Genomic DNA, 57,357 nt, shown 5'->3' with positions numbered 1-57,357 from the left:
ACCGGCGGGAGGGGATCCTGGACCGAGTCATCGACGCAATGAGCGGCACAGGCAAGTCCCTGCTGCTGAGGGCTATCGGCCGCACGGTCCAGCGCGACATCGAGGACCGCACCGGAGGCGAGCTGGGCGCGCACATCCCGGTCGTCCACATCCTCGCGCCGGCCGACACCGACAGCAAGGTCAACTGGGTGTGGGAGATCGCCTGCTTCCTCGGCCTCAACCCCGAGCCCCTCAACGAGAACGCCCTCCTGCGCTGGCGCAGCTATCCCGACCTGTCGGTGCCGGTCAACTACGTCCTGGAGAACGCTCTCACCCGGCTGCTGCTCGTCGACGACATCCAACGCGTCCAGCCCCACCAGCTCGCCCCGGTCCTGCACTACTTCGACTACCTGCGCAACCGGCTCGGTATCACCACCATCTTCTGCGGCACCGGCGCCAGCGACATCGTCCACGAAGCCCGCGCGATCGCCGACCGGCACGAAGTCGCCATACAGAGGCGCCTCACACTCCGTGCCACCCACAGCCCCGGCCAGCAAGACGCGCAGCAGAAGGACCAGGCACATTCTTTGCTGCCCATCACCTGGCTCGATCCGATCCCGTTCAACGCACAGGACAAAGAATCATGGCTGCAAGTCCTGGCCGGGTACGAGAAACACCTCAGCCTGCACAACCTGAACAAGCATGCCCTGACCGAGCACCACGAGTACCTCCACAACCGCACCGGCGGATACTTCCTCGCCCTGTCCCAACTGATCTGCCAAGCAGCCACCCTCGCCATCCTGACCGGCACCGAGAACATCACCCGCACCGAACTCGACGCCATCCACATCGGCCGCGGGCACTGAGGTGAGGTACAGCGCACTGTGAAGCTACCGGTTATGAAAGGAAGGTTGCGAGCAGGTCGTCACGGGATGAGAGGGGTCAGTTTCGGTGACGTCCCAAGACCTGTCAGGAGGCTGACCTTGGGCACGGGCTTGTCCGCCTCGCGGCGTCCTAGGGCCTGTCCGCAATGTCAGCTAGGGAGCCATAGTCGCAGGCAGGCGAGGGTGACCAGGGCTTTGTAGTGGCGGGCTCGTTTGTCGTAGCGGGTGGCGAGGGCCTTGTTCTGCTTGAGCCGGTTGAAACAGCGTTCGACGACGTTGCGGCGCCGGTAGACCTCGCGGTCGAGACGGCACAGGCTCTCGCCTCGCCGGAGGCATCCGTTGATCTGGTCGACGCGTTCGGGGATGGTGCAGGCGATACCGCGTCTGCGCAGGTAGGAGCGGATCTTGCGGGATGAGTAGCCCTTGTCGCCGACCACCCGTAGCGGTCGGGTGCGGGGCCGGCCGGGCCCGTATCGCTTGATGTGGATGCGGGCCATGACCGGTTCGAACTGCGTTCAGTCGTTGACGTTCCCGCCGGTGATCGTGAAGGCGAGCGGCCGGCCCTGTCCGTCGCAGGCAAGGTGGATCTTTGTGCTCAGTCCGCCGCGGGACCGGCCGAGTGCTTCGCCGGTCCAGGGCCCCCTTTTCGGGCCCCGGCGGCGTGCTGATGGGCCCGCACGATGGTCGAGTCGACGCAAACGATCGACCAGTCGACCTCGCCGATCGCGTCCGAGTGCTGCTGGACGTGGGCCAGGAGCCGGTCCCAGGTTCCGTCCGCTGACCAGCGGCGGAACCGTTCGTAGACGGTCTTCCACGGCCCGTACCGCTCGGGCAGGTCCCGCCAGGCCGCACCCGTGGACAGCTTCCACAGGATTCCGTTGAGGACCTGCCGCCGGTCCCGCACCGGACGACCCATCCGGGGCGGAGCCAGCAACGGCCCGATCACTTCCCAGGCCTGATCAGTCAGTTCATGACGTCGCACCACGAACGGAGTAACGACCGATCGACATTGCGGACACGCCCTAGAACCTCATCCCTTACAGCATCCACAGTCGTCTGCGCCCACTGCTCCTGCACCGTGGCCAGGACCAGGCCGGCCGCACCGGCCAGGGCACACCCCTGAAGAAGCTTGGCGGCCTCATCCTTCCTCTTTCTGTGGGTGTTTGCGAGCGAGTCGTTCTTCTTGGCCTCCCCCAGCCACAGTTCCTGGGCGGTGGCGAGCGCGAAGTCCATCTCGACACAAGGGTTGCCGTCCACAAGGAGCTCGAACTCCTCGCAGACCAGTGCCTGACGCGCCCAGTGCTCGCTGCGGAGGAACCGTGTGGCCAGAAGGGGGACGTCCCCGTCGTTCTCCACGAGTTCCAGGACTGCCGGATGCAGGTCGTAGAACCATTGAGGCTCTGGTGCCGCAGGTCTCCACCGGTCAGATGTCAGCTGGTTGGTCCCCCCGCAACGCCGGCACAGGTAGCTCTGGCTGATCTCCGACAGAGGATAGAACTCGAGGATCGGGCAGTGGCCGCAGCCCAGGATCAGCCCGCGGCGCAGTACGCCTTGGGACGTCCACTGATCCACCTGCTCTCGCCGCGCCGTCGGCTCCCATCCATGGTCATCGAGGCCGGCGATGGCCTCCCAGGACAGCACCGTTGCCGACTTGAGCTTCCACCAGCTGCCCACCGGGCAGCCCCCGGGGACGGCTGGAGACATGAACATGCGCAGCAGGGCCCACCCAGGGCTGGCGGCAAGTTCTTCCAGCGCTGTTCTGGAACCAAGGAGGCGTTCGGTGATGGCTGCCCGCTTCCCTGCTGGACTCGGGCGGACGTCTGCACCTTGGGCAGATGCGGTGACGTTCAGCGTGCTCTTGATACCTGGCCAAGCCAGCCGTGGGGAGGCGAGGGAACCTGCCAGGGAAGCCCCGCTGGGGACAAAGTCGAAACGGTGCGACCAGTAGGTGACTCCTCCGTCCGCGGCTCGAGCAAAGGTCTCCCACGGGTTCTGCCCTGTGGCAATCACGGCGTGCGAACCCAGTACAGGAAGCGGCGGCACGGGGTGGCTGGGGGCGGTAAGGGTGACCTGCCAGCGGTGCCTGTCGGGATCCAGACCGTTCGGGACTTCTGCGGCCAGCGAGAGAGAGGCCTGAAGGGTGCCATCAGGTTCCCTGGTGACGGGTAGTGAACGCGGTTGGTCCCAGCTGTCCTTCAGGACCACCATCAACGGGTGGTCGATGTCGATGGCGTCAGGGTGCACTGCTTTGAAGGGACGTTCTTCCTCCTCCGGTGGAATCGACCTGAAGGAGCGCTTGTGCCACCTCTCCTCGGTCTGCTGCCGAGTCTCCTCAACGGTCAGCGACGCACTCGTCACCAGCACGTGCTTACGCGGCGAGAACAACCACATGTCGTACAGGCCAGGCTCAGCCCACGGAATCCACGTCGCCACGCCACGGATCTGGCGCAGTACTTCAGCAAGGGCAAAGTCCTCCGGGCGGTCCCCCAGAACCACAACGGGCTCCCGTCGCTGGAACGCTCTTGAGACCGAGACGCACAGCGCCGCCTCATGCGAGCGGGCGGGGCAAGAATCCCCAAGTGCACCTGGATGCAGCTGCGAGAGCAGAGGCGACTCATTGCCGCGGGCGGCGACCTCCTGCCACTGGCCGGCCGTGATCTGGCCTTCCGCTTCGGATTCACCGATACCCACGTGCATCGCATAGGCGAGGGCTTCCACCGTGGTCACCAGACGCCGAGGGACACCGACGACCGTTGCCTTCGTGACCGCAGACAGTGGCGTGAGGTCGTGCACGTCGGCGTCGAACAGGTGGCTGCTCTGCACATGCTCGTCGCGCCTGTTCGTACCACACAGCTCACGCAGTTCGTCGGCTGCTGCCTCGGCCTCCTGAACGATGGGCGCGTTCCACGGTTCCTTACGCAGCATCTCCTCGAACTGCTCGCCAGCAGCCTCGGTTGCTCGACCAGCTATCAGCCCATTGATGGTGCCCGGCCGCACCCCGTCGGCCGTAGCCCACGACGGCACGTAGGCGAGCACGTGATCAGGATTGAAACGCGTCAAGCAACGCTCCACAGCCGGGTGCGTGACGGCGGCAGACGGGATGACCACGATGCCGCTGCACCCCCACACCCTGGACAGCCGTGCCAGACCCGCCGCGGCCCAAGCCGCCCAGTTGTCATCATCGTGCGGGGCCACCAGGACCACTCTGGGCGGCCTGGCCGCGTAGGACAGAGGCAGAAAGGCAAACGACTACTCAGACACCCACCCAGTGTCTCTCATCCAAGGTCTGCTACTGGTGCTTCCACGGTTCCCGCTCCCTCCCCCACCCCAAGCACACACAACCTGACCCAGAGCACGATCAAGCGGCTCCTCTTCGCAACCACGCACCCGCAACGCCTATTCTTGATCATCTATGAACGCTGTCCGGCCGCTGGTGAAGCAGAAAGGCAGGCGAGGAGTGCCAGCCGAGGATCCGGCAAAACGATCGATAGGCAGAACGTCATCAACACCGACCTACGCAAAGCTCTTGTCCGCGGACGTGAGGCCGTCGATGAGACCACCCGCTTCTGGCTCACCGTCAACGGGCGATGGGACGAGGAAGCCGCTACCGCTCGACTATGCGAGCAATCCGCGCCGTACCTCCAGCCCATCACCTTCAACAGGGCTCAGGAGGCTCGTATCGGTGCGGACTGGCTGTGGTGGTTCATCGACCGCGGGAGTGGGACTTGCTTCGGCATGCTGTGCCAGGCCAAGAACCTGAAGAAGGATGGCCCCCGCTGGAAGATAGGCTTTGACCAGACCAACAAGACCGGCGCCCAGATTAAACTGCTCGCGCGGGCCGCCGAGAGCCTTCAAGTTCCGGCCGCATACATCCTGTATTGCGGAGACGAGGAATACAGAGACGGGCTCGCGTGCCGCGCCCATTCAACGTTCGAATGTGCCACTTGTGCCCGCGCTGGCGTCTCTGTGCTCAGCGCGCTCGGCGCCCAGTACCTCTGCAACAGCTACTCAACCGACACCAACGCGTGTGCCATAGCAGCCTTCCAACGATCTCAACCCCTGGAAGATCTGGTTGCACCGGAGACACCCGACGGTGCCCTGTGGGACATGAACTTCCATGAGTGTGTCGGCACCCTGCAGGCGTTCCTCAGCGAGCCTCAGTACGGAGCAGCACGCGTTGCGAAACAACTCTTCGACCAGCTCTCATCCCTGCGCGGGACTCAGTTCGGCCGTGTACCCCCAAGGGTGGAGCTCTCCACACTCCCCCGGAACGATTGCGTCCACCCCCTCCTGCCGTCAGACCGAGGACACCTTCCTCGCCCCTACTTCCGAGACGTCCTTCAAGGGCTACGCAAAGCGGTACCCGCGTACGTACACGACGCAGAAGCTGGCCGCCTCGATCGCCTCCCTGCCAAGGTCACCAACACCGTCAGCAGCATCCTCGTCACCTACCTCTGATCACGCTAGCCACCCGGCCCACGACGCCCCCGACGGCCGCTACTTGTACCTCGCGTCGCAGCAAACCCGACATCGAGATGCGATCCCTTCGGAGTCTCGGGATGGATGCGCACTGCTCAGCAACTCACGGACCTCCAGGTCACAAGAATCGGGTCCAGAGTCAGTGAACGCACTCGACGGACATTGGACTGGCCACAAGCCTGCGCCTGCAGCGACCTCTTATCTCACTCAATCTACGAAACCACACCTCCGCAGCTTCAATGGCTGCCGCCAACAATCGAGAACCCAGAGCAGATGTTCGGGGTTCAGCTCAGGGAACACCAGGTCGACCAGAAGTCAGCGTTTCGTAAATGGGTGGGATTTCCTGCAAGATCACCTGTGCCTCCGGAAGGGGCGCGGGGCACAATCGTGTCCGCGACCGGATCCGGTAAGACCATCACCGCGGCGTCCTGTGCGCTTGAGTGTTTCCGGAACGGCCGGATCCTCGTGATGGTGCCGACCCTGGACCTGCTCGTGCAGACCGCCCAGGCATGGCGTCTGGTGGGTCACCGGGCCCCGATGGTCGCGGTGTGCTCGCTCGAGAACGACCCCGTGCTCAACCAGCTCGGGGTGCGCAGCACTACCAATCCCATCCAGCTCGCCCTGTGGGCCGGATCCGGCCCGGTGGTCGTGCTCGCCACGTACGCCTCTCTCGTGGACCGCGAGGACATCGACGCACCGGAGTGCGGGCCGCTGGAGGCCGCTCTGGCAGGCGGGGAGCGCCTGTACAGCCAGCGGATGGGCGGCTTTTCGCTCGCTATCGTGGACGAAGCCCACTCAACCGCAGGCGATCTAGGTCGGCCATGGGCGGCGATCCACGACAACCAGCGGATCCCCGCCGACTTCCGGCTCTACCTCACCGCGACCCCGCGCATCCTCGCCGCTCCCCGCCCGCAGAGGGGGACGGACGGCCGGGAAGCGGAGATTGCGACCATGGCCGACGACCCGAACGGGACCTACGGCGCGTGGATCGCGGAGCTCGGCCTGAGCGAGGCGATCGAACGGGAAACCCTCGCAGGCTTCGAGATCGACGTGCTGGAGATCCGCGACCCCTCCCCGTCCTCGGGGAGTCCGCAGAGGCGCAGCGGGGCCGGCGCCTGGCGCTCCTGCAGACCGCACTTTTGGAGCACGCCGCGGCGTACAACCTGCGTACGGTCATGACGTTCCACCAGAAGGTCGAGGAAGCCGCGGCGTTCGCGGAGAAGCTCCCGGAGACCGCTGCCGCGCTGTACGTCAACGACGCCTCGGACGAGGACCTGGCGAAGGCGGAGAAGCTGCCCGCGTCGTCGATCAACGCGGAATTCTACGAGCTGGAAGCCGGCCGCCACGTCCCGCCGGACCGCGTGTGGTCGGCATGGCTGTGCGGCGACCACCTCGTCACCGAGCGACGCGAGATCCTGCGCCAGTTCGCAAACGGCATCAACGCCGCCGGGCGGCGCGTGCACCGGGCGTTCCTCGCCAGCGTGCGCGTCCTCGGGGAGGGCGTCGACATCACCGGCGAGCGGGGTGTGGAGGCCGTGTGCTTCGCCGACACCCGCGGCTCCCAGGTCGAGATCGTGCAGAACATCGGCCGGGCGCTCCGCCTCAACCGCGACGGCAGCACGAAGGTGGCCAGGATCATCGTGCCGGTGTTCCTGGAGCCGGGCGAGGACCCCGAGGACATGGTCGCCTCCGCCAGCTTCAAGCCCCTCGTCGCCGTACTCCAGGGCCTGCGCTCGCATGACGAGCGCCTGGTCGAGCAGCTCGCCTCCCGCGCACTCACCCTCAGCTCGTGCGAGAAGAAGACGCACGTCCTGCGCGACGAGGACGGGCGGATCATCAGCGCCGGCGCGGGTGACGGCGAGGGGCAGGAGCACGACGAGGGCACCGACGCCACTGCCGAGTCGGCTCTGCTGCACTTCTCCTCTCCCCGGGACGCGGCGACCATCGCGGCGTTCCTGCGTACGCGGGTGTACCGGCCGGAATCGCTGGTGTGGCTGGAGGGCTACCAGGCCCTCATCCGCTGGCGGAAGGAGAACGAGATCACCGGCCTCCACGCCGTCCCCTACGACGTAGAGGTCCAGGTCGGAGCGACGAAGGCATTTCCGCTTGAGCGATGGGTGCATCAGCAGCGCAAGGCCCTGCGAGCCGGGGAGCTCGAGGACCGGCGCAAGACGCTCCTGGACGCGCCCGAGGCCGGCATGGTATGGGAGCCAGGTGAGGAGGCATGGGAGAACAAGCTCGCCGCGCTCCGGTCCTACCGGCAGGCCATGGGGCACCTCGCGCCGCGTCAGGACGCCCTGTGGGGCGAGGGCAAGGCGATGGTGCCCATCGGACAGCACATGGCCAACCTCCGCCGGAAGGGCGGCTTGGGCAAGGGCGCGGAGCGGGCCGCCGTACGCGCGCAGCAGATCGCCGAGATCGACCCCGACTGGAACTGCCCATGGCCGCTCGACTGGCAACGCCACTACCGCGTGCTCGCCGATCTAGTCGACGCCGACGGCGTCCTGCCCTACATCGCTCCGGGCGTCGTCTTCGACGGCGACGACGTCGGCAAGTGGCTCCAGCAGCAGAAGCAGCCTGCTACCTGGGCGCGGCTGTCGCCTGAGCAGCAGGAGCGGCTGACCGTGCTGGGCGTGCAGCCCAATCAGGCATCCTCAACCGCCCCTGTCTCCTCGACCAGTCGCGGGGCGAAGGGACCGAGCAAAGCGCAGCAGGCGTTCCACAGGGGTCTGGCAGCGCTTACGCAGTGGGTGGAGAGGGAGGGAACGGACCGGCCGGTGCCCCGCGTGCACGGCGAGGAGATCGCGGTCGACGGCGAGACTGAGCCGGTGACCGTGAAGCTCGGCGTATGGGTCTCCAACACCAAAACCCGACGCGACAAACTCACCGCCGATCAACTCACCGCACTCCGGGCACTCGGCATCGAATGGATCTGACTGTCATCGGCAAGGCCCCTCTCGCTTGGCAATGATTCGAGGCTCACGGGGGCGGAGAGGTGAGGTACGGGGCGAGCTGGGCTTCGAGGTCGGCGATGCGCTTGTCCATGAAGCGGTTGTTCTGGCGGGCGCTGGTCAGTCGTTCTTGAAGCTGATGGTTGTCCTGGGTGAGTTGGCGTACGTGCTGCTTCAGCGTGGTGTTCTCGGTGACGATGCGCTGAAGTGAGCCTCGGGGAGATCGTGTTCACTTGAACCTTGACCCCGCCCACGCTCTGGACCTCACCGCCCGGCTCGCCGCCGCTGCCGCTCTCCTCAGCAACTGCGAAGCGCTGGCGGCGTCCGGTCGGATGTTCGCGTACCCCGGCGTCTTCCACATCAGTGGGGTGCAGAGCATGCACTGGAGGCGCAGCCCGCTGCTGGCAGTTCTCGGCGGGCGGGAGACGCAGCTGCTCGTGCTCGGCCTGCTCGGCTCCCTCACCGGGGTGCTCCTCGGCCCCTGGAACCCGCTCGGCTACCTCGCACTCCTCACCGCGCTCGCCGTCAGGCTGGCCATGGGGCAGCGCAGGATTCTGGGCAGCGACGGCGCCGAGCAGCTGACCACGCTGGTGCTGCTGTCCGTGGCCCTCGCCGGGTTCCCACCCTTCTCAGCGGCACGGACGGCGCTGGCGGTCGGGTTCATCGCCGCACAGCTCGTGCTCTGCTACACGACCTCGGGTGTCTCCAAACTCGCCTCGCCCGTATGGCGGGGCGGCGCGGCGGTCGGGGACATCATCGGTACCCAGACGTACGGCCTGCACCTCGCCGCCCGCGCCCTCGGCCGGGTCCCGTTCGGGAGTCCCGGCCTGGGGTGGGCGGTGATGCTCTTCGAAGCGGCGTTCGCGGCCGCGCTCTTCGGACCGCCGTGGGTGGTCCTGTCAGCGCTCGGGGCCGCCCTGCTCTTCCACCTGGGCTGCGCGGTGGTGATGGGCCTCAATGACTTCCTGTGGGCATTCCCCGCCACGTATCCGTGCGTTCTGGTGTCGAGCCAGTGGCTCCGCTGAGGCGCTGACGGCTACAGGAGTTGCCCCTGTGAGGTGACCGTGAACGTGCAGCCTTGGACGGCGAGCCCAGACGTGTCGTCGGACGCGCCGCCCTGGCCGGCCCACGCCAGGAACGCCGTCTCGCCCTCGCCGCCGCCGAAGACAGCGCCGGCGCGGGTTCCGCCCCGAGCGTCCGGGCCCGGATCGTCGGGCAAGGCGGCCAGGGCGGGGTACGACGAGGTGACCCCGGGCGTGTCCGTCGCGGGCGTCGCGATGACCTGCTCGCTGCCATGGACTCCGTACACGCCGTACACCCTGCTCTGGCCGTTCGAGAGGGAACGGACGTGGGCGAGGGCGGGGTTGCTGCCGAGTACCAGCTGGCCGTTCTCGAGGAACGGCTGATGCAGGGCGGTGATGGCCTTCGGGCGGGCGAATCCGGAGAGGTTCGGCTTGACCTCGGCCGTCACCGCCGTGCGTCGGGCTCGAAGCTGCGGAAGGCGACGCGTGTGCCGCCCGATCCGTCGGGGCTGGTGCGCCAGGCGATCACGTAGTTGCCGCCGCCCAGCGTGGTGGCGACGGGGCTCTCGTGGAAGCCGTCGCTGGTGTTGATCTGGAACTCCGCCCCCTGCGGCGCTCCGTCCGGGCCGAAGCGCCGGGCTCGGATGCGCTGGTCGATACGCGAGTCGAGCCAGGCCACGACGAAACCGTCGCTCACACGGGTCACGGCGGGGTGGTACTCGGGGTCGACTCGCTGCTGCTGACCTTGATCTCGCGGCCGAACTTGTTCCGTGGTGGCTGTCCCGGGGCAGCCACCGCGGGCGGGTCAGTTGTTGGCCCGGGCCTCGATGCCGTCCAGGACGCGGTCGAGGCCCCACGTGTACTGCTCGTCGGAGACGAACTGCGCGATCGTGTCCGCCGCCTCGGCCGTGCGTGGGTAGTGGTCGGCGGGGACGGCGCGGAGGTTCTCGCGGCGGGTCGCGATCCGTTCGGTGATCGGCGGGGCCGGTTGGGGTGTGGGGAGTTCGGCAGCTTCCAGGGCGATCGCTCCGAGGACCTGGACGATCAGCAGGTACGAGGCGCGGGCCGCCTCGGTCGGGTCGAGGCCGGCGTCGGCGAGGACGGCGAGGAGTGCTTCGCCGAGTGCGAGGGCGTTCGGGCCGTCCATCGGACCGGACAGCAGCAGGTTGACCGCTCCGGGGTGGGCGAGCAGGCGCCCGCGCAGGTCGGTGGCGAGGGTGTGGATGCGGTCGCGCCAGGGGGTGTCGCGGCGGGTGAGGGCCGCGAGGTCGCTCTCGCCGAGCAGGTGCTCGACGACCGCGCCGACGACGGCGGCACGGTCCGGGAAGTAGGTGTAGACGGCGTTCGGGGCGAGTCCCAGTTCGGCGGCGATCCCCCGGATGCTCACCGCGTCGGCGCCGCGCGCGCCGAGTAGGCGGATGGCCGCCGCGACGACCTCGTCCTCGCCGACCGCGCGCTTGCGGCCCCGCTTCGCCGGTGGCGTGTGCTGTGCCATCCGTACGCCTCCTCGTTCATGTGGTGCGGCTGGGGGTCCTTGACGAATCATTTTTGCACGGCGTACATTATTTGCACAGCGTACAGAAATTGGAGGTGATCCCCATGCGCGTCCCCGTGCGCGTCCCCCTCCGCGGCCCTCGGAGCCCTGCCTGGCGTGCCTGGATCCGGTGGACGGCCGGATTCCTGGCGTTCCCCCTCGCCGGACTCGCCGGCCGCGCCGTGGCCGGTCCGGTCGACGACCCGACCAGCGCCCTGCTGGGCGGCGTGGTGACCGGGGCGGTGATCGGCGCCGGGCAGGCACTCGCCTCCTTCCGCCGACTCAGCCGGCCGCGGTGGGCCGCGGCCACCGCGGCCGGCAGCGGGCTCGGACTCCTGCTCGGCGCCGCCCTGTTCGGCTACCGCACCGACCTCGGCTCGCTCGCCCTCATGGGCGCCGCCGAGGGCGTCCTGCTCGGCGTGGCACAGGCCTGCGCCCTGCCGCACGCCGCCCGGCTACGGTGGCTCTGGGCGGCGGCGATGCCGGTGCTGTGGGCGGCGGGCTGGACGGTGACCACCCTCGCCGGAGTCGGGGTGGACGCGCGGTTCACCGTCTTCGGCGCCACCGGCGCCCTCACCTTCAGCGCCCTGTCCGGCGTCCTGCTCCACCGACTCCTTCCCGCCCCCGTTCCCGGCCGGAACACCGGCCCTCACTCCCTGCGCGAGGTCGCCGCATGAAGCACACCACCCCCCGCCACGTGATCTTCGGCTCCGGCGCCGTCGGCACCGCCGTCGCGGAGGCCCTGGTACGCCAGGGCGAGTCCGTCCGCATCGTCAACCGCTCCGGCCACGCCGACGTCCCCGACGGCGTCGAGGTCACCGCCGGCGACGCGGCCGACCCTGCGTTCACCACCGCCGTCGCGGCCGGCGCGGCCGTCGTCTACCAGGCACTCAACCCGCCCTACCACCGCTGGCAGCAGGAATTCCCCGCGCTCCAGGCCGGCGTCCTCGCCGCCGCCGAGGCAACCGGAGCCCGCATGGTCTCCATGGACAACGTCTACAGCTACGGACCGCCCGCGGGCCTGCCCTTCACCGAGGACACCCCCGACGCCGCGACCACCCGCAAGGGCAGGCTGCGCGGCCGCATGGCCCAGGACCTGCTCGCCGCGCACCGGGCCGGGCGCGTCGAGGTGGCGATCGGTCGCGCCTCCGACTACTTCGGACCCCGCGGCGGCGCCCAGTCCAACCTCGGCGACCTCGTCTTCCCCGCCCTCCTGGCGGGCCGTACCGCCACCGTCCTCGGCGACCCCGACCAGCCGCATACGTACACCTACATCCCCGACATCGGCGAAGGACTCGCCCTCCTTGGCACCCACCCCGAAGCCCCCGGCCGCATCTGGCACCTCCCCAACGACCCTGACACCCGCACCACCCGCGAACTCGTCCACCTCGCCCACGGCGCCACCGGCCGCCCGGGCACCCCCCGACTGCGGCGCATGCCGACGTTCGCGCTGTACGCGCTGGGCGCGGTGAACCGTACGGTCCGGGAACTCATCGAAATGCAGTACGAGTTCGCCGAACCGTTCGTCGTCGACTCCAGCCTCGTCCGAGACCGGCTCGGCGCCACCGCAACCCCGGTCGAAAAGGCACTGGAACAGACCGTGGCGGCCTACAGGACCGCCCGGAAATGAACCGCCCCTGCGTCTCGGGGTTGAAGTTGCCGTTGCGGCAGCTCCTACCGTCGTGACCAGGGCCGGAGACACCGGCCCGGCGACACACACGTGCAGGAGGCGTGATGGACTGGCCGATCGCGGAGGTGGCCCGGATGTCGGGCGTCACCGCCCGAACCCTGCGCCACTACGACGAGACCGGCCTACTGCCGCCGGCCCGGATCGGCGCCAACGGTCACCGCTACTACGAGGAGCGCCAGCTCCTGCGTCTGCAGCAGATCCTCGTGCTGCGGGCACTGGGCGTCGGGCTGCCGGAGATCGGCCGGATCCTGTCCGAACAGGTCGACGAGGTCGACGCCCTGCGCAGCCACCATCAGCGCCTCCTCGCGGAACGCGACCGGCTCGAAGCACTGGCCGGCACCGTCTCCCGCACGATCGCCGAACTGGAGCAGTCCAGGAAGGACGGCAAACCCGTGACCATCAACCGCCCGGAGAACCTCTTCGAAGGCGTGACACCCTCCCAGTACGAGGAGAACATGCGCGACTTCCCCGAGCTCGCCGAAGAGGTCGCACGACGCGCCGCCACGATGTCCCAGGCCGACGCCGACACCGCACACCGTCAGCGCACCGCGCAGATGATCCGGCTCGCCGAGCTCATGGCCGCGGGCCACCCGGCCGACGCCGCCCCGGTACAGGCCGAGATCGACGCCCAGTACCAGGCACTGACCGAACTGCGCGCCGTCACCGCCGAGGACTACCGGGCCATCGGACGCCACGTCGTCGACAACGAAACCTGGCGCGCCGCGTACGAGTCCATCGCACCCGGCCTGGCCGCCTACCAACGCGACGCCATCGAGGCCTACGCCACCACCCGGCTCAACTGACACACGGGCGCGACCGCCATCGGGGACAGACGCCGATGGCGGTCGCGCCACGTCAGGGCGAGCCTGCGCGTGCAGGAATCCACGGCCATGGGGAATGGGGAATTCGGCTGGAAGGGGGCCCGTGTTTGCATGAGCTTCGCCTGATTGCTCTCGGGATGCCCCCGGCTTCAGCCGGGGGAGGAACGAGTCTCCTGCGGAGCAGGGCATGGGGCAGGGATTGGCCATCAGGGCGGATCGCAGTGCACTGACCCGCGGGTTTGGTGTTCAGCTGGTGTCCCGCTAGTTTGTGAGCGTGACTACTGCGTGCGTGAAGCGGGCGTTCAAGTACCGCTTCTTTCCGACCGATGCGCAGGCGGCCGAGCTGTCGCGCACGTTCGGGTGTGTCCGCAAGGTCTACAACCTGGCTCTTGCCGCCCGTACCGAGGCGTGGGCCCGGCAGGAGCGGGTCAACTACAACCAGACGTCGGCGATGCTGACCGTGTGGAAGAAGACCGAGGAACTGGCTTACCTGGCAGAGGTGTCGTCGGTCCCGCTTCAGCAGTGTCTTCGGCACTTGCAGGCGGCGTTCACGAACTTCTTCGGCAAGCGGGCCAAGTACCCGCGGTTCAAGTCGAGGAAGAAGTCGCGGAAGTCGGCGGAGTACACCACCTCCGGTTTCCGCTTCCGCAAGGGTGAGCTGACTCTGGCGAAGATGAGCGAGCCGCTCGACATCGTGTGGTCGCGTCCACTCCCTGCCGGGGCGCAGCCGTCCACGGTGACCGTGTCGCAGGACAGTGCGGGCCGCTGGTTCGTCTCCCTGCTGTGCGACGACCCGTCCGTGAAGCCGCTCCCCGCCACCGACAAGGCGGTGGGGATCGACGTCGGCCTGAACCGCCTGCTGACTCTCTCGACCGGCGAGAAGATCGCCAACCCCCGGCACGAACGCCGCGACCGCGCACGGCTCGCCAAGGCCCAGCGGGCTCTGGCGAAGAAGGCCAAGGGCGACGGGGCCAACCGGGCCAAGGCCCGGCGGAAGGTCGCCAAGATCCACGCCCGTATCGCCGACCGCAGGCGGGACACCCTGCACAAGCTGACCACCCGACTCGTGCGTGAGAACCAAACGCTCGTGATCGAGGACCTGACCGTGCGGAACATGGTCAAGAACCACACACTCGCCCGAGCCATCTCGGACGCGAGCTGGAGAGAGTTCCGCTCCCTGCTGGAGTACAAAGCCGCCTGGTACGGGCGGGAAGTGATCGCGGTCGACCGTTTCTTCCCCTCCTCCAGGCTGTGCTCCCACTGCGGCGCACTGCGGGAGAGGATGCCGCTCAGCGTCCGTACCTGGACGTGTGACGGCTGCGGGACGGTCCACGACCGGGACGTGAACGCGGCGAAGAACCTTCTGGCGGCCGGGCTGGCCGTGACAGTCTGTGGAGCCGGTGTAAGACCTCAACGGAGAACTCCGGGCGGGCAGTCGGCGATGAAGCAGAAAACCCCACGGCGCGAGCCGTAGGAATCCCCCTCACTCATCAAGGGAGAGGAAGTCAAGGTGTCTACCGATCGTTTACTCGCCTTCGCGGCCATGTCGTTCCTGCTGATCGTGATTCCCGGTCCCAGCGTGCTCTTCGTGATCGGGCGGGCGCTGGCGCAGGGGCGCCGCGCCGCGCTGACCACGGTTGCGGGGAACACGCTCGGGGCCTACGTGCTGATCGTGGCCGTGGCCCTGGGGGTTGGGGCAGTCGTCGAGCGTTCCGTACTCGTCTTCACGGTGCTCAAGCTGGCCGGTGCCGCCCACTTGGTGTTCCTCGGCGTCAAGGCATGGCGTGAGCGTGGGTCGTTGCAGGCAGCGGTCTCCGGGGTGGAGGCCGCGCAGGGTGGGCTGCGGACGTTCTGGGAGGGGTTCGCGGTCGGCGTGACCAATCCCAAGACCATCGTGTTCTTCGCCGCCGTGCTGCCGCAGTTCGTCGATCGGGGTCAGGGAAGCGTCGCCGTGCAGATGCTGGTGTTGGGCCTGGTCTTCAACCTCATCGCCATCGCGTCCGACATGGTGTGGGGACTGGCCGCGGCCACGGCCCGGGACTGGTTCGCACGCTCACCGCAGCGGCTTTCCGTGGTCGGTGGGATCGGCGGGCTCACCATGATCGGGCTCGGCGTCACCATCGCCACCACAGGGCGCAAGGACTGAACACCGCCCGCCAGTACCCCTGACGGAGCCGCCACGAGCCGGCGCCCCGACCTCGGGGGCGGCGCTCCGCCGTGTCAGTCCCCGCCGCCGCCCCCGCCCGGCGCCGACCTCTCGTGGTGCACCATCGGCGCGATGATCAGCCACAGCCCGGCGAGGCCGGCCAAGAAGCCGGGCATCTGCTCGTTTCCGTCGGAGAAGGCGGCGGTCCACGGATGCCGGTCGCCGATCAGGAACGGCGCGGCGAGCAGCGCGGGCAGCGTGTACACCGTCACGCGCCAGAGCGCGCCCCACGGCGACCAGCACGCCACGTGGCTCTGCTCCCGACCCGTGACGCAGGCCCAGGCGACGATGCCGCCCACGCCGCCACCGAGCCCGAGCAGCGGGAGCGTGACCCACCACCGGAGCCGCTCCGCGGCCCCCGGATCGTCGACCGAGGCCAGGGCGAGCGCCAGTGCGGAAACGCCCAGGAAGGAGAAGAGCAACACCAGGACCGTGACCGCCGGCCACCAGTCCTCGCCGCCCGGCCAATGGGACGGGCTCGGTCCACGCGGCCTGGTACGCCGACGGCGCACGCTCCCCCACCTGCGGCTCCCCCACCCGCGGCGCTCCCGCCGGTCCATGACCGTGACCCGCAGCCACCACCGTGCCGCGAACAGGACCAGCACCCACACCACCGCGCACCCGAAGGCCACTTGGCCCAGCGCGATCACCACCGGGCTCGCCGGCGCCGACGGCCGCCACCAGGCGAGCGCCACGGCCGCCATGGCCGCGAGCATCGCCGCGCTCCCGAACCCGCGCGCCGTCCCGACGAACCCCAGGAAGACCCGCCGCTTCCGCCGCTCGCCCTCGAGCGGACCAGCCACCTCGTACAGGTTGACGAACATCAATCCCACCCCCGGCCGGATCCTAGAACGCCCCCACACCTTCGTCGCCGAAGAGTGCGCCGGCTCACTCGGGTTCAGGCGTCCTGTCGTACGGGTGCGGCGGACTGGGGCTCGACGGCAGCGGGTTCGGGCAGGGTGCGGAAGAGCAGCCAGCTCAGGGTGGGCATGGCGATCAGGGGGGCCAGGGCCGTCTGCAGGGAGGTGGAGTCGGCGAGGCGTCCCAGCAGGGGGCTGACGAGGCCGCCGATGCTGACGGCGAGGCCGAGGGTGACGCCGCTGGCGGTGCCGATGCGGGAGCGCAGGTAGTCCTGGCCGAGGGTGACCTGCAACGAGAACGGGACGTACAGGCCGGCGGACGTGAGCGCCACGAACAGGAACATGGCCGGTCCTGGCACGAAGACCACCCCCGCGACGGCGACGATCGAGATCAGGTACGACCAGCCCGAGACGCGGACGCGGTCGTAGCGGTCGGCCAGGGATCCGCCGAGGACCGAGCCGACGGCGCCGCCCAGGAAGAGCAGGAACAGGGCGACGCTTCCCGCGGTGGTGCTGCCCTGCATGCGCTGCTGGGCGTACAGGGAGATGAAGGTGCTCAGGCCGGTGAAGACGATCGAGCGGAATACCACCGCCAGGGACAGCTTCACGAACGAAGCGACGTCGTCGGCGCCCTCGACCGGCGACGTCTTGGAGGTGCCGGCCCGCTGCCCGTCGAGCATCCGGAGCACCGGCACGCACAGGGCGGCACCGACCAGGGCGGGCAGGACGAGTACCGGTGTCCAGTGCAGCGAGCCGTGTCCGACCGCGATCGACACCATGATCGGGGCGAGCGCGAAGCCGATGTTGCCGCCGAGGGAGAACCAGCTCATCGCACTGTGGCTGCCCCGGCTCGCCAGCCGGGCCACACGGGCGGACTCGGGGTGGTACGCGGCGACACCGATCCCGGAGATCGCGACGAAGACCAGGGTGAGCCCGTACGAGCCGCTCAGGCCGCTCAGCGCGATGCCCACGCCGCCCAGCAGGGTGCTGACCGGCAACAGCCACGGCATCGCCCGCCGGTCCGTGAGCGCGCCGAACAGCGGCTGGGCCACGGACGACAGCAGGGACGCGGCCAGCACGATGCCGGAGGCGACGGCGTAGCCGTAGTCACGCTCGGCCACGAAGAACGGGATCAGCGCCGCGACGGCGCCCTGGTAGATGTCGACGCAGGCGTGGCCCACGGCCAGCAGAGTGATCGGTGTGTTCCTTCGCATCCGCCCATGCTGGAAGACACAGCCGGTGTCCCGCTTTCGATAGATTGCCAACTAATGCAGAAAATCCGCCACACCCCCGTCGCACCGACCCGGACCCAACGTCTCGCGTCCGGCAGCGAGATCGACGCCCACCGGCACGACGACCACCAGATCGCCTACGCCAGCCAGGGCACCATCGCCGTCACCACCGACGCCGGCTCCTGGGTCGCCCCCGCCACCCGCGCGATCTGGATCCCGGCGGGCACCGTGCACCACCACCAGGCCCACGGCGAACTCGACCTGCATCTCGTCGGCCTGCCCGCCACGGAGAACCCCCTGGGCCTCGACAAACCGGCCGTCCTCGCGGTGAGCCCCCTCCTGCGCGAACTCATCGTCGCCTACACGCGTACGCCGGAGGACGACAGCCCGCCCCGCCGGCGCCTGCGGGCCGTCATGCTCGACCAGCTCAGCATCTCCCCCGAGCAGCCACTGCACCTGCCGACACCCACCAGCCCCCTGCTCCGCGAACTGCGCGACATCCTCGTCGCCGACCCGGCGGACAACCGCTCCCTCGACGAACTCGGCCGTCAGATCGGCGCCAGCGCCCGCACGCTCTCCCGCCGCCTGCGCGACGACCTCGGCCTGACGTACCGCCAATGGCGCACCCAGATCAGGCTCCACCACGCGCTGATCCTCCTGGCCGACCACACCCCCGTCACCACGGTCGCCCACCGATGCGGCTGGTCATCCGCCAGCACCTTCATCGACGTCTACCGCCGCACCTTCGGCCACACCCCCGGCTCCTGCCCCACCGCCTGACGCGTGACCAAGGCCCGCGCTGGGATTGGGGAATTGGACGGCGTGTGGCGGCCGGATGAGTACCTTGCCGCGGATCCGGCCGGCCTGGCCGAGGCGGTGGACGTCGGCGATCGACACGATCCGCCCGCCCCGCCGTACCAACGGCACCAGAGCTGCGGCGTCCTGCGGGCTCAACGGGACCAGGTTGAACAGGATGTCGACCTGGCGGCCGTCGAGGGCGGCAGTCACCGGTCGGGCGGTGTAGTCGATGACGTGATCCGCCTCCTGCCGCAGGACCGCTGCGGTACTCCAGGGACCGGCCGTGGCGATCACCTCGGCCCCCGCGTACTTGGCAAGTTGCGTGACGAAGCCGCCGGCACCGCCGCGCGCACCGTTGACCAGCACCCGCAGGCCCGTCTCCACCTTGCCGTGTTCGAGCGCTGAACCGGAGCGGCCACATGTCGGCTCTGGACGGGCCTGCTCGAAATCCGTTCGCGGGGCGGATTCTCGGCCACGTACGGTCTGCTCATGATCAGGACCACGCCGGCCAGACCGGTCTCCGTGGAAGCCGTCTTTCCGGACCTGGCCGCCTATCGGAGCCGGACGACCCGGCTGCACCCGCGGCCTGGGCGGCCCGGCATGCGCGACAGTCACGTCGGTGGGCCGATGCTGTGGCCGGACGGTGAACCCTGGCCGGTCTGCCGCGAGCGCCACAACCCCGAGACCGAGGGGTATCTGCCGGACGAGTTCCGCCGCGCCCGGGCCGCGGACGAGTGGCCGCGGAGCCAGGCGTGGCCCGGCGGCGCCGGGACGCCCGGGGAGGACGGGCCCGTGCCGTTCATGGGGCTCGCTCAGATCTTCCGCCGGGACGTCCCGGGCCTGGCCGCCGGGCCCGACGGTGCGGACCTGGTGCAGCTCTTCCGCTGCCCGTTCGCCCACAGCCCGTACCTGGACCGTCGCTACCACTTGCGGTGGCGCCACGCGGCAAAGACCGAGCACGCTGATCGCTTCCTCGCCGCCACGCCCGAAGTGCCGCTGCTGCGCTGGGAGCACGAACTGCCCGAGCCGTGCGTCCTGCATCCCGAAGAGGTGGACACCTACCCGTGGGCCGAGGACGACACGCTGCCCGCCCCGCTCATCGCTCTCATCGACTCCTGGGACGACGCACAGGCAGCGGAGCACGGCCCCGACGCCCCCAACTACCAGTCCGACCTCTCGATCCCGCCCGGGTGGCGGGTCGGCGGCTATCCCAGCTGGGCGTCGACGGGCCCGATGTCCATCGACTGCGCGTCTTGCGCCACCCCCATGCGACTGCTGCTGACGGCCGGCGGCGAGGAGATGGACGCCGGCTCGCACAGTTGGATGCCGCTGGAGGACCGGGACCCGTCCCTGCGGGGGCTGGCATCGGTCAAGGGCGGCTGGTCCGTTGCCCAGCCCACTCGGCTCCGCTTCGGCCGGGACCGTGACCTGCACGTCTTCACCTGCCCGGCCAACCCGGGGCACCCGCCCCAATGGGTGCTCTCCTAGGGACGGTTCGGGGGTGCCGTCGCGGCACCGGTCAGGCCCTGCGACGGCGGCGGGCCAGTCCGGAGGAGTGAGCGAGCCCGGGCGCGACCTGCCCGGCCCGCAGCGGCCCGCCCCGCCCCGCGAGACATCGTGTCCCCGAAAAGGAGTACGTCGGCACAGGACACTGTCTCTACCCTGGCTCGCAGCGGGAAGGCGCGTATTCCCGTAGGTTGCGGTGCCGTGGCAGAGCGGCCCATTGCGATCGTCGTGGGCGAGGTTCCGCTCACGGCGACAGACAGGGACGGGGCGGGCCTGCCCCTGACTGTCCGCGGGTTCGAATCCCGTCGGCACCGCAGCCGGCCCGGACTCGTCCCCGTCCCACCGAAGTCGACTCGTCAGGCCGGAAATCCGGAATCACGAAAGGTCATCGGCTGCTCCCCCCGTCCCGTGCCGCGAGACGGTGAATCGGGGGCCTCGGTGCTTGGGCAGTCTGTAGCGGCGGGGTGAGCGGATGGGCAGTCCTCGCGCGGTGTAGCCCTTGGGGGGATTGGGGCGTTGGGGTCCGCCGACCAGGGGTCTGTCCAGGGCGTCGCCTTCCAGGACGAGCTCGGTGGCGTCCTGCATGACCGACCGCACGATGATCCTGCCCCGGGGTGTCTCGGCCTGTGCTGTGGGCGGGTTGACAAGGAAGGTTTCTGTCCGGTCCGCCGTCAGGCGCCGGTTGTGGTGTCGGGCGGCCGGGGCGCGCGGGTGTCGCTGCATGACGCGGTCCCAGGCCTGCTCCCACATGGCGACACGCTGGGCGGAGAGCCCGAGGGCCTGGGTGAATGCCGTGATGTGCGCGCGCTGGGGAACGGCCGCGCCCCTCAGGACGACGCTCAGGCTGCTCTTCGGGAGGCGGTGGCGGCCGTCGCCGCACCGTCCTGCCCGGTCCTGCAGGTAGCCGAGCGAGGGCTGCCCCTCCGTGGCACGCAGCTGGATCATGGCGCGGCGCAGCTGGTCGAGCGTCTCTATGAAGTGGGGGTGCGACAGATGCCGGTCGATCGAATCGGCCAGGTCTTCGAACTCCTCCGCCTTGCCCGTGCCGCGAAGTTGGCCCTCGGCTGCTTTGCGTGCCGCCTTCCACAGCTTGAGGGCGTCGGTCTCGTCCGCGTCGCAGGCTCGGGCGTACGCCGTGACCAGCCTGCGGGAGGGAACGGCCCGCCCGCTGGCACCGCGGGAGAACATCGAGGCGGTGAACTCGTAGCCGACCTTGCTCGCCATGGCCGCGTAGGTCAGGCCGCTGCGCCGGCGCTGGGCTCGTAGCCACTGCGCCAGCGCCTCGGCCTGCCGTGTGGTCGCGGCGACGGCATTCTCCTGCCGCCCCATGCGGGTCAGGCGGCTTCAGAGGGCCGCTGAGAGGCGGAACGCAGTGCGATGACGGAGCGACAGGCGACGTACAGTGCACCGGCGATGAACTCGAGGGCGCCGATCGTCGGCAGTCCGTACGCGGCCAGCGCTGCCGCGGCGATGACGACGACAACGACGATGAGGAGCTCACCGGGAGTGAGCGCTCGATCCGGCACAGGTCCACCGGTGTCACGGGACGGGGGGACTAGACGCATGGACAACTCCCTTGAATATGTTGACTGGTCGTGGCTGCACTCTGATCGGCCGAGTAGGATTCCAGTCCTGTCGTCAGCCGGTGAGATCCTCTCACCGGCGCCGCGGCCATCACAATCTGTCGCCACTCTCAGCGGGGATTTGATACGCGGGCGTTCAGCGCGAAATGGCCGTCTCGGACCGATCGGTGGCTGATCTCGTGCCCACGCGACGCAAAGCCTCAGGTCACAGCGTTCGGCCCAGATCTTTCATTCATTTCCGTCTAGAGCGCATTGCCTTCAGGGCACCCGCGATGCCACTCTCCTAGCCACACGCTCCCTGGCGTCGTGGCTGCACCATGAAACAGGGCTTGGGTATCCCGTGTTCCAGCACGGCGCCCGCGGGGTGGCTGCTCAAATTGAGCAGCCACCCTTCTGTCGTTCGGAACGTGAGCGCGTGGGACCGGCCGGCATCGGAGCTTGTGGGCGGCTGACACTTCCCAGCGACCAGGCGAAAGACGCCCGTCCACTAGACGGCACGGGGGTGCCGGTGGACACTCTGGCGGGGCGGGATCGGGTCGAGCGGCGTAGTTCCGGCTGCTGCTCGCGGATGGTTGTCCGTGAACGCTCCCGAAATTGTCCGTGGTCGGTAACAGCCGCATCCCCTGGCCGCCAAGCGTCGTCCTGACAGGTGGTCGCACCGCGACCAGGGGCCGGTGGGGCACTGCGGGAGAGAGTGGGGGCGGACATGGCGCGGCACGGTGCTGGGCGGGGCTGGTACGGCAAGCTGGTCGGGGCGGCGCTCGGGGTGACGATCCTGGCGACCGGCGCGTCGGTGTGGACCGCGCAAGCCGGCCCCACGAGCGACGCTCCGCCGAAGGCGAAAGCGCCGGCCACGCCGGCCACGCCAGGGGTTGTCGTCAAGCCGGTCGACGTGTCCATCGCGCACGCCTCCGACGCGGGACCGCAGGGCATCAACATCACCATCGACGACGGCCCGGACCCCGTCTGGACCCCCCAAGTACTCGCTGTGCTACGCGAGTACGACGTTAAGGCCACGTTCTGCATGGTCGGGACGCAGGCCCAGGCCCACCCGGACCTCGTGAAGAAGGTCGTCGCGGCCGGACACCGTCTGTGCAACCACTCCGTGTCGCACAACACCGCCATGGACAAGGCCTCCCAGGCGTACCAGAAGCAGCAGATCCTCGACGCGGAAGCCATGATCACCAAGGCGTCCGGAGGCGTACGGCCCGTCTACTACCGCGCACCCGGCGGAGCGTTCACCCCCTACAGCCGCACGCTCGCCGCCGGCCGAGGCATGCGCCCCCTCGGCTGGAACGTCGACACCAAGGACTTCGAGCGTCCCGGCACCGTCGCCATCGTCGCCACCGTCGAACGGGAACTCCCCAACGGACCGACCCTCCTCTTCCACGACGCCGGCGGCGACCGCTCCCAAACCGTCGAAGCCCTGCGGACACTCCTGCCCCGACTCAAGGAACAGGGCCACACCTACGGCTACCCCGTCCGCTAGCTGCTGCCGGCCTTCGTCGTCCCTCGATGGTCAAGGGGGCGTTCGCGTGCGTCACCGGAGCGCCTCGCTCCGACCCGCTGCGATCACACCGCGCAAGGGGAACGCGACGAGGAGCGCGACCAGGACGAGGAGTCCGCTTGCCCACAGCGGCCCGAGGTTCCCGGCTGCCGTGCCGAGGGTCGTCGCGGCGATGAGGGGTCCGACGGCAGCGCCGACGTTGAGCGCGGCAGTCGCGTAGGAGCCGGCCATGGTGGGCGCTGCCGCCGCCTCGTAGAGGACCCGCGTGATCAGCGTGCTGCCCAGCGCGAACGACAGCGCGCCCTGGACAAACACGAGGGCGAGCAGCGCCACCGGCTTGTCGGCCAGCACGGCCAGGGCCGGCCAGCCGATGAGCAGCAGCGGACCTCCGACCGCGATGACCGGGCCGGGGTGCTGGTCGGAGAGCCGGCCGGCGACGGTGACCCCGGCGAAGGATCCGGCACCGAAGAGCACCAGGGCGACGGAGATCCACAGCTCTTCCAGCCCGGCGGTGTCGGTCACGACGGGGGCGAGGAAGGTGAAGCCGGCGAAGGTCGCCGCGTTCACCACGGCGCCGAGCAGCATGATCAGGAGCAGCCGCGGCCTTTTGAGCTGCGCGAGTTCCGATCGCAGGGCCGGCCCGTCAGCAGCAATCTTCTGCACGCGTCGCGCCGGGATGCCTTTGACGATGCCGATGGCTGCAGGCAGGCAGAGAGCCGCGACGGCCCAGAAAGTGGCCCGCCAGCCGAGCAGCGTGCCGAGCACCGATCCGCCCGGGACACCGGCGACCGTGGCCACCGTGGTGCCCGACAGCAGCACGGCGAGCGCGCATCCCTTCTTGTCGGGCGAGACCAGCGTGGTGGCGGTCGTCAGCGCCACGGCGAGGAACCCCGCGTACGCGAGTGCTGCGGCCACCCGCGTCATGACCAGGACCGGGAAGCTGAAGGTCGCCGCGCCCACGACGTGGGCTGTCAGGAACACGAGGACGAACCCCAGGAGGCTGGACCGTCCGGGCCAGTTGCGGGCAAGCCCGGCCATGAGCGGGGCACCGACGATCATCCCGATCGCGAAGGCCGAGGTGAGCATGCCTGCTGTCCCGACTGTCACGTCGAGGTCCGAGGCGATGTCCGGCAAGAGGCCGGCGAGCATGAATTCCGAGGTGCCCATGGCGAAGACCGCCACGGCGAGCAGATACAGCGGGAGAGGCATCGAGTGGCTCCGAGGTGAGGAGAAGCACGAGAAGGTCATCTCGTCACCGCGGTCAGCCCCCAGGGGCTCACTCGTCCGGCCGCAGAACGCGGCGAGACGGCAGGACTACGAACTCAGTGGTTCAGGGGGCTGACGGCGTGACCGAAAGCCCCCAACGTGTCTGACTCAGGACTCGACATGGCCCGCATGGTACCCGACCAAGAGTCCTGCTCGCGTTGCCTCTGGCGCCCATTGAGGGGTGTCGTTGTCAGTGGTGCTCTGCATGATCGGCACGTCATGATTTCGCGGAAATAGGGAAGTGCCATGGCGATCACCAACCAGCAGGTAGTTGGACGCGCGTTCCTGCGGGAGATGTACGACGACTTGTACTTCCCTGATCACGTGGTTGACCAGGGGAAGGCGATCCTGCTGCGGCTGTGCGAGCGCATTGAGGACAAGCGGCCGTCGGACCTGGAGAGCCTGTATGCACTCACCCAGGCTGCGACGGAGGAGTTCAACCTGCTGGACAGGGAGTTCGTAGCGGCCGGGAGCGAGATCGAGACGGTCGCGCGGGAATGCATCTGTGACGAGTTCTGCTTCGTCGCGTCCGTGTACGGGTTCACGGACGCGGATGCGGAGGTGCTGACCTCCGGCCGGGACTGGTGAACGAGGACGGGAAGGCCACCGCCGGTCAAAGCCATACGTTGCATGCCCGGGGGCGGGCCCCGACCCCCTGCCGCATGGTGTGGCGGGGGGAGGCCGGGGGTGTTGCTACTCCGTGCGTAGGGCGGTGGCGGTTTGGGAGCGGGCGGCCCAGGTGGCGGGGAGGAGGGCTCCCAGTGTGGCGATGAGTAGGCCGCCCAGGGTGAGGGGGAGGAGTTCGGGCGTGTGGTAGACGGCGAGGACCGGCTCGGGGAGGCGGAGGCCGGCGCTTGCGGCCATGGCGGGCATGACCCAGCCGTGCAGGGTTACGCCCAGGGGCACGCCCACCGCGCCCGCGGCCAGGCCGGTTGCGACGACCGGGGTGAGGACCATCGCGATGGTCTGGCGTGGGGTCATGCCGAGGGCCTTGTGGACGCCCAGTTCCCGGACGCGTTCGCGGGTGTCGAGGAGTACGCCGTTGAGCACGCCGAGCGCGGCGACGGCCACGAGCATCAGGGTCAGGGTGGCGGACAGTGCGTTGAGGGTGACGACCATGTCGCCGCCGGCGCGGAGTCCGCCGGTCTGGGCGGTGGCTCCCAGAGGGGTGAGGTTCTTGTTCAGTCGGTCGACGTAGGCCGCGGTGTCGGTGCCTGGCTTCACCGCGATGTGGTGGCTCGTCTCCGTCAGGTCGGGGTGTGCGGGCGTGAGGGTCGCGATGTCGGTGAAGACCTGCATGCCGTCCCTGCGGGGGTCGAGGACCTCTCCGACGATGCGGACCTTGACCGATTCGGAAAGGCCGCTGATGGTGACGGTGTCCCCGACGCGGGTGCCGGTGGCGGCCAGGAACGGCGTCGGGACCACGGCCTCGCCGGGCCGCTCGATCCAGCGGCCCGCGACCATCGCGTAACCGCCCCACGAGGCGTCGCCGGTGAAGGCGATCACGTCGACGATGCCGGTCAGGCCGGGGAGGTTCGCCCGTACCGTCGCGGCGCTGTAGTACTTCCCGGTGTCGGGGGCGGCCTTGACGGCCGCGGCGACCGCGGCGGGATCCGCCTTGGGCTGCTTCCCTCGGTCGGGGCCGGGGAAGCCGAGGTCCGGCGGGGGTGCCGGGACCGTGACATCGGCAACGTCGTGCGCCTTGGCCTTCATGACCTCGCCGAGGGAGGCGCTCATCCCCACCGTGAACGTGACGGCGATGGCTCCGAACAGGACCGCCGTTCCCATGGCCAGCGCGCGTGCGGGGCGCGCGAACGGGCGGGCCAGGCCCAGCGCGAGTGGCTGCGGCACGGGCAGCCGTCCGGCCAGGCGGGCAGCCCACCGGCCGCGCCCCGCCGACGCGTTGCGGCCGACGGCGAGCGCGTCCACGGTACGCAGCCGCCCGGCCCGCCATGCGCACGCACACGAAGTCGCCGCCACCAGGCCCAGCACCCCGGCGATCACCGCCAGGTCGACCCACGGGGCAATCGCCAGGGAAGACGCGCCGTAGACCTCCTCGGTCTCCGCCAGTACGGGGACGGCCAACAGGTGACCGGCGAGAACCCCCAGTGCGGTGCCGACCCCGGCCGGGATCAGCGCCTGGACGACGTAGGCCCGTACGACCTGGGCCGGGGTGAAACCGACGGCCTTGAGGATGCCGATCCGGCGCGTGGCGGCGCCGACGGCCGAGGCGACGATGTTGCCCACCATGAGCACCGACATGACCAGTCCCAGGGCGCCGAACGCGACGAGGAACGGGACGTACAGGGCGGTGTCGCGCTCGGCGGATTTCCTGGCGGTCAGCCAGGACTGACGGCCGACTTCCGCTCCCGGCGCCAGGGATCGCGTCACCGCCTTACCGGCCGCGGTGACCTGCCCGGCGGTGTCCGCGGCGGTCAGGCGGTAGTGCATCTGGAAGCCGCCGGTGCCGGGTGCGGTGAGCGCCGGCATCTGGGACGGCACCACCCAGGCGTCGGCCGTCTGCGTGACCGAGCGGGCCACTCCGACCACCGTGAGCGCCGGATCGCCGGGGAGACCAGGAACGGTGATCTTCGTTCCCGTGATCGGGGGGAGCGGGGAGCCGGTGGAGAGCGCGATCTCGCCGGGGCGCGCGGGCCACCGTCCGTCGATGAGCGTCACCTCGTCCACGTCCCGACCCTGATCTCCGCGGCCGACCACGGTCATCGGCCACCCGGGGCCCGCCCCGTCCGTCCGGGGGGCGACCGTCGCGGTACGGAACGGACCGGCCGCGTGGCTGACCCCTTCGGCGTCCCTGGACTTCGCCAGCTGTCCGGCGTTCACCTTGCTCGCGTCGAACTGGATGGACAGGTGCGCGCCGTGCTGCCTGGCGAACGCGTCGTCGAAGGGCGCGTCGGAGACCACCAGCAGCGTTCCGCCGAGCACGGAGGCGGCCACCGCCATCATCGTGGTGAGCCCGATCACCAGTGTCTGCACCCGGCGTCGGCCCAGCCCCGAGCGCACCACCTTGCCGAGCGCGCTCACCGGCCGGCCTCCGGGGCCACGGCGGCCTGTCCCTGCGTCTGGACCTGCGCCTGCACCTCTGCCTGCGTCTGCCCCTGCGCATGAACGGCCGGGCCGACAACGGCCCGCGGCCCGGCGTCCTCCGTGATCCGGCCGTCCGCGATCCGGACCGTCCGGTTGGTGCACGACCGGGCCAGAGCCAGATCGTGGGTGACGACGACGATGGTCTGGCCCTGGGCGTTGAGGTCGGTGAGCAGCCTGCTGACGTCCTGTCCGGCGGCCGTGTCCAGGGCCCCGGTCGGCTCGTCGGCCAGGAGCAGCGCCGGCCGGTTCATGAGTGCCCGGGCCACCGCGACGCGCTGGCGCTCGCCGCCGGACAACCGGCCCGGATAAGCGTGGGCGTGCCGGCCGATGCCGAGGCTGTCCAGGAGTTCCGCCGCCCGCCGGTCGGCCTCGCCGCGTGCCATGCCCGCGAGCCGTGCGGGCAGGACGACGTTGTCGGTGACGGTCAGGTCGTCGAGCAGGTTGAAGAACTGGAAGACCATGCCGATCGTCGACCGCCGGTAGCGGGCCGATCCGGCCTCGCCCAGCTGGTCCACTCGTACGCCGTCGACGGTGACGGTCCCCGCGTCCGGCCGGTCCAGGCCCGCGATCAGGTTGAGCAGCGTGGACTTGCCGCTGCCGGAAGGGCCGAGGACCGCGACCGCCTCGCCCGGCCGCACGGTCAGCGTCGCGTCGTGCAGTGCGGGTGGGCCGTCGTCGTACCGTCGGCTCACGTCGCGTAGTTCGATCACCGGCATGGTCATGAGGCGTTCACCGGCTTGGTCATGGGAGGGCTCCTTGGGTACGGGCATCCGACTCCCCGGACGCTAGGAGCGCGTCCGGTCGGTGCGCGTCGCTCGCCCGGACCCTTTGCCGTACCTCATCGGGATGACCGGCCGGCACGTCATCCTTTCGATGTACCTGCCCGGAGTACGCCGGGCGCCGGGAAGTGGCCGCTGAGGCGGAGTACGAGCGGTTCGGGGCCGGGCGACAATGAGCCGGTGATGAACGTACGTACGACGCTGGAGCGGTGGGGAGGCTCGGGCCTCACCGGCCGCGAGGCCGTCCGCAAGGCGGTTCGCGACGCTCGGTCGCCTGTCGGTCCGCCACTGCGGCTCAGCCTTCGCAGCCGGCAGTTCGACGTACTGGTGGCGCTGATACTCGGCATCGCCACCGTGCACTACGGCATCGACAACGCCGACGTCGTCGTGGTGCGGGAGATCGCGCCCGGAGTGCAGTACGCCATCCCGCGCCCCGCCGGCGCCGGCGGCATGGCCTTCATGGTGGCCCTCGCGGGCATCGCCTCCGGTGCGGTGGCGCTGCGGCGCCGCTTCCCGCTCGCCGTGCTGTGCGTCGTGACGGTCGCGGTCCTGGCGACGCCCCAGAGTGTGCTGCGGCTGACGTTGTACGCGTTCGTGATCGCCGTCTACAGCGCCGCGGTGTACAGCCCTTACCGGGTGGCGACCCTCGCGGCGCTGCCGGTGTCGATCCTGCTGGTCGGCACTTCGGGGGACTCGGTGACACCGATCGTCCCCAACGAGTACGTCGTCCTGCTGATCCTGGTCCCGATGGCGGGAGCCGCCCTCGGGCTGCGCACCTGGAAACTCCGGACCGACGAGGGCCGCGCCCGGCTCGCCGATCTGGAGCGCCAACAGGCCGAGGCGCTGCGCCGGGCGGTCGAGCACGAACGCGCGCGGATCGCCCGGGAACTGCACGACGTCGTCACCCACAACGTCAGTGTGATGGTCATTCAGGCGGGTGCCGCGCGCAAGATCATGGCGACCGCCCCCGAGCAGGCGGGCGAGGCCCTCCTCGCCGTCGAGGCCGGAGGCCGGGCGGCCATGACCGAACTGCGCCACGTCATGGGCCTGCTCACCATGACCGGTGACGGCCGGCCGGCGGACGAGGCGGGAGACCTGGCCGACGACGACGCCGAGCTGGCGCCGCAACCCGGGTTGGACGAGCTGGACACTCTCGTCGCACGCGTACGGGACGCCGGACTGCCGGTCGACCTGACCGTGACCGGCCCGCCCCGCGAGATCCCGCCAGGCATCGAACTCGCCGCCTACCGCGTGGTCCAGGAAGCCCTGACCAACACCGTGAAGCACGCGTCCGGGGCCACCGCCCGTGTGACGGTCGAGTACCGACCGGAGCTGCTCCGGGTGGAGGTCACCGACACCGGAGGCCACGCGGGCCCGGGCGCGGCCACCGGAAACGGCCGGGGCCTCATCGGGCTGCGGGAGCGACTCGCCCTCTACGACGCGACCCTGACCGCCGGCCCGCGCCCGACCGGCGGTTACGGTGTGGAAGCCCTGATCCCCCTGGAGGCACCGTGACCGAGCAGGCACCGCCACGTGTGCTTCTGGCCGACGACCAGACCCTGGTCCGTACCGGATTCCGAATGATCCTCACCGCCGACGGCATCGACGTCGTCGCCGAGGCGACCAACGGGGCCGAGGCCGTCGAAACGGCCCGCCGCACGCGCCCCGACGTGATCCTGATGGACATCCGCATGCCGGTGATGGACGGCCTGGAAGCCACCCGCCGCATCCTGACCGGCGCGCCGGGCGAACCCCGCGTCATCATCCTGACCACGTTCGACCTCGACCGGTACGTGTACGCGGCCCTGACCGCCGGGGCCAGCGGCTTCCTCCTCAAGGACGTCACGCCGGAACACCTCGCCACGGCCGTCCGCACCGTCCGTACCGGCGACGCGCTCCTCGCACCGGCCATCACCCGCCGCCTCGTCCAGCGGTTCGCCCGACACGGCGGCAGCGAGACGGGCGCGCTCCACCGCGACCTCACCCCGCTCACCCCGCGCGAACTCGAAGTCCTCGGTCTGCTCGCCCGAGGACTCAGCAACGCCGAACTCGCCACCCGCCTCCACCTGGCCGAAGCAACCGTCAAGACCCACATCGCCCGCATCCTCGCCAAACTCGGGCTCCGCGACCGTGTCCAAGCCGTCATCACCGCCTACGAGACCGGACTCGTCAGCGCCGGAGAGCGCGAGTCCTCCGCCCGAGGGAGCGGCACCACCGAGCAGATTCAGACCGAGGCCCACGAACAGAGCTGAGCCTGTCCGAGGTCGCCCGGGCGGCGTCACCGCGACGTGGTCGCAGACCCCCGCTCAGTCCCCGGCCGCCCTCCGGGCGAGGCTCTCCCGAAGGGCGGCCAGTCGGCCGATCTCGGCGTCCAGCGCCGCGAGTCTCCGGCCGACGACCCCGGAGGCGCCCGCACCGACAGAGCCATGCGCGACGGATCCGCAGCGCGGGGGCGGGTCTTCGGTGAGCAGGTGGAGCCGGTCGGCACACTCGCGCAGGTCCTCGACCGTGAGTCCGAGGCTCAGCAGGTCCCGGATGACACGGACGCGCGCGACCTCGCCGGGCCCGTACTCCCGCTGCCCCGAAGCCGTACGGACGGGCGCGGGCAGCAACCCGCGCTGTTCATAGAACCGGAGCGCCCTGGGCGTCGTCCCGGCCGCTGCTGCCGCTTCGCCTATCCGCATCTCTCCCCCGCTCCTCCATCCCCGCTCCCCCGCTCTCCGGCCGGCCGCGGCTGCTAGAGCTCGACCACGACCGCCCCGAAGTGCCTGCCCGCGATCAACTCCTGCAACGCCCGCGGCGCGCGATCGATGCCCGCGATCCGCGAGTGGGGGAAGGTGATCTCGCCGGACCGCAGCCAGTCACCGAATCGGCCGGTCCACTCCTCCTCCACATCAGGATGGTCCGCACCGCTGTACCCGCGCAGCGAGACTCCCCTCACCACCAGTCGGAAGGCATCGATCTCCACCGGGGCGCTGCCGCCCGAACCCTGCGCGGACAGCTGCCCGGACAGGGCGCCGACCAGAGCGAACCGCGCGCCCTGGCGCGCCGCACCCACTGCCGCGACCAGGTCTTCGCCGGCGACCGTGTCCACCAGGACGTCGATGCCTTCGGGCGCCACCTCCGCAAGCTGCGCCGCGACGGATCCGGCGCCGCGGACCACGACCGCGTCGAAGCCCAGCTCGCGGACCAGCCGCTCCGCCTTCCACGGCGAGCCGGTGCTCCCGATCACCTTCCCGGCGCCCAGCAGCCGGGCGATCTGCCCCGCCAGGGAACCCACCGCTCCCGCCGCTCCGGCCACGAAGACGACGTCTCCCTCGCGCACCCCCGCAAGGCGGGTCAACGCACCATAGGCCGCCGATCCTTGGGCGAGGTGCGCCACCGGATCGGGCAGCGCGTCGCCCAGCGGCGTGCACTCGGCGGCGGGCAGCAGGGCGTACTCACGCCAGCCGAGCAGGTGGGCCACCGGGTCGCCCGGGCGCAACCGGCTGTCGGGCGACGCGGCGACGACCTCGCCGACGGCGGGGCCGAACAGGGTGTCGCCGCTGCGCAGCGCAGGCAGCGGCACGCCGTCGGTCTCACCGCCGATGAGGGTACGCAGGCCGGGGAAGACCAGGAAGTGACGGTTCCTGACGAGCACCTGGCCCGGTCCGGGCTCGGGCAACGGCGTCTCGACCACGGTGAAGTGTTCCTCTGCGGGCAGTCCCGACGGACTGGTGGCCAGACGGACCTCACGGACGGTTCGGGGCAGCGTCGCGCTCATGATCAGACTCCTGGGCGGTTTCCGGGCAGCGGCTCGGTAGGTGTCCACTGCGAGGTGCGGCGACGCTAACCCTTGACCCACGCGTCAAGGTCAACCCTGTCCAGTCCCCCACGCGTCAAGGTCAACCCTGTCCCATCCCCTTCAAGGAGCTGCCCCACACCCACCCGCCTGGCAGACACGCGATTCTGGGCCACCGCCCGGCCCAGGAAGTATGATCAAGCGATGTCCGACATGACCGAGACCACACCCGGCTGGCTGAGCACGGACGAGCTGGACGTCGCCCGTGCACGGATGCCCATTCTGTACGTCGAGGCCGTTCCCGTGCGCGTGGACGACAGCGGCGAAGTGACCAGTATCGGACTGCTCCTGCGGATCGGTGCGGACGGGACGATCAGCCGGACCCTTGTGTCAGGGCGCGTCCTGCACCACGAGCGGATCCGTGACGCGCTGCTGCGCAATCTGGAGAAGGACCTGGGCCCGGTGGCCCTGCCCCGTGTTCCCTCCTCGCTACAGCCGTTCACGGTCTCCGAGTACTTCCCGACGGCCGGCGTCACGCCGTTCCACGACCCGCGCCAGCACGCTGTCTCGCTGGCCTACGTGGTGCCCGTGACCGGTGACTGCCGGCCGCGTCAGGACGCGCTGGACCTGGTCTGGTTCAGCCCGCAGGAAGCGGCCTCGGCCGCCGTGCAGAGCGAGATGCCGGGTGGGCACGGCGTCCTGCTGAAGCAGGCCCTCGCCCATGTCGGACACGTGTACTGAGCCGTTCGTCGCGCCCGCCGGGGTGCGTGGGACCGGACGTTCCCGGTCCCACGCACCGCGGCGTCCGTCTCAGCCGCGCCGTACGAAGTCGGCGCTGCCCCGGCCCCACAGGGTGACGTCACCCAGCGGGCAGTCGGGGAGGTCCGCCTTCAGCACCTTGGTGAGGAAGGCGGCCATGCCGCCCTCGTACCGGTCCCACCGCAGCTTGCCGCGGTAGTTGACGAGGACCGGCCACTTGGCGGGGTCCGGGTCGGTGGCGTCCCAGCACAGCAGGTCCGCGCTGGCGCTGACGGCCCAGGTGATCAACAGCGGTTCGGTGTCCTCCAGTTCGGGGGACTTTCCGCCGTCGGCCCACTCGTCCTCGGCGTTCGCCGTCTCCTCCAGCATCCCGTCCATGCGGGCCTGGTCGAGCGGACCCTTGGGCTCCGGCTCGAGGACCGAGAGGTAGTCCTGCACCGTTCCCGGGCCGTACTCGGCCATGAAGCGCCGGTAGTCCGGCGGGAACGGCCGCTCCCACGTGTCGGCGAGCCGGGTCCAGTCGACCGGCCGCGTGTCCCCGGCCGGCGGCGGCATCAGCCGCCGCAGCTCGTCCACGTCGGCTGACGTGCTGCTCATCGTCTCCTCCTCCGTGCTGTCCGTGGGCTCATCATGACGTACCTCCTGTGGGTACCGGGGCTCCGTTGTCCGACTGCGTCCCCAGGTTGTCGCCGGTTCTCAGGGTGTTGGGGACGATGGTGTCGAAGCTGAGGCCCATGGTGCCGTCCGGATGGGTTCCGTAGGCGGTCAGCCGGAACCCGGTGGGCACGGTCCGGGCTCCGTCGTAGATGGGTGTCACGGTGTACATGACGTCCTGGCCGGACATCACGGCGTCGTACACCTGGGACTCGTAGGACCGCATGTGGTCGTCGCCCTGCGGTGCCCCCCGCTGCTTGGCGTTGGCGCCGCGCGAGCAGGTGGCCAGGTTGCGCCGGTCCGAGCCGGATCCGGTGAGGGCGTTGCCGAGGAGGTGGCAGGCGTTGATGTTCTGCTGCGGGTTCAGGCCCTTGTCCTCGGCGAAGTCCTGCGCCCAGCGGTATCCGGGCGGGTAGACGCTGACCGGGGAGCCGCTGTTGGACTCCACGTACTCCTTGGTCAGGCATGCCTCCACGCCGGTGGCGCGGTTTCCGTTGGCCGAGTCGGTGTCCTTGTAGTCGACCCAGCCGCCTCCGCATCCCTCGTCGTTGTCGTCGTCGTCGGTGTCCGGGTCCGGTCCCGGCCGGGGGCGGGGTGCCGGCTTCGGCTCGGGCTCGGCGGTCTCGTCGGTCGCCTCGTCCTCGGACGCCTCCTCGATCCGCTCGGCGACCTCGGTGGCGACGTACGCGACGGCGGCCACCACCGCGACGACCACCACGGCGACCACCACGGCCTCGATGAGCACCGCCGCGGCCGCTGCCGCGACGAACGGGATGGCGAAGGCGAAGTGCCCGTCGATCTCCACGTTGCTGATCGGGTTGCCACCGGTGAAGGCGTAGCGGTTGCCGGTGAAGGGGTCGCTGCCGAGGCTCATGTCGGCCAGGGCGCCGTTGTACATGTCCCGGGTGGTGAAGCGGTTCAGGCCCGGGTCGTAGTCGCGGAAGCCCATGTCGTACGTGCCGGAACCGGAGTCCCACCGCTTGGCGTTGAAGCGGTAGGAGTTGTACTCCTCCTTGGTGGGGTCGGCGGGGTCGGGTTTGTCGATCCCGGTGAACTCCGACTTGTCGTCGTTTCCGTAGGCCGTGTAGCCGTAGGTGGCCCGGGTGTCGCCGCGCTCGTCGGTGAGGGTCTCGACGTCGGTGTGGCTGTTGTAGCCGTAGTAGCCGTCCTCCTCCGTCCCGTCCTCGTTGTGCTTGACCTGCGACAGCCGCTGGCCGGACGGGGCGTACTGGTACGACTTGCTGAGTTTGCCGGCGATCTGCTCGGTGAGGACCTCCTGGGAGAGGCCGAGGTAGCGGTAGTCGGTGGTCTCGCCGTCCGCGGTCTTGGCGGCGGTGCGGTCGAGCGGGTCGTAGCGGTAGGTCGTGGACTTCATCGCCCCGCCGGCGTCCCGCTGCTGGGACTCGACGACGTGGTCGAAGCCGTCGTAGATGCTCCGGGAGACGATCTGGCCGCCGGCCGATACCGTTTCCTTCCGGCCCAGCGGGTCGTAGGTGAAGGTGGAGGCGGAGCCGCCGGTGACGGACCGCTGCAGCCGGTTGCGGTCGTACTCGAAGGTGGTGGAGACGCCGCCCACGGTCTGGTCGACGACGTTGGCGTTGTCGTCGTGGACGTAGGTCTCCGTGGCCGCGCCGTTGCCGGTCTTGACCGACTTGGCGATCCGGTCGACCGGGTCGTAGGTGTAGTCGGTGGTCGAGTCGAGGTACGCCGCGTGGTTGTCGGCGTTCATCTTCTTCGCGACGTCCCGCGCCTTGTTGCCGTTGGCGTCGTAGGTGTACGCGTGCGAGGCGACCAGGGTGGTGCCGTCGGCCTTCTTCTCCGTGCTGGTCTTGACGAGCCCGTCACGGAAGTAGGTGTGGCCGACGGTGTTGCCGTTGTCCTTGGTCTCCCGGGTCACCTGGCCGAGGTCGTCGTAGGTGTAGCCGGAGACCTTGGGGTCGGGGTCGGTGGGCGATTCGCCGACCGAGATGGACTTGACCTTCTCCCGCAGGTCGTAGGTGTACTTCGAGTACTGGTCGGGGTGCTTGACGGTCTCGGGCTGGCCGTTCGCGTCGTAGGTGTAGTCGGTGCTGGTCCTCGTCTGTCCCGCGAGGGACTCGGTGACCCGGGACACCTGGTTGAGCTCGGTGTAGGCGAGGGTGTACGCGTCGACCTCGGCGCCGGGCGACTTGTCGTCGATCAGCGAGAGGTTGCCGTTGACGTCGTAGGAGTACTGGAAGTGGTGCTTCTCCGTGTCGGTCTCGCCGGAGATGTCCCGCACCAGCTTGACGCCGTCGGCCACGACGGCGCCGTCGGTGCTCTGCGTGAGTTCCAGACTCGCGCCGTCGCCCTGGGCGAAGGTGTAGCTGCCCAGCTGCACCCAGGCTCCGGCCCCGGTGGACTGGTCGACGGTCTTGTCCGTGCTGCCGCCGATGTGGGTGATCTTGTACCGGGCCGTCCTGCTGGCCCCGCTGACCTGCGGGAACTTCACGTAGGCGGTGTAGGTGCCCGCTTTGGGGACGTTCAGTTTCCAGGTGAACCGGTCGGTTCCGGCGCCCGCGGCGTGGATGTGGTGGTCGTATCCCTGCTGTCCGGTGCCGCTCGCCCGGGTCCAGGTGCCGGTGGTGCCGGTGTGCTGGACGTCGGAGTTGTCGACGAGCGGGACGGCGGTGCCGACCGGGACGCCGTCGTCGGTCTTGTCCTTCAGCTTGCCGCTCGGGTAGTACGTCCAGCCCATGGTGCGGCTGACGGAACCGCCGGCGGAGGTGAGGGTGCGGGACGTCTGGAGTCCGAGGTCGTCGTACTCGTACGCGGTGGAGATGTCCCAGGGGTCGGTGGAGGACCTCAGCCACCCGTTGTCGAAGTAGCTGTACTTCGTGTCGTTGCGGACCGTCTGGCCCTTGGACGCGGGGAGCGAGGTGCGTTCCACCCGTCCGGCCGCGTCGTAGACGGTCTCGGTGTAGACGTTCGGGCTGTTGTAGCGGGAGTCGGACGGGTCGAACGCCAGGTAGTTCTTGACCGGGCGGTTCAGCGCGTCGTACTCGACGCGGGTGGCGAAGTCGTCCGGGTTCGCGGTCTCGGTGCCCCGCGGGCTGATCACCCGGGTGCTGTTGCCCACCTCGTCGTACTCGTAGCGGGTGGTGCGGTAGGTGACGTCGTCGGTGGCGCCCTCGTGCGGCACCTTGACCTCGGTCTGCTTGCCGCGCTCGTCGTAGTCGAACAGGGTCGTGGAGCCCGCGGCGTTGGTCGCGGTGCGCAGCAGCGCGTCCTTGTCGTAGCCGCGTGTGGTGGCGACGCCGAGCGGGTCGGTCACCTTGGTGAGGCGGTGTTCGAGGTCGTACTCCATCTTCGACGCGAAGTCGTCGGGGTCCGACGTGGCGTTCTTCTTCGGGTCGACGACGGTGACGTTGTTGCCGACGGAGTCGTACGCGTAGGAGGTCTTGTGGCCGAGGGCGTCGGTCTGGGCCGTCAGCTGGTAGATCTCGTCGTACGTGTAGACGGTGGTGTAGTCGTCGGGGATCTGCGGGGTCGCGGTGCCCTGCGGATCGGTGATCGTCTTGACGTGACCGGCCCGGTCGTAGGTGTAGCTGGTGGTGCGCTCGGGCGCGGTCGGGGTGTCCTTGGGCGCGCTCGCCGAGGTGATCTGGTCGGCCGCGTCGTAGACGGCGGTCGAGACCGCCCCGTTGGGCGCGATGGCCCTGGTGACGTTGTCGTTGGCGTCGTACACCGGTGCCGGGGTGCTGATCAGCTGGTCGCGGGCCTGGTCCTTGGGGACGGTGCGGACCAGCGGGCGGCCGTAGGTGTCGTAGGTCTGGGTGGTCCTGTGCTGCAGCGGGTTGGTGACCTGCCCGACGCGGCCGCGCTCGTCGTAGACGAACGCGGTGGTCTGCCCCAGCGCGTTCGTGATCTTCGCCGGGTATCCGGTCGGTCCGAACTCGCTGTTGAGGGTGGCGTGGCCGTTGGCGTCGGTCGACCTGGTCAGCAGGCCCTGGGAGTTGTACTCGTACGTGGTGGTGTAGTCACCGGCTTCGGTGGTGGCGACGCCCTTGGGGTCGGTGACCGTCTTGAGGTTGCCGAAGGTGTCGTACCCGAACTCCCAGGTACGGCCCTCCGGTGAGATCTTGCGGTAGAGGTCGGACGAGTATCCGTCCAGCCGCTTGACGTACTCGAACCGCTGCGCGTCGGCCGGATGTCTTCCGGGGGCGCAGTCGCTCTGCGGTGGCACGCCGTTCCGGTTGTTCTCCGCGGTGCGCTTCCACAGCGGGTAGCCGGTGAGCGGGTCGTAGCAGAATGCGGTCCGGGCGCCGTTGGCCTCCTCCATGTAGGTGACGTTGTTGTCGGCGTCCCAAGCGAGCTCGGTGGTCTGGGACTTGGCGTTGACGGAGGTCACGGGCCGGCCGAAGTCGTCGGTCGTGTACGTCGTCAGCCGGCCTTCGGCGTCCGTGATGCCGGTGACCGTGTGCGCGGTGTCGGCGGTGTCCGGCCGGTACGCGAACCGTGTCGGCCCGCCCGTCCGGTCGGTGATGGTCTGGGTCCACCAGTGGTACTTCGGGTCGTCGCCCTCGCTGGGGTAGTAGTACCCGAGGCCGGTGGCGTTGCCGCGCGGGTCGGTGATCTTGACCAGCTTGACGTTCTTGTTGCCCTGGGTGGCGTCGTACTCGAAGCCGAACACCTTCGGCTGGGTGGAGCCGGCGCCGTCCGTGAGGGTGGTCAGCAGCCCCTTGTCGGAGTACGCGAGGGTGAGCTTGCGGCCCGCGATGTCCGTGATCGACTTGATGTGGTCGACGATCTTCGGATTGGAGGAGTCCGCCTTGGTGAAGTAGGTGACGGTGAGCGACTGCCGGCCGGCCGGGTCGGTGATGTACGTGAGGAACTTGACCGGCTTGTTGTTGGACTTGCGCTCCTCGTAGGTGAACGTCTGGGTGTTGCCGTTCTTGTCGACGGCGGAGGTCTGGTAGCCGTCGCAGCCGAAGAGGAAGCGCGTTCCGTCGGGCCGGGTCAGGGTCCAGGCGTCCGGAACCGGGTCCTTGTCCGGGGTGCAGTCGAGGCCGGCCTTGGCCGAGAGCTTGAAGTGGACGCCGGCCGGCGCCTTCCAGCTGCCGTCCGGCTGCTTGCGGAAGACGTGCGTGGTGCCGTCGCCGTCCGGCAGCCGGACCTCGGTCGGGTGCGGGTTGGGGTGGAAGTCCAGCGGCGCGCCGAGCCTGATCGGGCCGGCCGCCTGCACGGACCACCCGTGGCCGGCGACGGTGTCCGAGGTGTCCTGGGTGTTGTAGGCGAGGCGGACGAAGGTGTTGAGCCCGCGGCCGGGGTTGTTGAAGGCGTTGTACTGCCAGACGGCGTTTCCGGCGGCGGTGTTGTTCATCAGGGACGAGCCCGCGCCGGTGTTCTTGCCGGAGTAGGAGTAGTACTTCTCCAGGCCGAGCTGGTTGGAGGTGGGCTCCTCCACGGCGACGTTCTGGCTGAGTCCGGCGGGGCCGGACGTGTCGGAGACCCAGGTGCCGGCGGCGGTGTCCCGGACGTCCCAGGTCAGCTGGTAGTCGGTCCGCTTGTTGCCCGAGGCGGAGTTGATCGGGGTGCGGACCTTCGCCTGCAGGGTCACCGAGTCACCGGGCAGCAGATCCGCGGGCAGCGCCGTCTCGAGCCGGTTGCCGCCCGTGGTCACGTCGGTGCCGTCGGGCAGTGTCCACCGGTAGCTGAGGGCGTGCGTGCCCGCCCGCCAGGTGGCCGTGGTGGTGTTGGTGAGGGTGAACTCGACGGTGTGGTCGGAGTTCGGGGTCATCCTGGCCGGGGTCGTGGGGGCGTAGTACGTCGACGCGGTGGTGGAGTCGATGTAGGTGACCGCGATCCGGGGCCGGAGCCGCGGCACGCTTGCTTCGGTGGCGGTGAAGAGGGTGCGTTCACCGGCGCCGGTCTCGTTCGCCACCTTGATCAGTACGCCGTGGTCGGCGGGCGGGTTCTTCACCCAGTCCTGTACGAGCGAGGTGACGCTCCACTGCCGGCTCGCCGGGTCGTTGGTGACCGAGCCGAGGTCGGCGGCCACGGCGCCGGTGTCGCCGCCGGGGCTCGTCCAGGTGGTGGTCGCGTCGGCGCGCTCCCAGGTCGCGGTCGACTCGTCGAAGCGGCGGGTGAGCGGCCGGAGTTCGTACGTGGCGCCCGCGGTGTCGGTGACGGTGGTGAAGCCCCAGAGTTTGACCTGGGCCTCCAGCACCCGGGCGGACTGGGGGATGCCGAGTGCCGGGAACTGCAGGGCGATGCGGCTCTTGCCGTAGGTGGCCGAGTTGTTGCCCGCCATCACCCAGGCGTTGGCCAGCCCGCCGTCCTGGACGCTGTCGTGCGGCTGGGTGGGCTGGCCCGAGGTGAGGGTGGTGTCCTGGGACGCCTCGACCAGTTTGACGGTGCGTCCGGCCTTCGGCAGCCGGACCAGCTGCGTCGATGCCGGGACGACCGTGCCGTCCTTCGTCTTCACCGCGACCATGTAGTAGTAGGCGCGGCCGGCGGGATCGGGGTCGTCGGCCCGGGTCGGCACGGCGGAGGTGTCCGTGAAGGACGTGGTGCCGGGGGCCACCGGCGCGACCAGGGTGGCGGCCGAGGGAGTGAACGTCGGGTAGACGGAGCGGTGCACCTGGTACTCGGCCAGGTCGTCGCCCGTGTCGAAGGCGGACGGGTCCTGGTACGCCGTCCAGTCCAGCTCGGCGCCGGTGTCGTGGATGGTGTCGGGTGCCGCCAGGTCCACTCCCTGCCTGCCGAAGGTCAGCACCAGGCGCGGGTAGGTGGCGTGCTCGCCGTTGTAGGCGTACTCACTGCCCTCGTAGCGGGGGCCGCCCTTGGGGGCGTTCGCGCTCTCGTCGGCGGCCTTGACGACGAAGCCGTTGTTCGTCTGGGTCCCGTCGATCCACTGCTGCACCGTCTTGGTCACCGGGAACGAGTGCCAGGTGTTGGACTGTCCCGGCTGCTTGGTGACGACGCCGCCCTTGGTGAAGCGGACCGCGTCCGCGATCACCGAGGTGGTGGTGGAGGCGGGGCCGTCGCCGAGGACGATCTTGCCCAGGGTGCCGGCCTTGAACGGGTGGGCCCCGAGGGTCTTCCAGACGCCGGCGGTGCCGGCCTGCTGGTTGACGGTGTACGCCTTGCTGCCGCCGTCGTAGGTGACGGTGTAGGGCGCGGTCGTGGCGCGGTCCGAGGCCGGGACGTAGTGCGCCTCGACCTGGTAGGTGCCGTCCTCGGGAAGGTTGGGCTGCCAGGTGTACGTGTCACCGGCGACCGAGTCCTTGTTGTACAGGTAGTCCTTGTTCACCGCGTACTGCGTGTACGCGGTGTTGCCGGAGACCGGCCAGGCTCCCTTGGCGGCGGTGGTGCCGGTGTCGCCGTCGTCGACCAGGACGGAGGTGCCGGAGAGCTCGCCGGTGATGCCCTGGGCGCTGTTCCAGGTGGCCGTGGCCTCGTTCCAGCTCGCGGTGGCGCGGTGCGCCTCCAGCCGTACCTCGTCGGCGTTCGTGGTGTGCGTCTGGTCGTAGTAGAGCTGCAGGTCCGCCGAGTCCAGCTTGGTGCCGGCCGGGACGGCGCCCAGCGGGAACTTCACCAGGGCGCGGGAGCTGCCGGTGGTGGTGTTGCCGACCGAGAGCCGCCAGCTGGTGTCGTAGTTGTCGCTGGGCCCGTCGGAGGAGATCATCACGTCCTGGGCCTGGGAAGGCGGCGGCGCGATGGCGATGGTCGGGTCGATGGTGACGGGGTACCGGCGCTCGGCGGCGGCCAGCCACGTGGCGTCCGGGGTGACCGTCACCTTCCAGCTCTTGCCCGCCCGGGTGAGCTTCTGGGCGACGGCGGTGCTGTGGGCCGTGCCGTAGGGGGACTGGGCGAGCGGCTTCGCGTCCGTCATGAAGGCGGGCGGAAGTTCGAGGAGCGGGTCCGCCCCCTCGCCGTACAGGCCGATCGAGCCGTCCTTGCGGGCCTTCGGGGTGAGGCCGCCGGGGTCCAGGGTGAAGGTGAAGGAGACGGGGCGGTCGGGGCGGGCGCGGAGGACGATGTTCTCCTTGACCCGTCCGGGGCCGACCTCGTACACGAGGTCCGCGCCCGCCACCGCGTTACGGTAGGTCACTCTGCTGCCGGCGGCGGCGGGTGCGAGGGCGCCGGCGCCTTGGAGGCCGAGGGTGACGTGATGCCCCTCGGTGGTCTCGAAACGCAGCAGCCGGTCCGGCGTGGAGCCGAACCAGCTGCGGGCGGTGTTGGTGGTGTTGGCGAAGGCGTAGCCCTGCCGGTCGGTCGCGCTGACGCCGGTGTCGATCGACTTCCAGCTCTTGCCCTCCCGGTATCCGGTGGGCACGGCCGACACCTCGGCCTGGACTCTGCCGTCGGACATCCGCCAGTAGCGGGAGTGCGTGGTGCGCTTCGCGTTCAGTTCGGCGACGCGGCGGGCCTTGGGGGCCTTGACCCCCTTGGGGAGTTTCTCTCTGCTGGGGAGTACGGCCTCTCCCCCGGCCTGTGGCTGCTGGGGGCCCTTGTCGTCGTCGGCGAACCAGCCTCGGACGATGTCCCCCAGTCCCCCACCGTCGGCGTCCGGTGCGGTGGCGGCGTAGGCCGACTGCGGTAACAGTGCGATGGTGACGGCGGAAGCGACCATCACGGCCAAGGAACGCGTTGCCCGTATTCGGTCGGTTTTGCGTCTCACTCCAACCCCTCTTTCTCTGCCCCGCGGTAGCGGCGGCTGAGTTTCCGGCACAAAAAAGAGTCCGCGCCGATGTGCCGCGAACTCAGTTCATGTCGGCGCACCTCAGGGCGCGGGGGGTTGAAGAGCAGGGCCGCCATGTTCGGGCGGTTGCTCACCAATCGGCACACCGATCACAGCCCCGAATCCTGACCGGGTGGAACCGGAGCGTCAACTACCCGTATGCGTAAGCCAAATGAGGAATCATCAGGATATTCGGCGGCGATAAGCAGCCGGCGACAGCCGATGGAGCGCTGTCACATATCTCACGTTTGGCGGGTGGGATCGATGCATTCCCGCCCGGGCGCGCGGCCGAGGCTGCGGACACCGCTCTATCTCCTACCTGCGTTGTTTCTAGAATGGCGGGATGGAGCACATCGACGCGATCGCCGCATTGCAGGACCCGGTGCGGCGCCGCCTGTACGAGTACGTGGTGGCGCAGGGCCGCGAGGTCGGGCGCAACGAGGCCGCCGAGGCGGCCGGGGTGACGCGGACACTTGCCGCGCACCATCTGGACAGGCTGACCGAGGCCGGGCTGCTGGAGAGCGGGAGCCGCCGCCTGACGGGGCGCTCGGGGCCGGGGGCCGGGCGGCCGGCCAAGGTGTACACGCGGGCGCGGGCCGAGTGGGCGGTGTCGCTGCCCGGCCGGGACTACCGCACCGCGGCCGAGCTGCTCGCCGAGACCGCCGAACAGGCGGGGCTCGACGCCGAGCTCTGCGCGGCCGCACGCCGCCGGGGCGAGGCGCTGCGTGGCGCGGCGGCGCCCTGCGGCGGCCTCGACGAGGCCATGGAGACGCTGGCCGCTCGTGGTTACGAGCCGCACCTGGAGGAAGCCGAGGACGGCGCCGACGGGGTCGTCCGGATGCGCAACTGCCCCTTCCATGCCGTCGCCGAGCGCTTCCCGCCGCTCGTCTGCGGCATGAATCTGGCGCTGCTGGAGGGGCTGTTGGGCGCGGACGGCGCCGTCCGGGCCCGCATGGACGCGCGGCCCGGCGAGTGCTGCGTGGTGGTTGAAGCTTCTAAAAACAATATTGATTGACATAGAAAACGCGGCCGTGCTGGGATGTGACCATGACCGCATCCGCGCATGGCGCACACCTCGCCCAGCTCAACATCGCCACGCTCCGACACCCGCTCGACGACCCGCGCCTGGCGCCGTTCGTCGAGCTGCTCGACCCGGTCAACTCCGCCGCCGAAGGCTCGCCCGGCTTCGTGTGGCGGCTGGTGGAGGAAGGGACCGCCGACGCCACCGGCCTGCGCCCGGCGGGCGAGGACGTGATCGTCAACCTGTCCGTGTGGGAGTCCCCTGAGTCCCTGTGGGACTTCGCCTACCGCAGCGGCCACCTGGACGCGATGCGGCGGCGGCGCGAATGGTTCGAACGGCACGTCGAGGCGCATCTGGTGCTCTGGTGGGTCCCCGCCGGTCACCTCCCCACCGTCGACGAGGCCCTGGAACGGCTGGCGGACCTGCGGGCGCACGGACCGAACCCGCGCGCGTTCACCTTCGCCTCCTCGTACACGGCGGCCGAGGCCGCCGAGCACCACAGGGCTGTGGCGGCGCAGCCCGCTCCTTCCGAATGACGCGCGCGAACCCCCGTACACGCTGAACCGCCGCTTCCTCTGGACCGCCCCCCGCACCACTGCGACCATGCTGCAATGCCGACACGCCCCTTACGGATCGCCGCTCCGACGCTGCTGATCCCCCTGGCTCTGCTGATCCCCCTCGCCGGCTGCGACACCGGCTCCGACAAGGACGACGGCGTCGGTAAGTCCCCGAAGCCTTCGGCGAGTCGGCCGGCCGAGGAGACGCCGCGCCCGGGCGACCAGAAGGTCACCATGGCCTGGCAGGGCAAACAGCGCGTCTACACGGTGCACGCGCCGCCCGGCTACACGCCGACCAGATCCCTCCCCCTGGTCGTCGTGATGCACCCCTACCCGGCCGACGGCGCGTACGCCGCCCAGCTGACCGGCTTCGACGCCAAGGCCGACAAGGAAGGCTTCCTCGTCGCGTACCCGGACGGCATGGACCAGGGGTACAACGCCCTCATCTGCTGCGGCAGCGCGGACGACGTCGGCTTCATCGGCGCGATGACGAAGCGCCTCGTCGACACGTGGAAGGCCGACCCCCGGCGCGTCTACGCCACCGGCATCTCCAACGGCGGGGACATGGCCTTCAAGCTCGCGGTCGAACTCCCGGGCACGCTCGCCGCGATCGCCCCGGTGAGCGGCGGCTACATCGGCCCGGACGCGCAGAAGCCCACGTACACGCCGAAGACCCCGGTGTCCGTCGCCACCTTCATCGGCGGCGGCGACGGTTTCGCCGGGGACTTCGAGAGGGGCGTCACGTCCTGGTCGGAACACCTGGGCTGCAAGGCGGGGCGACCCAAGAAGGTCACCGGGACCACCACCCGTACCGAGGCGAAGTGCCGCGACGGTTCGGAGCTCGTGACCTACCGGCTCCCGGACATGGGCCACAACTGGCCCGGCAGCAAGGACCTGACGATGGGTGAGACCGCCACGGGCGTCAACGCGACCGACATCATCTGGGAGTTCTTCGCGGCACACCAGAAGTCCGCGTCCTGACCGCGGCCTGAGCGGGGATGCTACGGCGGCGGAGCCGGATCCGCGTACCGCAGCAGAGCGCCCACGCCGTCACGCAGCCGCAGCTCGCCCTCCGGTACGACGACCAGCTCGGCGCCGGTGCCGACGAGGGCGCGTACGAGCGCCTCGTCGGCGCGCTCCTCACCCGGGGCGCGCACCCCGAAGGACGTCAACTCCGCCTCGGTCAGGGCGAGCTGGGTGGGCCGGGAGCCCGCCCAGAGCCGAGCCGAGGCCCCGGGCGGCCGGTTCAGCAGCAGCGCCGCGACCTGGCCGCGCTGCAGGGCCGCCACGGTCGCGGGCAGCCCCTCCGCCGTGGGCCCCTCCAGGGCACGCCGGGCGATGAACGCGTCCACCAGGTCGCAGTCGTGCGCGGCCATGTGGTCCCGGAAGACACCGCCGAGCTGTTCCTCGAGCAGGGCGCGCCCGGTGTCGGTGGGGGTTCGGCCGCCGACCCGCACGACCTTGCCGCGCAGGGCGGCCGGCAGGCGGCGGACCAGTACGTTGCACGCCCACACGTCACCGCCGACGACGACTGCGTCGGCATGGGCGCCGCGCGCCAGTTCGTCCAGGCGGTGGCCGAGTCGCACGCAGGTGCGGTGCCAGGTCGCCACGGCGACCCTGCGGTGCAGGCGCTCACCCGGGGTGACGGTGGACGCGGGCCACGTACCGGTCTCCGCCTCCAGCGTGACCCAGCCGTGGGTCTCGGCGGTCGGGAGGCCGCTGTAGTGGACGACCACGGCCAGGTACGGGATCTCCGGGACGTGCTGGGTCACGAGCGGCATCGCGTCCGGCAGGGTGCTGTAGCGCGCGGTGTCGTGCTCGGGCGGCCTCGGCAGTTCCCCGTCCAGGACGAGCGTGCCGTGGGCGGCGAAGACGGCCTGCCCGTGCACCCCCGGCACCTCCGTGTCGCTGCCGACCACGCCTTCGAGCACGTCGAGCAGTGCTCCGTCCGCCCCCTGCCGGGACAGGCTCTCGCGCAGCCGGTGCCAGCGCTGGGCGATCGCCCGCTCGGGGTGGTCGACATCCCGGGAGGTGTCCAGGTACACGGAGGCGTACGGGCCCGGCTCCGCGTAGAGGGGATCAAGGAACGACAGCCGCATCGCCACGCGCCTCCTCGCCTGCTTCCCCCTACCTCCGATGATGCGCGCACCGGAGGGCGCCGGGGGACGACCGGCACGGTGGGCCACACGTCGTGGCGCGCGGTGACGCCGCCGGCGCGGCTCAGCGCTGGTAGGTCCCGACGAGGGTGCCGGAGGCCAGCGCCCTGCCCCTGAGCGCGCGGTGCACGTCTGCGGCGCCGGGATGGTTGTGCAGCGGCAGCGGCTCGGCCAGGGCGTACAGGCGGAAGAAGTAGCGGTGCGGTCCGTGGCCCGGAGGCGGCATCGGACCGCTCCAGCCCACCCGCCCGAAGCCGTTGGGCCACGGCAGGCCGCCCTGCGGTTTCTGGCCCTCCACCACCCCGTCGGTGGCCGGATCGATGCCGGTCACCAGCCAGTGCACGAAGGTCGCGCCGGGGGCGTCGGGGTCCTCGCACAGGAGCACCAGCTCCGTGGCCTCGTGGGGCACTCCCGACCAGGTCAGGGGCGGTGAGACGTTCTCGCCCTCGCCGCTGTACCGGAGCGGGATCACCGCGCCGTCCGCGAAGGCGGTGCTGCTCAGTTCCAGTCCGTCCGCCATGACTCTCTCACCGCACCACTCGTACGACGGCCGCCGGGCCGCCGCGGCCCTTGTAGTCGTCGTGGTCCTTGTCCGAGTCGTAGTCGACCGATCCCGAGGTCAGGTTTCCGGCCAGCCCGAGCACCAGGAAGACCCAGACCAGCACCTTCGCGGGGGTGCCCAGGACGAGGGGCCGCGTCGCGGAGTACGGCTGCTCCGCGGCGGGCGGCGGGGCGTCGCCCAGGATCCCCTTCGGGTACACCGGCGTCAGCAGCATCATGTACGCCGACAGTCTCATCCGGTACCGGACGACGGCCGCGGTGGCCCCGAAGACCGGTTCGGGCAGGCGCCCCAGGATGATGCCGATCAGCCAGAACACCCAGCTGATCGCGAACCAGCCGGACTGCGCGAGGCCGCTGATGATCGCTGCCGGGATCACCAGGATCAGCCGGAAGAAGACCGCCAGGCGGTTCAGGGGGGTGCTTTGCAACCCGATCTGCACCGGGTACTCGGGGGCGTCGAAGGCGAACGGCGGGTAGCGGTCGACGAGCAGGGTCGAACTGGCCGAGACCCTGGTCTGGTAGGCGAGGACCGTGCCGAGGAAGGACGCGATCGGGTCGGGCAGCCGGCCCAGGAACAGGGCGGCGAACCAGCCCGCGATCGTGACGAAGAACGCGGCGATGGACAACAGGGCGACGACGATGAACTGGGGCAGGAGCAACAGCCAGCGCAGGAACACCGTCCAACGGCGCTGTCGGTCCGGAGGGGGTACGTCCAGGGCGGGACGCCATTCGTCGGCGTCCACGTCTGAGGGACGGGGTTCCCAGCCTGCTGCCATGGCCGTCTCCGTATCGTTCCGGCTCGCGTGGTCCCCTCGATCGTGGCGCGACGGGCCGTTCGCCGCACCGCCACGGGGGCCACTGGGACTACGGGCCGGGGGCCGCCAGGATGAGTACGCGTACTCACTCCGTACCTGGTCACCACGCCCATCCGGGGTGCTTCGGCGCTCGCATAGGGTCCTCGTATGCCTGACGAGACCATGCCACGCACGAACGAGTCACCCGACTCACCCGACTCCCCCGAATCACCCTCCGCGACCGGTGGTGAAGGCGGGACCGCGACCGGAACGCGGACCAGATCATGGGCTTCCGCCGCCGTCCGCGGCGTCCTGGGATGCGGTGGCGTCGCGCTGCTGGCTCTGCTGGCTCTGCTCGTCCCGCTCGTATGGCACAACGCGGGGTCGACGGACTTCCCCCGTGTCGCGCCCGAGGAGATGGCGGACCATGCCCTCCGGCGTTCCCAGGAGGCCTACGGGGTCCTGGGCTTCACCCGCACCATCCGACCGGGGGTCGAGGACCTCGGCGTCAGTACGGAGAACACGCTCGGCTCCGACTACTGCCACGACGGGGGCCTGCTGGGGATGGAGGACAAGACCGTCGACGGCGCCTACTCGATGCACCACAGCTGGGCGCTGGACCGCGTGCCGGCGAGCCAGGCCGTCCCGGGCATGCGACGGCTGCACCAGCATCTCAAGGACGAGGGCTGGGAGATCACGTCGTACCGCGAGGGCACGAAGAGCGGGGACTGGGACCTGTTCGTCCAGCGGGACGACGGCGACGAGCGGATGTCCTTCACCTGGTTCGCGGATCGTGAGTACTTCATGGGCGGCGCGAGCGTGCCCTGCGCCTACGACCCGGAGTGGAAGACCGGCGACGTCGGGTCCGCCGGAGACCATCTGAGGCCGCCCGCCTTCGGGCCGGCACCGGGCAGCTAGGGCCGGTCCTGGCCGGCCGACGCGTGCGCCGGCGAAAAGTGAAGGGCGGGCCGCGATGCGGCCCGCCCTTCGGGGTTACGGCGCGATGGGAGCGGGAGTCGGTGTCCCGTCGGCGTCCGGTTCCTGCTGCGGTTCCTGCTCCGGTTCCTGTTGCGGTTCCTGTCGCGGTTCGCCGAGCTGCTCGCGCAGGTAGTTCCAGAACACCCCGATCAGCGCGGCGAACGGGACGGCGAGGAGGCTGCCCACGATGCCGGCCAGGCTGCCGCCGAGCGTCACGGCCAGCAGCACGACGGCCGCGTGCAGGCCGAGCCCGCGGCTCTGGATCATGGGCTGGAACACGTTGCCCTCCAGCTGCTGCACCACGACGATGATCGCCAGGACGATCAGTGCGTCGGTGACACCGTTCGACACGAGGGCGATCAGCACCGCGACCAGTCCGGCGAACAGGGCGCCGATGATCGGCACGAACGCCGAGACGAAGGTCAGTACGGCCAGCGGCAGCACCAGCGGGATGTCGAGGATCCACAGGCCGATGCCGATGGCCACGGCGTCGAGGAGGCCGACGAAGGCCTGGCTGCGCACAAAAGCGCCCAGGGTGTCCCAGCTGCGCTCCGCCACGATCGGGACGTCGACGGCGAGCCGCCCGGGGAGCTGGCGGGACAGCCACGGCAGGAACCGCGGGCCGTCCTTCAGGAAGAAGAACATCAGGAACAGGGCCAGGAACGCCGTGACCACGCCGTTGAACACGGTGCCCACGCCGGACGCGACCGCGGTGACCATGCTGCCGATGCTGTCCTGGACGCGGGCGACCGCCGTGTCGAAGGCGCCCGAGATCTCGTCGTCGCCGATGTTCAGCGGCGGGCCGGCGGCCCACTCGCGCAACCGCTGGATTCCCTCGATCACGCCCTGCGAGAGTTCGCCGGACTGCGAGGCGACCGGGACCGCGATGAGCGCGACGATGCCGGCGACGAGCAGCAGGAACGACACCGTGACGACGCCCGCGGCCAGGGCGGGGGGCCAGCCGTGCCGCCGCAGGAAACGGGTCAGCGGCCAGGTCAGGGTGGTGAGGAACAGGCCCACTATGAGCGGCCAGACGACCGACCACATGCGGCCCACGAGCCACAGGGCCGCCGCGGCCATCAGCAGGACCAGCAACGACTCGGCGGACACGCGAGCCGCTGTGCGCAGCGCGCCGGCGGCTTTCGTGGAACTCAACGTGGGAGACATGGGGGCCACCCTATGGACCGGCCGGTCCACGCCGCTGCGCCGCCCCCGTACTTGACGCCCCCCGTTGATGCCCGGCGCTCGATCTCCCGCGGCGTCAGCGCCCCTTGCGTACGCGGGCCGCCGCGCGGGCTTCGGCGATCTTGCGGGCCTCGGCGGACTTGCGGGACTCCTTGGGGCGGCCCGGTCGCGTCCCGAGGCCGCGGAACGGGGCGTTTCCGCCAGTGGTCTTGGTCTCGACGGGCGGGCGCTTCGCACCGGTGATGGCGGTCAGCTGCGCCTCGCCGGAGCGCACCTGCGTGACGGTCGGCCGGACGCCCGCCTCGGACATCAGCCGGTTCACGTCGCGCCGTTGGTTGGGGGTGACCAGCGTCACGACGATCCCGGACTCCCCGGCGCGCGCCGTCCGCCCGCCGCGGTGCAGGTAGTCCTTGGCGTCGGCCGGCGGGTCGACGTTGACGACCAGGTCGAGTGCCTCGACGTGGATGCCGCGCGCCGCGACGTTGGTGGCCACGAGCACGGTGACCGCGCCCTCCTTGAACTGGGCGAGCGTGTGGGTGCGCTGCGGCTGGGACTTGCCGCTGTGCAGGGCGGCGGCCCGTACGCCGCTGGCCCGCAGGTGACGGGTGAACTGGTCCACGGACGCCTTGGTGTTCAGGAACATCAGGACCCGGCCGTCGCGCGCGGCGATCTCGGTCGCGGTCGCGTACTTGTCCGCGGCGTGGATGTTGAGCACATGGTGGTCCATCGCGGTGCCCGAGCCGGCCGCGGGGTCGACCGAGGCGAGCACCGGGTCGTTCAGGTGCTTGCGCACCAGCTGCTCGACGTCGCGGTCGAGCGTGGCGGAGAACAGCAGCCGCTGGCCCTCGGGCCGGACCTGTTCGAGGATGTCCGAGACCTGCGGCAGGAACCCCAGGTCGCACATCTGGTCCGCCTCGTCCAGGACCGTGATCCGGACGTGGTTCAGGAGGCAGTCCCGCCGCGACACCAGGTCGGTCAGCCGCCCGGGCGTCGCGACGACCACGTCGGCGCCGGCCCGCAGCTCCGCCGTCTGCCGGTTCATCGAAAGACCGCCGACCACCGTCGCGAGCCGCACGTTCAGCGCCCGCGCGTACGGCGTCAGCGCGTCGGTCACCTGCTCGGCGAGCTCCCGGGTCGGTACGAGGACCAGCGCGAGCGGCCGCTTCGACTCCGCCCGCGTTCCTGCCGTACGGACGAGGAGCGCGAGCCCGAAGGCCAGCGTCTTGCCGGAGCCGGTCCGCGCCCGGCCGAGGACGTCGCGGCCGGCCAGCGCGTGCGGCAGGGTCGCCGCCTGGATCGGGAACGGCGCCGTCACGCCGAGTCCGGTCATCGTCTCCAGGAGCTCGGGCGGCAGCCCGAGCCCTTCGAAGGACTCGGCCGGGGGCAGCTCCGCGGCGGCCGTCCCCGGCGCTGACGCCTGCTGGGGCTCGTCGGCGCGGGAGGTGGTGGGGGCGGGCGGCTTCGCGTTCATGGGAACCTTCCTCGGTCTGGCGCCCGGAACGCGCCGGGGCCCGTACCCCTCGGTACGGGCCCCGGCGGTGTCGAAGCGTGACCCCATTTTACCAGCGAGCGCCCGGGCCCCGGCCTGGCCGGGTTCCGGGCAGGGCCGTCGTAGGCTGAACGCCCCTCGTGATGGACAGGAGACCCAGTGGCCGAGACGACGGTGGCCGAGACGACCGTGTCCGAGGTGATGGCCGAGCTGGCCGGGCTCGAGGACGCGAAGACGCGCAAGGTGAACGAGAGGCACGGTGACGATCACGGTGTGAACCTCGGGAAGCTGCGCGCGCTCGCGAAGCGGCTGAAGACGCAGCAGGAGCTCGCGTGCGGCCTGTGGGAGACCGAGGACACGGCGGCGCGGCTGCTGGCGCTGCTGATCTGCCGGCCGAAGGCGTTCGGCCGGGACGAGCTGGACACCATGCTGCGTGAGGCGCGTACGCCCAAGGTGCACGACTGGCTCGTGAACTACGTGGTGAAGAAGAACCCGCACGCCGAGGAACTCCGCCTGGCGTGGACCGCCGATCCCGACCCGGTGGTCGCGAGCGCCGGCTGGGCGCTGACCACCGAGCGCGTGGCCAAGAAGCCCGAGGGCCTCGACCTCGCGGGACTGCTCGACACCGTCGAGGCGGAGATGAAGGACGCCCCGGACCGCCTGCAGTGGGCGATGAACCACTGTCTGGCCCAGATCGGGATCGAGCACCCCGAGTACCGCACCCGTGCGATCGGCATCGGGGAGCGGCTCGAGGTGCTCAAGGACTACCCGACCTCGCCGGGCTGCACGTCGCCGTTCGCACCCGTGTGGATCACGGAGATGGTGCGGCGGCAGGGGGACTGACCTCCGGCCGGGGCGACTGCCGGTTCACCAGGCGTACGCCTCGGGTGCGGGCTTGGCCCCGTTCGGACCGGGCGGCGGGAAGATCCGGTCCAGTTCGGCCAGGGTGCGGTCGTCGAGCGTGATCGACAGGGCGCGCAGCGAGGCGTCGAGCTGCTCGGCCGTCCGCGGGCCGGTGATCGGGCCGGTCACGCCGTCCTGGGCGAGCAGCCACGCCAGTCCCACGTGGGCCGGGTCCTCCCCCAGGTCGGCGCACAGCTTCTCGTACGCCTCGATGCTCTCCCGGTGTTCGGCGAGCGTGGCGGCCGCGCGCCCCGTGGTGCTGCGGGAGGCGCCGCCCTGCCGGTGCTTGCGCAGGGCTCCGGCGAGCACGCCTCCGTTCAGCGGCCCCCAGGGGATGACGCCGATGCCGTACGCCCGCGCCGCGGGCAGCACCTCCAGCTCGGCCCAGCGGGTCATGAGGTTGTACCGGGACTGCTCGGAGACCAGTCCAAGGAAGTGCCGCGCGCGGGCGGCCTCCTGGGCCTGTGCGAGGTGCCAGCCGGCGAAGTTGGACGAGCCGAAGTAGAGCACCTTGCCCTGCTGGTGCAGGACCTGGAACGCCTCCCAGATCTCCTCCCACGGTGTGGTCCGGTCGATGTGGTGCATCTGGAACAGGTCGATGTGGTCGGTGCGCAGCCGCTCGAGCGACGCCTCGCAGGCGCGCCGGATGTTCAGGGCCGACAGGTACCGCTGGTTGGGCCACTCCCCCGTCGGGAGGTACGCCTTGGTGGCGAGGACGGTCTTGTCGCGCCGGCCGCCGCCGGTGGCGAACCACCGGCCGATGATCTCCTCGGTGACGCCGTCGCCAGGCTCCATGCCGTACACGTTGGCGGTGTCGAAGAAGTTGATGCCGTGCGCGTGGGCACGGTCCATGATCGCGTGGCTTTCGGCTTCGGAGGCCTGCGGTCCGAAGTTCATGGTGCCGAGGATGAGCCGGGAGACGGACAGGCCGCTGCGGCCGAGGTTCGTGTACTGCACGGTTCTGCCTTTCGGACGGTGGGGCCGAACTGCTCGTGGCGGCACGTGGTGCCGGACCGTCTCTGAGCGTCAGGCGGCACGGAACGCTCCGTGCCGCCAGAAGTGTGTGCGGTTGGATCACGGGAAGTCAAGACGGAACGATCCGTGCCGCCTGATGTCTATACTCGAGCCATGACTCCCCGACGCCCAGAACGCCGCAGCGAAGAGTCGGCCAGAGCGATCGTCCAGGCCGCACTCGAGCTGTGCCGGGAGGTCGGCTACGCGAAGCTCAGCATCGAAGGCATCGCCAACCGCGCCGGAGTCGGCAAGAACACCATCTACCGGTGGTGGCCCTCCAAGTCGGCCGTCCTGTTGGACGGACTGCTGTCCGCGGTGTCGGTGCAGGGCCCGTTCCCCGACACCGGAGACGTGGTCGCCGACTTCAAGACGCAGATGATCGCGGCCAGCAGCATCCTCGCCAGTCCCGACACCGGTCCGCACTACGCGGCGCTGATCGGTGAGGCCCAGCAGGATCCCGCCCTGGGCAGCGCCCTGTGGGACCGGCTCGTCGGCCACCTGGTTGCGGCGGCCACCGAACGCATCCGGAGCGCACAGCAGCAGGGCCAGATCCGTCCCGAGCTCGACCCGGAATTCGTCGTCGAGTTGCTGTACGGGCCCACGTACTACCGCTGGCTCATCCGCCGGCATCTGCCGGATCCGGACCATATCCGGATGGTCGTCGACACCGCGTTCGCGGGGATCGCCCCCTCGGGCCCGGCGGTCGGCTGATCGTCAACTGCCCTGCCGGCGGCGCATCACGTCGTCGTGCGCGGGAGCTCGCCGGACGGCTGGGACGCGGGGACCCTGCGGAAGGCCGTGCGGTAGTCGCCGGGGCGTCGTCCCGTGTGCTTGGCGAACAACGCGGCGAACGTGCCGGGGTCCCGGTAGCCGACCGCCGCGGAGATGCCGGCGACGGTCCGGTCCGTGGTCTCGAGGAGGTGGCGGGCGCGGCGGACGCGGGACGCCTGCAGGTACTCCAGCGGGCTGCGGCCGGTCTCGTCGGCGAAGCGGCGCAGCAGCGTCCGGGTGCTGACCCCGAACGCGGCCGAGAGCGCGGCCAGGTCGTACCGGACGGCGAGGTTCTGGTCGAGCCGTCGCATGACCTTGTGGGAGAACTCGTTCCCCGGCTGCGGGAGAAGACGCGCGTCCACGTACGGGCTCTGGGACGAGCGCGCGTCGTCGACGAGCGCCACCCGGGCGGTCGTCCGGGCCACGCCGGCTCCGCTGTGCCGGCGGATCAGGTCCAGCGCGAAGTCGTACATGGCACTGAAGGCGGCTGTCGTCGTCACTCCCGTGTCGGTGACGACCAGATGCTCGGGGCGGACCTCGGCGGCCGGGCAGCGTCGGGCGAGTTCGTCGGCATGGAGCCAGGCCGTCGTGGCCCGGCGCCCGTCGAGCAGCCCGGCCTCGGCGAGCAGGAACGCGCCGACGCAGATCGAGACGACCGCCGTGCCCCCGGCGGCCTGCGCACGGATCGCCGCGATCTCGGGGGCGAGCGGTGCGAGTTTCGCGTCGATGTCCGTGCCCGGCAGGAGTTCGAACCCCGGCACGACGAGAACGTCCACCTCGCGCAGCGGAGCGACGTCCAGCACCGCACCGCCGGATGCGGCGACACGGCGGCGGGGCGACACGATGGTCACGGCGTATCCGGGGCCGTCGGGTCCGGCCACGTGTGTGGCCATCGTCAGGAGATCGGGTACGCCGAACACCTCGGACGCGAAGCAGCCCGGATAGGCCAGGACTCCCACCCTCAGCACGCTCACGCCCGCCTCCTCACCGTCCGGCGCCCAGGCTGGCGAGATTACCCGTGTACATGGCGATCCGGCCCCTCACGTGGGCCGGGGTCACGGTCCACGCTGTCGGCATGAGTGCTGCCGACGAACGACTCGACGACGAGATCAGGGACTTCTCCCACCGACGCGTGGACGTGGCGGGGGTGGTGAAGACGGTGCACGTCGCGGGTTCCGGGCCCGCGGTCGTGCTGATGCCCGAGATGCCCGGCATCAGTCCCGACGTCCTGCGCCTGGCACGGTGGATCCGGGATGCGGGCTTCACCGTTCACGTCCCCTCGCTCTTCGGGACGGACGGGGCCTTTCCGACGGTCGAGGGCGGCAGGGAGGTGATGCGCCGCGCGTGCGTCAGTGCGGAGTTCCGGGCGTTCGCCGGGGGCGGTACCAGTCCCGTCACCGCGTGGCTGCGTGGGCTCGCGCGCCAGGCGCACGCCGAGTGCGGCGGTCCGGGCGTGGGCGCGATCGGGCTGTGCTTCACCGGCAACTTCGCGCTCGCGATGGCGCTCGAGCCCTCGGTCGTCGCGCCCGTGGTCAACCATCCGTCGCTGCCGCTGGACGATCCCGCCGGGCTCGAACTGAGCGACGAGGACGCGCGGGCGGTCCGGGAGCGCGTCGCGCGCGACAGACTGAAGGTGCTCGCCTACCGCTTCGACGACGACCGCTGGTGCACCGGCCGGCGTTTCGCCGCCTACCGGGCGCTGCTCGGCGACGCCTTCGACGGCCGCGTCCTTCCGGGGACCACCGCGAACACCAGCCCGCCACCGTTCTTCCGGGAGCTGGTCGAGACGCCCCACAGCGTCGTCACCGCACACCTCGTCGACGCGGAGGGGCATCCCACGCTGCAGGCCAGGGACGAGATCCTGGCCTTCCTCACCGAGCGCCTCAACCCGCCCGGACCTTCCGGGCGGGCTGGACGCGATCAGACCCTGCCGGCCGCCGTCACGACACCAGAGGTTCGGCGAGCTCCTCGGTCAGCTTGACCGTGCACAGGCCGCCGCGCTCCGTCTTCACGTCCGTCACCTTGAGCTGCGTTCCGGGCGCGAGGATGTACTCCTCCTCCCCGGTGAAGGCGGAGAAGCGGCGGATCCCCACCGCCCGCGCGGGGGTCACCTCGAAGAGCGTCCGCTTGCCCCGGCTGCCCAGGAAGGCCCGGGCCACACCCAGTTCGGAGGTGCACGAGGACACGCCCCACCAGGTCACCGTGCGCCCGAGCGGGTACTGCGCCCGCAGGTCCAGCGACACGCCGCGCCACAGCGGCTGGGTGCGCGCCGGCAGCTTCGAGACCGCGGAGAACAGCAGCCGCAGGTACGGGAGATAGGGCACGACCTTGCTCCGGTCCGGGGAGCGGAGGACGGCGTTGATCTCGCGGTAGAACCGGGACTCACAGGTGTAGAGGTAGAGCGACGCGATGGCGTCGGCGGACAGGCCGCCGGCCGCCTCGTCCGCCCGCAGCTTGCCGAACTCGCGGGACCGGTCGAGGTGCCGGCCGAGCCCGGACAGGACTTCGGCGACCGGGGCGAGGGCTTCGGCGAAGCCCATCAGCGGGGTGTCGAACACTCCGGTGATGGCGGGGAGGATCTGCCCCTCGTCCCTGACGCTGGTGAGCCGCTCCAAGTACAGCTGGTGCAGTTCCATCGTCGAGGTGATGAAGGCGCCCATGCGGGCCGCGACGTCGCCGTCCGCACCGCCGGCGCCGGTCGCGCCCTCGTTCCATCCCTTGCTCGGCAGCCAGTCGATCTCGTCGGTGCCCAGCGACGCGAGCGCCGAGTTGACCATGGCGAAGTGGTCGCCCTCGCAGAAGATGTCGCCCTGGGCTGCGGGGTTGGCGTGGTCGATGTGCCGGACCTCGACGTCCGGGTACTTCTCCTGGAGCCGCAGGACGACCTTCTTCAGGCTGCGGGCGTGCACGCCCCACCAGGCGAAGACGACGCCGCGGTCCTCCTCGGCGGCGTCCTGCTTGGCCTTGAGGATCTCCTCGACGATCCGTTCGGCGACGGGCCGCCAGAAGGCGGTGTGTCGGTCGGCGCCCATCGCGCCGTCGCCGCTGGCTGTCAGCGCGGCGTTCAGGAGCAGTACGCCCTGGGTGAGCATCGCCTGGAACCACTCCGGCGGCTGGACGGTCTCCTTCTCCTTGAGCAGGGCGCGGACATCGGCGATGGGTGTCTTCTTCGGGATGCCGTACTTCCACATCGCCGCCGCCTTGATGATGCAGCGGATGCTGACGACCCTGCCGAACTGGCTGTCCTTCCAGTCGTTGAAGGTGTTGTCGAACATGGCGATGCCGGTCGCGCTCTCCGGCCGCGGGTACGGGTTCTGGCCGAAGACGACGACCTTCCACTTGTGCGGCGGGTTGGGCTTGAGCGCCTGGAACGTCAGCTCCCGGACCGGGACGACCTCCGGGCTGCGGCCCTGGCCGATGAACGCGGCGGCGTCCGGCTGCGCCTCGATGACGGGCTTCAGGAGCGGCAGCCAGGGTTCGCCGCCGCCCTTGAACAGGTCGGTGAGGCCCAGCGGGTCGTTCGCGTCGGGCTTGGCCGGGGTGGTGGGGGCGTCGCTCATGGGGGTGGGGCTCCCGGGGGTCGGGGTGGGGGTAGGGGGGACGGGGGCCGCGGCGGGGGCGCTCTTCGGTGGCGGCACGATGCGCACCCGGTGCGTGACCGGTGCGCTCTCGATCCCGGCGAGCTGGGCCGTGATCGTGGTGCGCAGCTCGTCGTCGTCCTCGAACCAGTGGTCGTGGAAGAGCGTGTAGCCGGTCCACATCAGGTTGGCGCAGACCCGGGCCGGCACCCGGCCGGTCTGCGCGCCCATCCCCACCAGTGCCACGGAC

Annotated in this window: 46 protein-coding genes, 1 tRNA gene and 2 pseudogenes (2 of these 49 running past the window's edge); 24 read left to right on the top strand and 25 right to left on the bottom strand. The window is 70.3% G+C overall.

Annotated features, from left to right (window positions below; all coding sequences use genetic code 11):
• Positions 1-845 carry the 3' portion of an AAA family ATPase gene (locus R2D22_RS35970; protein ID WP_318099949.1) on the top strand. The gene continues 286 nt to the left of window position 1, outside the view, so 845 of the gene's 1,131 nt are visible here — the last part of the coding sequence; its start codon lies off the left edge, out of view; its stop codon occupies positions 843-845.
• A 167-nt stretch (positions 846-1,012) separates the two neighbouring features.
• Here R2D22_RS35970 and R2D22_RS35965 read toward each other — a convergent pair.
• Positions 1,013-1,845, bottom strand: a pseudogene (locus R2D22_RS35965) (IS5 family transposase).
• Positions 1,827-4,058: a hypothetical protein gene (locus tag R2D22_RS35960; protein WP_318099951.1), complete on the bottom strand. Its 2,232-nt coding sequence runs from the start codon at positions 4,056-4,058 to the stop codon at positions 1,827-1,829. Before R2D22_RS35960 ends, R2D22_RS35965 begins: the two are co-directional and overlap by 19 nt.
• A gap of 207 nt (positions 4,059-4,265) precedes the next feature.
• Between R2D22_RS35960 and R2D22_RS35955 the strand changes: the two genes are divergently transcribed.
• The 3 genes and pseudogenes from R2D22_RS35955 (at position 4,266) to R2D22_RS35945 (ending at position 9,318) form a co-directional block, all read left to right on the top strand.
• Positions 4,266-5,321 carry a hypothetical protein gene (locus tag R2D22_RS35955; RefSeq protein WP_318099953.1) on the top strand — a complete coding sequence of 352 codons (1,056 nt, stop codon included), beginning with the start codon at positions 4,266-4,268 and terminating at the stop codon, positions 5,319-5,321.
• Positions 5,322-5,615: 294 nt separating this feature from the next.
• Positions 5,616-8,278 (top strand): annotated as a pseudogene (locus R2D22_RS35950) (helicase associated domain-containing protein).
• 248 nt (positions 8,279-8,526) lie between these two features.
• A complete protein-coding gene (locus R2D22_RS35945) occupies positions 8,527-9,318 on the top strand; it encodes a hypothetical protein (RefSeq protein WP_318109506.1) in 792 nt (263 codons plus the stop codon).
• Positions 9,319-9,329: 11 nt separating this feature from the next.
• Here the strand turns inward: R2D22_RS35945 and R2D22_RS35940 are convergent, their stop codons facing one another.
• From R2D22_RS35940 to R2D22_RS35930, 3 genes are all read right to left on the bottom strand, one after another.
• Positions 9,330-9,764, bottom strand: a complete 435-nt coding sequence (locus R2D22_RS35940) for a hypothetical protein (RefSeq protein ID WP_318109504.1) — start codon at positions 9,762-9,764, stop codon at positions 9,330-9,332.
• Complete coding sequence (locus tag R2D22_RS35935; RefSeq protein WP_318109502.1) at positions 9,761-10,021, bottom strand: hypothetical protein; 261 nt, start codon at positions 10,019-10,021, stop codon at positions 9,761-9,763. The genes R2D22_RS35940 and R2D22_RS35935 overlap by 4 nt, the downstream gene beginning before the upstream one ends.
• Before the next feature lie 99 nt (positions 10,022-10,120).
• On the bottom strand, positions 10,121-10,810 hold the full coding sequence (locus R2D22_RS35930) for a TetR/AcrR family transcriptional regulator (protein ID WP_318109500.1): 690 nt from the start codon (positions 10,808-10,810) through the stop codon (positions 10,121-10,123).
• Between the two features lie 104 nt (positions 10,811-10,914).
• Here R2D22_RS35930 and R2D22_RS35925 point away from each other — a divergent pair, with 104 nt between their 5' ends.
• The 5 genes from R2D22_RS35925 (at position 10,915) to R2D22_RS35905 (ending at position 15,506) form a co-directional block, all read left to right on the top strand.
• A complete protein-coding gene (locus tag R2D22_RS35925) occupies positions 10,915-11,526 on the top strand; it encodes a hypothetical protein (protein ID WP_318109499.1) in 612 nt (203 codons plus the stop codon).
• Positions 11,523-12,479 carry an NAD-dependent epimerase/dehydratase family protein gene (locus R2D22_RS35920; RefSeq protein WP_318109498.1) on the top strand — a complete coding sequence of 319 codons (957 nt, stop codon included), beginning with the start codon at positions 11,523-11,525 and terminating at the stop codon, positions 12,477-12,479. Before R2D22_RS35925 ends, R2D22_RS35920 begins: the two co-directional genes overlap by 4 nt.
• Positions 12,480-12,583: 104 nt before the next feature.
• A complete protein-coding gene (locus R2D22_RS35915; protein WP_318109496.1) occupies positions 12,584-13,342 on the top strand; it encodes a MerR family transcriptional regulator in 759 nt (252 codons plus the stop codon).
• A gap of 286 nt (positions 13,343-13,628) precedes the next feature.
• Positions 13,629-14,834 (top strand): RNA-guided endonuclease InsQ/TnpB family protein, encoded by a 1,206-nt coding sequence (locus tag R2D22_RS35910; RefSeq protein WP_318109495.1) that lies wholly within the window; start codon positions 13,629-13,631, stop codon positions 14,832-14,834.
• Positions 14,835-14,903: 69 nt separating this feature from the next.
• On the top strand, positions 14,904-15,506 hold the full coding sequence (locus tag R2D22_RS35905; RefSeq protein WP_318110183.1) for a LysE family translocator: 603 nt from the start codon (positions 14,904-14,906) through the stop codon (positions 15,504-15,506).
• Between the two features lie 74 nt (positions 15,507-15,580).
• Here the strand turns inward: R2D22_RS35905 and R2D22_RS35900 are convergent, their stop codons facing one another.
• Complete coding sequence (locus R2D22_RS35900) at positions 15,581-16,390, bottom strand: hypothetical protein (RefSeq protein ID WP_318109494.1); 810 nt, start codon at positions 16,388-16,390, stop codon at positions 15,581-15,583.
• A gap of 74 nt (positions 16,391-16,464) precedes the next feature.
• Positions 16,465-17,640, bottom strand: coding sequence for an MFS transporter (locus tag R2D22_RS35895; RefSeq protein ID WP_318109493.1), 1,176 nt, complete (start codon positions 17,638-17,640; stop codon positions 16,465-16,467).
• Positions 17,641-17,694: 54 nt separating this feature from the next.
• Here R2D22_RS35895 and R2D22_RS35890 point away from each other — a divergent pair, with 54 nt between their 5' ends.
• Complete coding sequence (locus tag R2D22_RS35890) at positions 17,695-18,438, top strand: AraC family transcriptional regulator (RefSeq protein WP_318109491.1); 744 nt, start codon at positions 17,695-17,697, stop codon at positions 18,436-18,438.
• Here the strand turns inward: R2D22_RS35890 and R2D22_RS35885 are convergent.
• Positions 18,364-18,840 (bottom strand): zinc-binding dehydrogenase, encoded by a 477-nt coding sequence (locus R2D22_RS35885; RefSeq protein WP_318109490.1) that lies wholly within the window; start codon positions 18,838-18,840, stop codon positions 18,364-18,366. The genes R2D22_RS35890 and R2D22_RS35885 overlap by 75 nt on opposite strands.
• Positions 18,841-18,945: 105 nt before the next feature.
• On the opposite strand from R2D22_RS35885, the gene R2D22_RS35880 reads away from it, so the two are divergent.
• Together R2D22_RS35880 and R2D22_RS35875 are read left to right on the top strand one after the other, a co-directional pair.
• The gene (locus R2D22_RS35880) at positions 18,946-19,944 is read left to right on the top strand and encodes a hypothetical protein (protein ID WP_318109488.1); all 999 of its coding nucleotides are present in this window, start codon (positions 18,946-18,948) and stop codon (positions 19,942-19,944) included.
• Between the two features lie 213 nt (positions 19,945-20,157).
• Positions 20,158-20,276, top strand: a tRNA-OTHER gene (locus tag R2D22_RS35875).
• Between the two features lie 61 nt (positions 20,277-20,337).
• Here the strand turns inward: R2D22_RS35875 and R2D22_RS35870 are convergent.
• Complete coding sequence (locus R2D22_RS35870) at positions 20,338-21,291, bottom strand: helix-turn-helix domain-containing protein (RefSeq protein WP_318109487.1); 954 nt, start codon at positions 21,289-21,291, stop codon at positions 20,338-20,340.
• 5 nt (positions 21,292-21,296) lie between these two features.
• Complete coding sequence (locus tag R2D22_RS35865) at positions 21,297-21,527, bottom strand: hypothetical protein (RefSeq protein WP_318109485.1); 231 nt, start codon at positions 21,525-21,527, stop codon at positions 21,297-21,299.
• A 724-nt stretch (positions 21,528-22,251) separates the two neighbouring features.
• On the opposite strand from R2D22_RS35865, the gene R2D22_RS35860 reads away from it, so the two are divergent.
• A complete protein-coding gene (locus R2D22_RS35860; protein WP_318109484.1) occupies positions 22,252-23,034 on the top strand; it encodes a polysaccharide deacetylase family protein in 783 nt (260 codons plus the stop codon).
• Between the two features lie 51 nt (positions 23,035-23,085).
• On the opposite strand, the gene R2D22_RS35855 is transcribed toward R2D22_RS35860, so the two are convergent.
• A complete protein-coding gene (locus tag R2D22_RS35855; RefSeq protein WP_318109483.1) occupies positions 23,086-24,261 on the bottom strand; it encodes a Cmx/CmrA family chloramphenicol efflux MFS transporter in 1,176 nt (391 codons plus the stop codon).
• Between the two features lie 303 nt (positions 24,262-24,564).
• On the opposite strand from R2D22_RS35855, the gene R2D22_RS35850 reads away from it, so the two are divergent.
• Positions 24,565-24,906: a DUF5713 family protein gene (locus R2D22_RS35850; RefSeq protein ID WP_318109482.1), complete on the top strand. Its 342-nt coding sequence runs from the start codon at positions 24,565-24,567 to the stop codon at positions 24,904-24,906.
• Positions 24,907-25,011: 105 nt separating this feature from the next.
• On the opposite strand, the gene R2D22_RS35845 is transcribed toward R2D22_RS35850, so the two are convergent.
• Positions 25,012-27,360: an ABC transporter permease gene (locus tag R2D22_RS35845; RefSeq protein ID WP_318109481.1), complete on the bottom strand. Its 2,349-nt coding sequence runs from the start codon at positions 27,358-27,360 to the stop codon at positions 25,012-25,014.
• On the bottom strand, positions 27,357-28,145 hold the full coding sequence (locus R2D22_RS35840) for an ABC transporter ATP-binding protein (protein ID WP_318109480.1): 789 nt from the start codon (positions 28,143-28,145) through the stop codon (positions 27,357-27,359). The genes R2D22_RS35845 and R2D22_RS35840 overlap by 4 nt, the downstream gene beginning before the upstream one ends.
• 240 nt (positions 28,146-28,385) lie before the next feature.
• Between R2D22_RS35840 and R2D22_RS35835 the strand changes: the two genes are divergently transcribed.
• Complete coding sequence (locus R2D22_RS35835; RefSeq protein WP_318109479.1) at positions 28,386-29,717, top strand: sensor histidine kinase; 1,332 nt, start codon at positions 28,386-28,388, stop codon at positions 29,715-29,717.
• Positions 29,714-30,454, top strand: coding sequence for a response regulator transcription factor (locus R2D22_RS35830; protein WP_318109478.1), 741 nt, complete (start codon positions 29,714-29,716; stop codon positions 30,452-30,454). Before R2D22_RS35835 ends, R2D22_RS35830 begins: the two co-directional genes overlap by 4 nt.
• Before the next feature lie 54 nt (positions 30,455-30,508).
• Here the strand turns inward: R2D22_RS35830 and R2D22_RS35825 are convergent, their stop codons facing one another.
• Together R2D22_RS35825 and R2D22_RS35820 are read right to left on the bottom strand one after the other, a co-directional pair.
• Positions 30,509-30,886, bottom strand: a complete 378-nt coding sequence (locus R2D22_RS35825; protein ID WP_318109477.1) for a MerR family transcriptional regulator — start codon at positions 30,884-30,886, stop codon at positions 30,509-30,511.
• Between the two features lie 53 nt (positions 30,887-30,939).
• On the bottom strand, positions 30,940-31,965 hold the full coding sequence (locus R2D22_RS35820) for an MDR family NADP-dependent oxidoreductase (RefSeq protein WP_318109476.1): 1,026 nt from the start codon (positions 31,963-31,965) through the stop codon (positions 30,940-30,942).
• A gap of 231 nt (positions 31,966-32,196) precedes the next feature.
• Between R2D22_RS35820 and R2D22_RS35815 the strand changes: the two genes are divergently transcribed.
• A complete protein-coding gene (locus tag R2D22_RS35815) occupies positions 32,197-32,724 on the top strand; it encodes an NUDIX hydrolase family protein (protein WP_318110181.1) in 528 nt (175 codons plus the stop codon).
• A gap of 69 nt (positions 32,725-32,793) precedes the next feature.
• Here the strand turns inward: R2D22_RS35815 and R2D22_RS35810 are convergent, their stop codons facing one another.
• Both R2D22_RS35810 and R2D22_RS35805 read right to left on the bottom strand, forming a co-directional pair.
• Complete coding sequence (locus R2D22_RS35810; protein WP_318109475.1) at positions 32,794-33,339, bottom strand: hypothetical protein; 546 nt, start codon at positions 33,337-33,339, stop codon at positions 32,794-32,796.
• Positions 33,340-33,370: 31 nt separating this feature from the next.
• A complete protein-coding gene (locus R2D22_RS35805) occupies positions 33,371-41,992 on the bottom strand; it encodes a golvesin C-terminal-like domain-containing protein (RefSeq protein WP_318109473.1) in 8,622 nt (2,873 codons plus the stop codon).
• Positions 41,993-42,443: 451 nt separating this feature from the next.
• On the opposite strand from R2D22_RS35805, the gene R2D22_RS35800 reads away from it, so the two are divergent.
• From R2D22_RS35800 to R2D22_RS35790, 3 genes are all read left to right on the top strand, one after another.
• Positions 42,444-43,115: a helix-turn-helix transcriptional regulator gene (locus R2D22_RS35800; RefSeq protein WP_318109472.1), complete on the top strand. Its 672-nt coding sequence runs from the start codon at positions 42,444-42,446 to the stop codon at positions 43,113-43,115.
• Positions 43,116-43,147: 32 nt separating this feature from the next.
• Positions 43,148-43,657 carry a DUF3291 domain-containing protein gene (locus tag R2D22_RS35795; protein ID WP_318109471.1) on the top strand — a complete coding sequence of 170 codons (510 nt, stop codon included), beginning with the start codon at positions 43,148-43,150 and terminating at the stop codon, positions 43,655-43,657.
• 75 nt (positions 43,658-43,732) lie between these two features.
• Positions 43,733-44,659 (top strand): CE1 family esterase, encoded by a 927-nt coding sequence (locus R2D22_RS35790; protein WP_318109470.1) that lies wholly within the window; start codon positions 43,733-43,735, stop codon positions 44,657-44,659.
• Between the two features lie 20 nt (positions 44,660-44,679).
• On the opposite strand, the gene R2D22_RS35785 is transcribed toward R2D22_RS35790, so the two are convergent.
• The 3 genes from R2D22_RS35785 to R2D22_RS35775 form a co-directional block, all read right to left on the bottom strand.
• Positions 44,680-45,777, bottom strand: coding sequence for a baeRF2 domain-containing protein (locus tag R2D22_RS35785; RefSeq protein ID WP_318110179.1), 1,098 nt, complete (start codon positions 45,775-45,777; stop codon positions 44,680-44,682).
• Positions 45,778-45,898: 121 nt separating this feature from the next.
• Positions 45,899-46,354 carry a YbhB/YbcL family Raf kinase inhibitor-like protein gene (locus R2D22_RS35780; protein ID WP_318109469.1) on the bottom strand — a complete coding sequence of 152 codons (456 nt, stop codon included), beginning with the start codon at positions 46,352-46,354 and terminating at the stop codon, positions 45,899-45,901.
• 7 nt (positions 46,355-46,361) lie between these two features.
• Positions 46,362-47,171, bottom strand: a complete 810-nt coding sequence (locus R2D22_RS35775; RefSeq protein ID WP_318109466.1) for a DUF4389 domain-containing protein — start codon at positions 47,169-47,171, stop codon at positions 46,362-46,364.
• Between the two features lie 186 nt (positions 47,172-47,357).
• On the opposite strand from R2D22_RS35775, the gene R2D22_RS35770 reads away from it, so the two are divergent.
• Complete coding sequence (locus tag R2D22_RS35770; RefSeq protein ID WP_318109464.1) at positions 47,358-48,107, top strand: hypothetical protein; 750 nt, start codon at positions 47,358-47,360, stop codon at positions 48,105-48,107.
• Between the two features lie 75 nt (positions 48,108-48,182).
• Here R2D22_RS35770 and R2D22_RS35765 read toward each other — a convergent pair whose 3' ends face one another.
• Both R2D22_RS35765 and R2D22_RS35760 read right to left on the bottom strand, forming a co-directional pair.
• Positions 48,183-49,334 carry an AI-2E family transporter gene (locus R2D22_RS35765; RefSeq protein WP_318109462.1) on the bottom strand — a complete coding sequence of 384 codons (1,152 nt, stop codon included), beginning with the start codon at positions 49,332-49,334 and terminating at the stop codon, positions 48,183-48,185.
• A 94-nt stretch (positions 49,335-49,428) separates the two neighbouring features.
• On the bottom strand, positions 49,429-50,823 hold the full coding sequence (locus R2D22_RS35760) for a DEAD/DEAH box helicase (protein ID WP_318109461.1): 1,395 nt from the start codon (positions 50,821-50,823) through the stop codon (positions 49,429-49,431).
• A gap of 219 nt (positions 50,824-51,042) precedes the next feature.
• On the opposite strand from R2D22_RS35760, the gene R2D22_RS35755 reads away from it, so the two are divergent.
• Positions 51,043-51,684 (top strand): DNA alkylation repair protein, encoded by a 642-nt coding sequence (locus R2D22_RS35755; protein WP_411977175.1) that lies wholly within the window; start codon positions 51,043-51,045, stop codon positions 51,682-51,684.
• Positions 51,685-51,708: 24 nt separating this feature from the next.
• Here the strand turns inward: R2D22_RS35755 and R2D22_RS35750 are convergent, their stop codons facing one another.
• Positions 51,709-52,701: an aldo/keto reductase gene (locus R2D22_RS35750; protein ID WP_318109458.1), complete on the bottom strand. Its 993-nt coding sequence runs from the start codon at positions 52,699-52,701 to the stop codon at positions 51,709-51,711.
• 171 nt (positions 52,702-52,872) lie between these two features.
• Here R2D22_RS35750 and R2D22_RS35745 point away from each other — a divergent pair, with 171 nt between their 5' ends.
• On the top strand, positions 52,873-53,469 hold the full coding sequence (locus R2D22_RS35745) for a TetR/AcrR family transcriptional regulator (protein WP_318109457.1): 597 nt from the start codon (positions 52,873-52,875) through the stop codon (positions 53,467-53,469).
• Between the two features lie 26 nt (positions 53,470-53,495).
• Here R2D22_RS35745 and R2D22_RS35740 read toward each other — a convergent pair whose 3' ends face one another.
• On the bottom strand, positions 53,496-54,503 hold the full coding sequence (locus R2D22_RS35740; protein ID WP_318109456.1) for a GlxA family transcriptional regulator: 1,008 nt from the start codon (positions 54,501-54,503) through the stop codon (positions 53,496-53,498).
• A 101-nt stretch (positions 54,504-54,604) separates the two neighbouring features.
• Here R2D22_RS35740 and R2D22_RS35735 point away from each other — a divergent pair, with 101 nt between their 5' ends.
• The gene (locus R2D22_RS35735) at positions 54,605-55,510 is read left to right on the top strand and encodes a dienelactone hydrolase family protein (protein WP_318109455.1); all 906 of its coding nucleotides are present in this window, start codon (positions 54,605-54,607) and stop codon (positions 55,508-55,510) included.
• Here the strand turns inward: R2D22_RS35735 and R2D22_RS35730 are convergent.
• On the bottom strand, positions 55,470-57,357 hold the 3' portion of the coding sequence (locus R2D22_RS35730) for a macro domain-containing protein (RefSeq protein ID WP_318109453.1). 455 nt of this gene lie beyond the right edge of the window; only the last 1,888 of its 2,343 coding nucleotides appear in the window; its start codon lies beyond the right edge, outside the window — the gene reads right to left on this strand; its stop codon occupies positions 55,470-55,472. The two genes, R2D22_RS35735 and R2D22_RS35730, sit on opposite strands and share 41 nt — an antisense overlap.

The organism is Streptomyces sp. HUAS YS2 (assembly GCF_033343995.1).
Taxonomy (GTDB): Bacteria; Actinomycetota; Actinomycetes; order Streptomycetales; family Streptomycetaceae; genus Streptomyces; species Streptomyces solicathayae.
This window is presented reverse-complemented; position numbering and strand designations above follow the sequence as displayed.

Excerpts from the sequence above, each read along its gene's own strand:
- R2D22_RS35815 (WP_318110181.1), top strand. The coding sequence starts at position 32,197 with ATGACCGAGACCACACCCGGCTGGCTGAGCACGGACGAGCTGGACGTC.
- R2D22_RS35915 (WP_318109496.1), top strand. The coding sequence starts at position 12,584 with ATGGACTGGCCGATCGCGGAGGTGGCCCGGATGTCGGGCGTCACCGCC.
- R2D22_RS35800 (WP_318109472.1), top strand. The coding sequence starts at position 42,444 with ATGGAGCACATCGACGCGATCGCCGCATTGCAGGACCCGGTGCGGCGC.
- R2D22_RS35920 (WP_318109498.1), top strand. The coding sequence starts at position 11,523 with ATGAAGCACACCACCCCCCGCCACGTGATCTTCGGCTCCGGCGCCGTC.
- R2D22_RS35840 (WP_318109480.1), bottom strand. The coding sequence starts at position 28,145 with ATGACCATGCCGGTGATCGAACTACGCGACGTGAGCCGACGGTACGAC.
- R2D22_RS35860 (WP_318109484.1), top strand. The coding sequence starts at position 22,252 with ATGGCGCGGCACGGTGCTGGGCGGGGCTGGTACGGCAAGCTGGTCGGG.
- R2D22_RS35805 (WP_318109473.1), bottom strand. The coding sequence starts at position 41,992 with ATGGTCGCTTCCGCCGTCACCATCGCACTGTTACCGCAGTCGGCCTAC.
- R2D22_RS35930 (WP_318109500.1), bottom strand. The coding sequence starts at position 10,810 with ATGGCACAGCACACGCCACCGGCGAAGCGGGGCCGCAAGCGCGCGGTC.
- R2D22_RS35810 (WP_318109475.1), bottom strand. The coding sequence starts at position 33,339 with ATGAGCAGCACGTCAGCCGACGTGGACGAGCTGCGGCGGCTGATGCCG.
- R2D22_RS35900 (WP_318109494.1), bottom strand. The coding sequence starts at position 16,390 with ATGTTCGTCAACCTGTACGAGGTGGCTGGTCCGCTCGAGGGCGAGCGG.
- R2D22_RS35895 (WP_318109493.1), bottom strand. The coding sequence starts at position 17,640 with ATGCGAAGGAACACACCGATCACTCTGCTGGCCGTGGGCCACGCCTGC.
- R2D22_RS35925 (WP_318109499.1), top strand. The coding sequence starts at position 10,915 with ATGCGCGTCCCCGTGCGCGTCCCCCTCCGCGGCCCTCGGAGCCCTGCC.
- R2D22_RS35890 (WP_318109491.1), top strand. The coding sequence starts at position 17,695 with ATGCAGAAAATCCGCCACACCCCCGTCGCACCGACCCGGACCCAACGT.
- R2D22_RS35865 (WP_318109485.1), bottom strand. The coding sequence starts at position 21,527 with ATGCGTCTAGTCCCCCCGTCCCGTGACACCGGTGGACCTGTGCCGGAT.
- R2D22_RS35775 (WP_318109466.1), bottom strand. The coding sequence starts at position 47,171 with ATGGCAGCAGGCTGGGAACCCCGTCCCTCAGACGTGGACGCCGACGAA.
- R2D22_RS35850 (WP_318109482.1), top strand. The coding sequence starts at position 24,565 with ATGGCGATCACCAACCAGCAGGTAGTTGGACGCGCGTTCCTGCGGGAG.
- R2D22_RS35770 (WP_318109464.1), top strand. The coding sequence starts at position 47,358 with ATGCCTGACGAGACCATGCCACGCACGAACGAGTCACCCGACTCACCC.
- R2D22_RS35870 (WP_318109487.1), bottom strand. The coding sequence starts at position 21,291 with ATGGGGCGGCAGGAGAATGCCGTCGCCGCGACCACACGGCAGGCCGAG.
- R2D22_RS35825 (WP_318109477.1), bottom strand. The coding sequence starts at position 30,886 with ATGCGGATAGGCGAAGCGGCAGCAGCGGCCGGGACGACGCCCAGGGCG.
- R2D22_RS35760 (WP_318109461.1), bottom strand. The coding sequence starts at position 50,823 with ATGAACGCGAAGCCGCCCGCCCCCACCACCTCCCGCGCCGACGAGCCC.
- R2D22_RS35835 (WP_318109479.1), top strand. The coding sequence starts at position 28,386 with ATGAACGTACGTACGACGCTGGAGCGGTGGGGAGGCTCGGGCCTCACC.
- R2D22_RS35785 (WP_318110179.1), bottom strand. The coding sequence starts at position 45,777 with ATGCGGCTGTCGTTCCTTGATCCCCTCTACGCGGAGCCGGGCCCGTAC.
- R2D22_RS35880 (WP_318109488.1), top strand. The coding sequence starts at position 18,946 with ATGATCAGGACCACGCCGGCCAGACCGGTCTCCGTGGAAGCCGTCTTT.
- R2D22_RS35905 (WP_318110183.1), top strand. The coding sequence starts at position 14,904 with ATGTCGTTCCTGCTGATCGTGATTCCCGGTCCCAGCGTGCTCTTCGTG.
- R2D22_RS35790 (WP_318109470.1), top strand. The coding sequence starts at position 43,733 with ATGCCGACACGCCCCTTACGGATCGCCGCTCCGACGCTGCTGATCCCC.
- R2D22_RS35820 (WP_318109476.1), bottom strand. The coding sequence starts at position 31,965 with ATGAGCGCGACGCTGCCCCGAACCGTCCGTGAGGTCCGTCTGGCCACC.
- R2D22_RS35735 (WP_318109455.1), top strand. The coding sequence starts at position 54,605 with ATGAGTGCTGCCGACGAACGACTCGACGACGAGATCAGGGACTTCTCC.
- R2D22_RS35780 (WP_318109469.1), bottom strand. The coding sequence starts at position 46,354 with ATGGCGGACGGACTGGAACTGAGCAGCACCGCCTTCGCGGACGGCGCG.
- R2D22_RS35745 (WP_318109457.1), top strand. The coding sequence starts at position 52,873 with ATGACTCCCCGACGCCCAGAACGCCGCAGCGAAGAGTCGGCCAGAGCG.
- R2D22_RS35795 (WP_318109471.1), top strand. The coding sequence starts at position 43,148 with ATGACCGCATCCGCGCATGGCGCACACCTCGCCCAGCTCAACATCGCC.
- R2D22_RS35855 (WP_318109483.1), bottom strand. The coding sequence starts at position 24,261 with ATGCCTCTCCCGCTGTATCTGCTCGCCGTGGCGGTCTTCGCCATGGGC.
- R2D22_RS35765 (WP_318109462.1), bottom strand. The coding sequence starts at position 49,334 with ATGTCTCCCACGTTGAGTTCCACGAAAGCCGCCGGCGCGCTGCGCACA.
- R2D22_RS35755 (WP_411977175.1), top strand. The coding sequence starts at position 51,043 with ATGGCCGAGCTGGCCGGGCTCGAGGACGCGAAGACGCGCAAGGTGAAC.